This is a genomic window from Thermoanaerobacter sp. X514 (assembly GCF_000019065.1).
In the GTDB taxonomy this organism is placed as follows: domain Bacteria; phylum Bacillota; class Thermoanaerobacteria; order Thermoanaerobacterales; family Thermoanaerobacteraceae; genus Thermoanaerobacter; species Thermoanaerobacter pseudethanolicus.
The window spans coordinates 1,607,967-1,665,637 of sequence record NC_010320.1; the positions used below are offsets into that span (position 1 = coordinate 1,607,967).

A 57,671-nucleotide genomic window follows, 5' to 3' on the forward strand; every position below is an offset into this window, starting at 1 on the left:
AAAAAATAAACTTACAACAGTCCAAAGGTTAGAAATGACAGAAGAGACAGATGAAATTGCTATATTGAATAATGTACTAAAAGCCGACATAGAAAACATAAAAGAGACCATAAATGAAATAAATAAGGATGACTTTAGAAGAGTCGTTTCAGATATCATCAATGCTACAAAAATTTATATAATAGGTTCCAGAAGTTCTATTGTCATTGCAGAATATTTGGGATTTTATTTAAATTTAATACGGGAAAATGTGTCAGTCGTTAAAGCGGGCGTATCAGATGTTTTCGAGCAAATTCTCAGAGTTAGTGAAAATGATTTAGTGATAGGAATTGGTTTTCCGAGATACTCAAAAAGAACATTAGATGTGCTGAAATATGCAAAATCTCAGAATGCAAAAATCGTTACAATAACAGATAGCTTGATTTCTCCTCTTACCTCTGTTGCTGATGAGATATTAATTGCGAAAAGCAACATGGCTTCTTTTGTGGATTCATTAGTGGCACCTTTAAGTCTTGTCAATGCTCTTGTGGTAGCTGTGGGCCTTAGAGAAAAGGAAAAGATAGCCGATACTTTTGAAAAATTAGAGAGTATTTGGGATGAATATGGGGTATATTTCTCAAAACCAAATTAATTATAAAATTTTGAAGGGTTATTAAAAATTTTGTAGAATATATAACATAGAAATCGATTCATTTGCTTCAAAATTTTAAAATTAGGAGGATAATAAAATGTCAAAAGAGTCATTAAATCCTTTGATTATTGCGCAAAAGCAGATTAAAAATGCTTGTGATTTGCTGGGGGTAGAAGAATTTGTTTATGAACTTTTAAAGGAACCTATGCGAGTATTAGAAGTTTCTATTCCTGTACAGATGGATGATGGTACAGTAAAAGTCTTTAAAGGTTATAGGTCTCAACACAATGACGCATTAGGACCCACAAAAGGAGGAATAAGATTTCATCCTGACGTTACATTAGATGAGGTAAAAGCCTTATCCATGTGGATGACATTTAAATGTGGGGTAGTAGGACTTCCTTATGGAGGAGCAAAAGGTGGAGTAGTGGTAAATCCAAAAGAATTGTCTAACGATGAGTTACAGAGGTTGAGCAGGGGCTATATAAGAGCAATAACGAGCATAATAGGTCCTAATAAAGATATACCTGCACCAGATGTAAATACTAACATGCAAATTATGGCCTGGATGGTAGATGAATATAACAAAATTGTAGGTTACAACAGCCCGGCTGTTATTACAGGGAAACCTTTAGTATACGGAGGTTCGAAAGGGAGAACTGCTGCAACAGGGTATGGAGTTGCGTTAATGGCTCGAGAAGCTATAAAACGTTTACAAATGGATTTTAAAAATTGCACAGTAACTGTACAAGGTTTTGGAAACGTAGGAAGTCACACTGCTTTAAACCTTCAAAGATTAGGCGCTAAAATTGTAGCAGTAAGTGATGTGTATGGAGGTATATACAATAAAGATGGAATTGATGTTGAAAAATTAGTAGAGCATGTAAATAAGACGGGAACAGTGTGCAATTTTGAGGGAACAACCAGTATAACAAATGAAGAGCTTTTAACAATGGAGGTAGACATTTTAGCTTTAGCAGCTTTAGAAAATCAGATAACTTTTGCAAATGCGCCAGATGTAAAGGCGAAAATAATTTGCGAAGGAGCAAATGGTCCTACAACTCCTGAAGCAGATAAGATTTTAGCAGAAAGAGGTGTGTTTGTAGTTCCGGATATTTTAGCTAATTCAGGAGGAGTAATAGTTTCATATTTTGAATGGGTACAAAATCTCATGAATTATTATTGGACAGAAAAAGAAGTAGAAGAAAGACAGGAGATTATGATGGTAAATGCTTTTAACGCTATATATGAATTAGCACAGCAGTACAAAGTTGATATGAGGACAGCAGCTTACATGATATCGATTAAACGGGTTTATGAAGCTATGAAAATTAGAGGTTGGTTATAAAGGGTTAGTACAAAATTAGCGTAAACATTACTCTTATAAACTTTACTGCAATTGCAATTACTGTTTGTTTTTTCTTTAATGGGCTCTCTTGTTTATGTAATTATAGGGGGCCTTAAATTTTTTGTTAGTGTTTATTAACTTGTCTTTGGATTTCTTAATGAGTTTCTCTGCAAAGATCCTTAAACACTTCTTTAAATTCAAGAAAGTACTCATCTAAAATAGCAATTAGCTTTACTAGACAATTGATAGACAATTTAAGTCCTCTGTGTTATTATTAAAATTAGAGTGTTTATTACCATAGAGCTTAATCTATCATCTTTCCCGTTGCTAATATTTCTATTTTGCAAAAAGTCCAGTAGAAACTTTTAACAAACTAAAGAATGAAATATAGGAGGCTACAGATGAAGTTAATAGCAATATTAATATTTATAGCGACATATATTCTACTTCTTGTTTTACCTAAATACAGAACATATATTTCATTATTTTCAGCTTTATTATTTGTATTAATTGGAATACTTCCCTTTCAAAAAGCTCTATCTTACATTGATTGGAATGTTATATTGATGATTGGCGGAACTATGGGAATAGTAAACCTGTTTATCGAATCAAAGATGCCTGCTTTGATGGCTGATGTTATAATAGACAAAGTCGCAAGTATAAAATGGGCCATAATATCTCTTGCAGCCTTTGCTGGCATAGTTTCAGCTTTTATCGATAATGTAGCTACTGTTTTAATAATAGCACCCGTTGCTATGGATATTGCAAAGAAGCTTAATATTTCACCAGTCTATATGATTATTTCAATAGCTATTTCATCAAACTTACAAGGTGCTGCAACCTTAGTTGGAGATACTACCTCGCTTTTATTAGGTGGTTATGCTAAAATGGATTTTATTGACTTTTTCTTTTTTAAAGGTAGGATGGGATTGTTTTGGATAGTTCAAATTGGGGCAGTAGCTACAATACCTATTTTATTGCTCTTTTTTAGAGAATATAATCAACCCATTCATCTTGAGGAAAAGCAAGAGGTTGAGGACTATTTCCCATCATATCTTTTGATTTTGATGGTAGCATTATTAATAATTGCTTCCTTTATTCCTAATAAACCTGAAATTACAAATGGTTTAATATGCACAACATTGCTTTTAATAGGTATAATTAAGGAGGTCGTCATAAGCAAAAATAAACACGCTTTAAATAATACTCTTTTACAAATTGATTATGAAACAATCCTTCTGCTGATGGGGCTTTTCGTAGTAATAGGTGGAATTTCTGAGGTTGGAGTTATAAACGATATTAGTAAAATTTTTTCAAGATTTGGAAAGGGCAACTTATTTTTAATCTATACTATTATAGTTTGGTTCTCAGTTTTTATATCTGCCTTCATTGATAATATACCATATACTGCTACGATGCTTCCTGTTGTATCAAAAATTGCTCAAGAAATGGGAATACAACCTTATCTTCTTTATTTTGGCCTACTTGTTGGGGCAACATTGGGAGGTAATATAACTCCAATAGGTGCATCTGCTATTATAACTGGATTAGGAATTCTAAGAAAAGAAGGATATGAAGTTAAGGCAAAGGACTTTATGAAGTTAAGTATTCCATTTACTTTAACAGCAGTTATAACTGGTTATATTTTGACTTGGATTATTTGGAGGTAATGTAAAGGGAATAAGGGTGATAGATTGGTAAAAAACAAAAAACTGGTAATAATAGAGGAATGGTGCAAAGGCTGCGGCATTTGTGTGGTATTTTGTCCTGTTAAAGTATTCGTTTTTGAATTTAATTGTCTATATAAAATTCGACAAAAGTGGATGAATTCCTTTGAAAATATATAGCAGAACCCCTTAATTTGTGAGGATTTTGGAGTTCTGCAAAGACCTAAATAAAAAAATGCTAAGGAGGTTATTTATGGTATGGAAGATCGAAAAACTTTGTGGCAAAAAATAGCCAGCATAGGACCGGGTGCCATTGTCGCTGCAGCATTTATAGGCCCGGGTACTGTAACCACCTGCACCCTGGCGGGCGTCAATTACAAATACACTCTGCTGTGGGCCTTACTGTTTTCAACCATAGCGACTATAATACTTCAGGAAATGTCGGCTCGCATCGGGATAGTAGCCAATAAGGGATTAGGAAGCACCATCAGAAAAACCTTTGAGGAAAACCCAACGGCCAAAATTGTCGTAATAGCTCTTGTGATCGCAGCCCTGGGAATTGGGAACTCCGCCTTCCAGAGCGGCAATATAAGTGGCGCCTCTATGGGATTGCAGGTGATTCTTGGAGGTTCAAAACAAGTCTGGGTAGTCCTCATCGCGCTGATAGCAGGATTCCTCCTCTGGACCAGCAGTTACAAGTTAATCGAAAAGGTATTGGTCGGTATAGTTATAATGATGAGCATTGTCTTCGTCGCCACAGCCGTAGTGATCTCTCCCAACTGGGGTGAGGTTTTTAGGGGAATCTTTGTTCCAACGATTCCACCAGGCGCCCTCATAGTAACCCTCGGACTCATAGGGACAACCGTTGTGCCGTATAACCTGTACCTTCATTCATCCATTACAGCCGAACGCTGGGGTAGTTACAAAGACAAGAGAGAAGCCATATCGGAATCAAGAGCCGATACCATGCTGTCTATAGGTCTGGGCGGAATTATATCCATGGCCATAATCATTACTTCCTCTTCCATGTTCAGCACCGGCGTACAAATTAAAACCGCCGCCGACATGGCGAGCCAGCTGGAGCCCCTGCTGGGGCCATGGGCAAAATGGTTTTTCGCAATAGGCCTGTTCTGCGCCGGGATTTCTTCGGCCATAACGGCACCCATGGCCGCCGCCTATGCTATAACTGGCGTCCTCGGGCTGAAAAGCGACCTAAAGGAAAGGCATTTTCGTATAATATGGCTGCTGGTATTACTAATTGGTGCCACGGTGGCCTTTTTGGGCGCCAACCCAGTACAGGTAATAGTTTTTGCCCAGGCGGTAAACGGCGTACTGCTTCCCATCTCGGCAATACTCTTGCTTGTGGTAATAAACAACCAAAAGATCATGAAAGAATTTGCAAACACCACCGTATCCAATATACTCGGGTATTTCGTCGTAGTCGTAACCGTAATTCTCGGGTTGAGGATGTTCCTGACAGCCCTAAAGATAATATAATTGGTGTTAGTATAATATTGTAGACACTATAACTTGAACAAGGTAAAATAGAATTACAAAGAGAGGAAGTGTCTACAAGATGTCAAAGTGACAAAGAAAATATAATGAAGAGTTCAAACACACTATAGTAGAGCTGTATAACTTTATGTTTTATCAACCACTACCTTCAACACCAAGAGGAGGGAATCCTTCTTTTTTTTTTTTCTCAAATCTTTTTGTATCAAGTATTGTAAGGTTTGATATCCCCCAAAATTAGGGGTTTATCTGACATAACTCTAAGTAAAAAAGGAGGTATGTTTATGAAATATCGAGTGGACATAAATAGTGACATTGGTGAAAGTTTTGGGGTGTATAAAATAGGTATGGATGAGGAAATAGTAAAATACATTTCATCAGCAAATATTGCTTGTGGATTTCATGCAGGTGATCCTATTGTAATGGCAAATACTGTTGAAAGATGTGCTAAAAATAAAGTGGCGGTAGGAGCTCATCCTGGATTTCCTGATCTATTGGGATTTGGAAGAAGAAATATAGATGTATCACCCACAGATGTAAAAAATTATATCATATATCAAATTGGAGCCTTACAAGCTTTTGCTATAAGTAACGGTATAAAATTGCAACATGTTAAAGCTCATGGCGCCTTGTACAACATGGCTGCAACAGATGAAAAACTTGCTATAGCAATTGCCGAAGCAATAGCTTCAGTAAATGAAAATCTCATATGCGTTGGGATGGCCAATACAGCCATGCAGATGGCAGCTGAAAAAGTAGGGTTGAGATTTGCTTGTGAGGTTTTTGCTGATAGAAACATAAATCCTGATGGTACTTTAGTTTCTAGAAAGCTTCCAAATGCTATTATACACGATGAAGAATTGGCTTGCAGAAGAGTGCTTCGAATGATTAAAGAGGGAGTTTGTGAGGCTATAGATGGTAGTCTAGTAAAAGTGAAAGTTGATACTATATGTGTTCATGGTGATAATCCCCAGGCTGTAGAATTTGCTAAAAGAATAAAAAAGACTTTAGAAGAAAATGGAGTTGAAATAATACCCATCGGTGAGTTTTTATAATACAGGGAGTTGATTATAATGTATGAAAAACCTAAAATTCTCTTATGCGGGGACAAGGCTGTTATAGTTGAATTTGGAAATGAAATAAGTGAGGAATGCAATAAAAAAGTAGTAAATCTTTATAGGACGTTAGAAAAAGAGAAGAGTGCAGGAATTATTTCTATGATTCCAACTTATAGATCTTTGCTTATTAAATATGATCCTTTAAAAATTGCTTACGATGAACTATTAAAACTAATTGAATCAAGCAATAAAGATAAGAATGAAAGTACAGAAGAATTTAGGTCTAAAATATATGAAATTCCGGTAGCTTATGGAGGAGAATTTGGCCCAGATTTAGATTTTGTAGCTAAATACCATAATATGACTGCTGAAGAGATAATAAGTATTCATACACAACCTTTTTATAGAATTTATATGGTTGGTTTCACAATGGGATTTGCGTATTTAGGAGGTATGTCTGAAAAAATTGCTACTCCACGATTAGAAAATCCGAGAACTGAGATAAAGGCAGGGTCAGTAGGCATTGCAGGTAACCAAACAGGTATCTATCCGCTTTCTAGTCCTGGTGGCTGGAGGATAATAGGGAGGACTCCTGTAAGATTATATGATCCAGAAAGAGAGAGGCCTATTCTTTTTGAAGCAGGTAATTACATAAAGTTTGTGCCGATAACAGGAGAGGAATTTTACAAGATTGAAAAAGAAATAGAAATGAAAAGATATCAAATTAAAATATACGATTATGAGTAACGAAACTTTCTCTAAGAACAGTAAAAAAACCAAAAATAGTAGAAACTTTGCAAGGTAGGTGAAAAAATGGAGTGCTTTAGAGTATTAAGTCAGGGTCTTTTTACAACTATTCAAGATATAGGTAGATTTGGATATGAAAGTCAAGGGATACCTACATCGGGAGCAATGGATGAATTTGCTTTAAGAATTGCTAATATATTGGTGGGAAACGATGAAAATGCTCCATGTCTGGAAATAACATTGATGGGACCTACTCTTGAGGTCCTAAGTGATGTTATGATCGCAGTAACCGGGGCTGAGATTCAACCTCTAGTGAATGGTTTTCCACGACCCTGTTGGTCTTCATTTCCTGTACAGAAGGGCGATATTGTATCCTTTGGACCAATAAAGTCGGGGTTCCGAGCATATCTTGCAGTAGCTGGAGGATTTAAAGGAAACTTGATAATGAATAGTGTTTCTACTTACACTAGAGGGAAGTTAGGGGGTATAAAAGGAAGACGTATTGAAAAGGATGATATCCTCATAAGTGGGGTTTCTCAGTCAGGGTTAGATGCAAGGAAGGTCCGAGATGAATATATACCTTCTTATTCTAGTGAAGAAGAAATAAGAATAATATTGGGACCTCAAGATGACTATTTTGATGAAGAAGCTATAAAAGTTTTTTTGAGTTCTACGTACGTAATTACAAAAGATTCTGATAGAATGGGTTACAGGCTTGAAGGACCTGAAATTAAAGCTAAGGAAAGGCATGATATAATTACGGATGGGCTTTTACCGGGGGCTATTCAAATACCTGGGAATGGAAAACCAATTATAATATTAAAAGATGCCCAGACTACAGGCGGCTATACAAAAATAGCGACAGTTATTTCAGTTGATTTGTCAAAGCTTGCTCAATTAAAACCAGGAGACAAAGTAAGGTTTAGAGCTGTTGACCTTTTTGAGGCGCATAAAATTCTTGTAGAAACTGAAAACAAAATCAAGGAGATTAAGGAAACTTTGAAAGTCTTAAAATATTTTAAGGTAAAAGTAAATGATAGATATTATGATGTTGGTGTTGAACCCCTTTGAGCTATGTTTTGATACGCAAACTAACAGTATATCAAAATATTGATTAACCAAAAAATTACATAAATAAAAAATGTTAAGGAGATGATCTTATGCCGGAAAAAATAAATTATGAAAATCTCAAACCTTCGGAAGCAAGACAGCTGATTAGAGAAGGTGTTTTAACAGGGCCTACTGCTGGTATCGCTTTGGGATATACCCAGGCTAATCTTGTAATGCTTCCCAAAGAACTTGCTTATGATTTTCTTCTATTTGCTTTTAGAAATCCAAAACCTTGTCCTATTCTCGATGTAACTGACGTAGGAAGTCCAGAACCAAAAGGAGTTGCAAAAGGAGCGGATCTGCGAACCGATATTCCCAAATACAGAATTTATAAAAAAGGTGTACTAGAAGCAGAAGTTAATGATATAAGAGATTACTGGCGCGATGATTTCGTAGCTTTTCTTTTGGGCTGTAGCTTTACGTTTGAAAAAGCTCTTCTAGAGAATGATATTCCTGTAAGACATATTGAAGAAGGTAAAAATGTCCCTATGTATATTACCAATATAGAAACAAGGCCAGCAGGAATTTTTCATGGCTATATGGTGGTCAGTATGAGACCAATTCCTCAGAACCTTGTAGTAAGAGCTGTTCAGGTAACTTCGAGATTCCCATCAGTTCACGGCGCTCCTGTTCATATAGGGGATCCTAAAGCTATAGGTATAGCTTCTCTTGATAAGCCGGATTTTGGCGATCCTGTTGAGATAAAAGCAGGAGAAGTACCTGTTTTTTGGGCATGTGGAGTAACGCCACAAGCGGTGGCAATGAAATCAAAACCTGAAATTATGATAACTCATTCACCGGGACATATGTTTATTACAGATTTAAAAGATGAAATGTTAGCATGTTAAAGAAAATTGCCTTTTAAATTGAGTTTTTCATTATCCTAGATAAAAAGCTAGAGTATAACATAAATAAAACGAGCCAGATTCCGCATCTCATGAATTATTACTGGACAGAAAAAGAAGTAGAAGAAAGACAGGAAATTATGATGGTAAATGCTTTTAACGCTATATATGAATTAGCACAGCAGTACAAAGTTGATATGAGGACAGCAGCTTACATGATATCGATTAAACGGGTTTATGAAGCTATGAAAATTAGTGGTTGGTTATAAAGGCCTTCATTGAAGGTCTTTTTGTTATATGGTAAAATATTATAAAAAGCTTATTAGAGGAGGCTTCTTTATGGTAAGGAGTCTTCTAACTGTAGATTGGGATTATTTTATACCTTCTAAAAAAGAGTGGTTTTTCTCTTATATAGAAAATGATAAAAATTTGACTCAACTGTGGTATAAGAGATATATAAAAGGGAAATTAGAGGGAGAAGATTTGGAAAAGACTATAAAAGTAGGTAAAGTCATAAAAGGCTTCTGGGATAAAATAAAGACACAGTTTAAGTTTGATAAAAACATTAAAATTTTTGTCTCTGAATCCCATAAAGTTGCCTATTATTTGGCAAAAAATTTTGAGTGTTCTGAAGTAGTTTCTTTTGATGCCCATTCTGATTTAGGATATGGTGGACTACCTTCACTGGATTTTGAATTAAATTGCGCTAATTGGCTAGGTAAGCTTTTAAAAGAAAATATAGTAAAAAGAGCCAAAATTGTATATAGTCCTTACACCTTTGAAAAGCCTTTAGATTTTGAGGATTTTAACAACCTTTACAACATACAGTATTATAAATCGGTAGAAGAATTACCAAAAGAGAATTTGATAGGGGTTATACACATTTGTAGGTCGGGTACTTGGACACCTCCTTGGCTGGATGAAAGATTTGAAAAATTTATAAATGAGTTAGGCTTGCCTTTTAAGAAAATTGCAATAAAAGAGAGAAAGTGGGAGGTGTCAAAGCTTTCTTACGCAGATCAAATCTTTTACCTTAATTTCGCATAAAACTTAAGGAGGAATTGTATGACTACACGACTATATATAGCACGTCACGGGCAATCAGAGTGGAATTTACACAATAAAATGCAAGGTGTGCAGGATATTGATTTGACACCTACAGGTTTAAAACAGGCTGAACTACTGGCAAGTCGATTAAAAAATGAGAAAATAGATTGTATATATTCAAGTGATTTAAAAAGAGCGTATATAACTGCACAAATAATTGCAAAAGAATTTGGATTAGAAGTTCAAAAAATTCCTGAGTTTAGAGAAATGTCCTTTGGTATATGGGAAGGGCTTACAGCGGAAGAAATCAATGAATTGTATAAAGAAATATATACATTATGGAAAATAAATCCTGTTAAAGCTAATATAGAAAAAGGAGAGACTTTAGAAGAAGTTCAAAAGAGAATGCTAAAAAAGACATTGGAGATAGTTAAAGAGAATGATGGCAAAAGTGTATTGATTGTTTCTCATGGGACTTCTATAAAAGCACTGATTTTGGGGCTTTTAGGAATTGACTTAAGTTTTTATCCTAGATTTAGACTTGATAATACTTCTCTTAATATAGTAGATGTTAAGGAAGATGGTAAAACTGTTCTGGTGCTATTTAACGATACTTGTCATTTAAGGAGAGATGAAAAAATAATATGAAAAAAGTATTTGTAGTAGGCGGCGGCCCAGCAGGAATGATGGCAGCTTTATCAGCAGCTATGATGGGAAAAGAAGTAAGTATATATGAGAGGAATAACATTTTAGGTAAAAAATTATTAGTTACAGGTAATGGAAGGTGTAATATTACTAATTTTGCTGACAAAGAAGAATTTTTCGAGAATATTCCAGGAAATAGTAAATTTTTATATAGCGCTTTTAGCAAGTTTTCTAATAAGGATTTAATAGAGTTTTTAAATAAAAATGGGCTTAAAATTAAAATAGAAAGAGGTTTAAGGGTTTTTCCGGTTTCAGATAAATCAATAGAAGTGAGAGATTTTTTTGTGAATATGCTTAAAAAATATGGAGTAAAGATAAATTATAACTGCAGAGTAAGTGATGTGATAGTGGAAAATAAACACGTAAAGGGCATAAGTGTTGATGAGAGTGTTTTAAACTGCGATAGTGTAATATTAGCAACAGGAGGAGTGTCATATCCTACGACTGGCTCTACTGGTGATGGGTATGAAATTGCTAAGAAATTGGGGCACACAATTATAGAGCCATTTCCTTCCTTAGTGCCGATTGTTACATATGAAAATGTAAGAGAATTGATGGGACTCACTCTTAAAAATGTCAAAGTTTCTGCTTTTTTTGGAGAGAAATTAATAAGAGAAGAGTTTGGAGAAATGCTTTTTACCCATTTTGGGTTGTCAGGCCCTGCAATACTCACCTTAAGCAGGTTTTTACATGATTACTTAGGTAAGGGAGAAGTAGTAATAAAAGTTGACTTAAAGCCGGGACTTAATATTGAAAAGCTGGAGGAAAGAGTATTAAGAGATTTTAATAAGTACCAAAATAAAAATCTGAAAAATGCCTTGGAAGATTTATTGCCTCATTCATTAATCCTATATGTTATAAAAAGGGCGAATATAGACCCTGATAAAAAAGTTAGGGAAATAACCAAAAATGAAAGAAAAAAATTGGTCAATAGCTTAAAAAATCTTACTTTTAAGGTAAAAGACCTAAGGCCTATAAGAGAAGCTATTGTTACAGGTGGTGGAGTAAGTATAAAAGAAATAAATCCCTCTACAATGGAGTCTAAAATAATAAAAGGCTTATTTTTTGCAGGTGAAATTATAGATGTGGATGGATTTACCGGTGGATTCAACTTGCAAATTGCCTTTTCTACAGGCTATGTGGCAGGAATTAATGCATAAGTAAAATGCGGTTTTCCGCATTTTTTTATTTGCTTTGCATAAGATATAATAAAGAAAAGGAGGATAAACATGGGAAAAAGAGTCAAAAGGAAAAAATACAGATATATTGACAGTGAAAGTATTCTTGTAGTATTGATAATATTAGGGCTTTTAAGTATAGCTATAACTCAACTTTTGATGACAAATGACGACATAAGAGTTTTTTTAAGTTCTACACAAAGATTAGAGGGCATTAATTTAAATTCTAATCTTTCACAAGAAGGCAAAGTGACAATTGAAGTTGTAGAAAAGGACAAAGCATTAAATTCCTTTGTATTGTTGAACGGAGAACCAGTTGCGAATTTTTTTACCAAGTCTATTACTATTACAGTAAGGCCCAATCAAATTCTGGAAATAGATGGCACCCGAGAAAAGGAACCTCTTCATTTTAAAGTAGTAGCAATTAGTGAAAATGTAATTGAGCCGCAAAATACTACTGTAGTTAAAGTAGAGAAGAATATACAAAAAATATGCATGGTTAGATTGAAATGATTTATTTGTAAAGGGTAATTATGCTATAATATAAAAAAGACAAAGGATGATAGGAGAGGAGAATGCCCTATAAAAGTCATAAGAGGTGCTATAACTTCCAAAAATACAAAAGAAGATATTTTAAAGGATACTACTATTCTCATTGAAGAAATTATTAAAGCAAATGAATTAGAAAAGAAAAATATCATTTCTATTTTTTTTAGCGCAACTTGTGATTTAGATGCGGTTTACCCTGCCGAAGCAGTTAGGAATATGGGTATGACCTCAATACCTATGATGTGCCTACAAGAAATGGAGGTAAAAGGCAGTCTCAGCCATTGCATAAGAGTTGCGGTTTTTACAAATTTAAGTGAAGATAAAGAGGTTAAACACGTTTATTTGAAAGAAGCAAAAAAACTGCGTCCAGACTTAGTTTGAGGTGATAGTATTGACTGTAAAAATAGCAATAGATGGGCCGGCGGGGGCTGGCAAGAGCACTGTTGCAAAAAAATTAGCTAAACTTTTAAATTATACCTACATTGATACAGGTGCTATGTATAGAGCTATTACATATAAAGCCATACAAGAGAAAGTGAATCTTATAGAAGAAAACAAAATAGCTGATATTGCGCAAAGTGCTGATATTATCTTAGAAGGAGAAAAAATTTTTTTAGATGGAAAAGACATTTCTGAAGAAATAAGAAAACCAGGAGTTTCTGAAAAAGTATCTTTGGTATCTAAAATACCTAAAGTTAGAGAAATTTTAGTACAAAAACAAAGGAAAATTGCTGAAGGTAAAAATGTAGTAATGGATGGGAGAGATATAGGTACGGTTGTGCTGCCTGATGCACAGTTTAAGTTTTTTTTGACCGCTTCTTTAGAAGAAAGGGCAAAACGGCGTTATAGAGAACTTAAAACTAAAAATGTAAATGTAAGTTATTACGAGGTGTTAAAAGAAATAGAAAATCGTGACACCATAGATTCACAGAGAGATACATCTCCTCTAAAAATTGCTGAAGATTCTATTGTCATTGATACTACGTATCTTTCAGAAGAAGAAGTTGTAGAAAAACTGTACAATATCATAAAGGAAGGATTAAAAGGGGAAATTTAAGTATGTTTTATTATATTGCTAAAGTTATTGTACGGACAATCATAAAAGTGATATTTAGAATAGAAATACGAGGACTTGAAAATATCCCTAAAAAAGGTCCGGTAATCATATGTTCTAACCATATAAGTCTTTTAGATCCTCCTGTCATAGGAGCCCTTTTAAATAGGCGAATATACTTTATGGCAAAAGAAGAGCTTTTTAAAAATCCTTTTTTAAGGCTTCTTTTAGGGACAGGCTTAGGGGCTTTTCCCGTTAAAAGAGGTACTGCTGATTTATCAGCTATTAAAACTGCTTTAACTTACTTAAAAAAAGGAAGAGCAATTGGAATTTTTCCTGAAGGTACAAGAAGTAAAACTGGTCAGCTTCAAAAGGCTGAGCCAGGAGTTGCTATGTTGGCAATTAAGGGGAATGCCCCAGTAGTGCCTATAGGAATTAAAGGGAGATATCGTCTTTTTTCTAAGATTATTATAAATATCGGTAAACCAATAAGTTTTGTAAAATATGCAAATTCTAAACTTTCCTCTAAGCAACTTTCTGTTATTGGGGAAGAAATAATGCAGGAAATTGCAAAATTGCTGTAGGAGGTAAAGAATGAAAATATTGATTGCTGAGTATGCAGGTTTCTGCTTTGGAGTAAAAAGAGCTATTGAAACTGCATATCAGGAAATTGAAAAAGGTGATGGAAAGAAAATATATACTTTAGGTGAAATTATTCATAATCCACAAGTTATATCGGACTTATCGAAAAAAGGGGTTAATGTTATTGAAGAAGAAGAGCTGGATAAATTAACTGAGGGCGATAAATTAATTATCCGAAGTCATGGGGTGTCTAAAAAATTATACGATTTTCTCGCTAAAAAAGGAGTTGAAGTCATAGATGTTACCTGCCCATTTGTAAAAAAGGTACAAAATATAGTTTATGAGTACTACCACAAGGGCTACTCTATTATCATTGTAGGAGATAGAAATCATCCAGAAGTAATAGGAGTAAACGGATGGTGTGATGACACTGCTTATGTGGTAAATTCAATTGAAGAAGCTTATGAATTACCTCAATTAGAAAAGGCATGTGCAGTTGCTCAAACTACTCTCATTGAAAAGCATTGGAAAGATATTTTAGAAGTAATAAAGCTAAAAGTTAAAGACCTTATTTTTTTTAATACTATATGTGATGCTACACAAAAAAGACAAGATGCTGCTGATGAGCTTTCAAAAAAGGTAGATGTAATGTTTGTAATTGGGGGAAAACATAGCTCTAATACTCAAAAACTAAAAAAGATATGTGAAAAAAATTGTAAAAACACTTTTCATATAGAAGATGCAGAGGAATTGACTCTTGAGATGGTAAAAGACCATGAGATTATAGGAGTAACAGCAGGAGCTTCAACCCCCGATTATGTGATAGAGGACGTGATAAAAAAAATTAGATTTTTAAAAGGGGAAGATGGGGATGAGTGATTTTTTAGAAGGTTATACTTTTAAGACGTTGCGACCTGGAGACATTGTCAAGGGAAAAGTGATAAAAGTTTCTGATGAGGGGATTATTGCAAATATTGACTATAAATCAGATGCTTTTGTGCCTAAAAATGAACTTTCTTTAAATCCTAATTTTGATGTAAAAAAGACCTTCAATGTTGAGGATGAGTTAAATTTATATATAATAAGTGTGGAAAATGATGAAGGAAACGTATTAGCCTCTAAAGTTATGGCTGATGATAAACTGAGCAGAGAAAAAATTGAAAAAGCCTATAAAAATGAAGAGATAATTGAAGGAGAAGTTATTGAGGTTGTAAAAGGCGGAGTGATTGCCTACTCATTAGGAGCTAAGGTTTTTATTCCTGCTTCTCAACTGGAATTACATTATGTCGACAAATTAAATGAATATTTAGGTAAAACTTTGCGGCTTCGAATAATTGAGTATATTCCTGGCAAGAAAATTGTTGGATCACAAAAAGAAGTACTAAAATTAGAAAGGGAAAAAGCTAAAAAAGCGCTTTTATCTAATTTGAAAGAGGGAGACATAGTAGAAGGGAGAGTAAAAAACATAATAGATAAGGGGGCTTTTGTAGACATAGGAGGTTTTGATGGTTTTATCCCTCTAAGTGAAATTAGCTGGGAAAGAATTAAAAATCCGCGAGAAGTATTGGGAATGGGAGATAAAGTGTCGATTTATATATTAAAGGTGGATGAAAAAAATGAAAAAATTACTTTGAGCCTGAGAAAAGTGTTGCCAGATCCGTGGAAAAATGTAGAAACGAAATATCACGAAGGAGAGGTGCTAAAGGGAACTATCACTAAAATTACGCCTTTTGGGGTATTTGTGCAGTTAGAACCAGGGATAGAAGGATTAGTTCATAAAAATAATTTAGAAAATAGTATCAAAACATACAAAATAAATGATATTATAGGAGTAGAAATATTGAACATAAATCAACAAGATAAAAAAATAAATCTTAAAGAAGTGCCTCTTGAAGAAGAAGATATTGTAGAAATAGAGCATCAAGAGCTTAGAATTACTTTGGGAGAAATATTTAATAAAAATTTTTAAACTGTCATGTAAAAAACCTTGACAAAAGAAAAAAATCTGATAAAATTAAAATCATTGAATGTATACATTATTTTAGTAAAGGAGGCACGATACAAAATGAATGCTTTGGGTCGCCACATTTTGGCAGAAATTTATGGGTGCGATAGCAATATTTTAGACAACTTGGAATTAATCGAAGACATAATGGTTCAGTCTGCAATAGTGACAGGCGCAGAGATACGGGAAGTAGCTTTCCATAAATTTAATCCCCAGGGCGTAAGCGGAGTAGTGGTCATATCAGAATCTCATATAACTATCCATACTTGGCCAGAACTGGGTTATGCCGCGGTTGACGTATTTACTTGTGGTGATGATGTCAATCCGTGGGATGCCTGTAACTATATAGCGAAAATGTTAAGAGCACAAAACATGACTGCAACAGAGGTGAAACGTGGAGTATTTGAAAAACCAGTGAAGGTGGTTAACTACTGATTAAATTCCATAGTATGAAGGTTTTGATTCCTTTGTGGCTTTTAAAGCCACTTTTTTCTATAATTAGGGGTGAACATATTTATGGTAGGTTATGAGGACTTTGTTAAAAAAATACATAAATTAACTGGAATAGATTTGTCTTCATACAAAGAAAAGCAGATGAAAAGAAGATTAGAATCTTTAATCTCTAGTCACAAATTTAGCTCTTATGAGGAATATTTTAATGAACTTACTGTCAATAAAACATTATATGAAGAGTTTCTAAATTATATTACTATTAATGTAACAGAATTTTTTAGGAACCCTTCACAGTGGGAAATCTTAGAGAAAGACCTTTTACCTAACATTATAAAAAAAGGTTTTAGAGTGTGGAGTGCAGCTTGTTCTACTGGGGAAGAACCTTATTCTGTAGCCATGCTTTTAACAAAGTTTATAGATTTAAAAGATGTGACAATTATTGCTACAGACATAGATGGAAGAGTATTAGAAAAAGCTAAAAAAGGTATATATTCGGCTGAGACTGTTAAAAAAGTACCTCAAGAATATTTAAAAAAATTCTTTAGAAAAATTGATGACAAAAGTTATCAGATAAGTGAAGATATTAGAAAAAGTGTACAATTTGAAAAGCATGACTTGTTAAATGATGAATATCCTAAAAATATAGATTTATTAATTTGTAGAAATGTGTTAATATATTTTAATGATACAGCTAAAGATAAAATATATAAAAAATTTTATGAGTCTTTAAATGATAACGGTATATTTTTTGTGGGTAGCACAGAGCAAATAATATTGCCATATAGATACAATTTTGAACCAATTAAAACTTTTTTCTATAAAAAAATTATTCCACAGGGATAAAAGAGGTGTTAATAATAATGCCTACCAATATTTATGTGACTGAAGAAGAATTAAAAAAACAAGAAAAAATAATGAAAGAAATTGCAGAAGAAAATAAGGGTAAAAACCTTTATTATCACATTGAAACTTACGGCTGCCAAATGAATGTCCATGATTCAGAAAAACTAGCAGGTATGTTAGAAAAGATGGGATATAAATATACTGAAAATCTGGAACAAGCTGATGTTTTACTTTTTAACACTTGTGCTGTAAGAGAACATGCTGAAATAAGAGTATTGGGAAGAGTATCACAAATGAAAGAATTGAAGGCTAGAAATCCTAATTTAATTATTGGTGTATCTGGCTGTATGATGCAAGAAAAAAATGTAGTAGAAGCTATTAAAGAAAAATATTCCTATATAGACATTGTTTTTGGCACTCATAATATATATAAATTTCCACAGCTTTTATGGGAGGCTTTGAACTCTCAAGATATAGTTATAGATATTATAGAAGATACAAAAAATGTAATTGAAGAGTTACCTGTCAAAAGGGACAGCAATTTAAAGGCATGGGTTAATATTATTTATGGTTGCAATAATTTTTGCACCTATTGCATAGTGCCATATACAAGAGGCAGAGAAAAGAGCAGAAAGCCAGAAGATATAATAGCAGAAGTAAAAGAATTAGCCCAAAAAGGGTATAAGGAAATCACTTTATTGGGACAAAATGTAAATTCTTACGGAAAAGACCTTGATGAAGATATAACTTTTGCAAAACTACTTTATAAGCTAAATGATATTGAAGGAATTGAGAGAATAAGGTTTATGACTTCTCATCCTAAAGATATTTCCGATGAATTAATATATGCCATGAGGGATTTAGATAAAGTTTGTGAACATTTGCATTTACCTGTACAAGCTGGTAGCAACAAAATTTTAAAAAAGATGAATAGAAAATACACCAAAGAACACTATTTAGAAATTATTGATAAAGTAAGAAGTAACATTCCAGATATTGCGATAACAACAGATATAATCGTAGGTTTTCCAGGTGAAACAGAAGAAGATTTTTTGGAGACGTTGGATTTAGTAGAAAGAGTGCGATTTGATGCCGCTTATACTTTTATTTACTCTAAAAGAGCAGGCACTGTTGCGGCAAATATGCCAGACCAAGTAGATGATGCTGTAAAACATGAGCGTTTAGAAAGACTTATAGAGTTGCAAAACAAAATCAGCTTAGAAAAAAGTGCAGAATTGAGAGGAAAAATTGTGGAAGTATTGATAGAAGGAATTAGTAAAAGAGATAGTAATAAATTGACCTCTCGAACTCGAACCAATAAAGTAGTCCACTTTGTGGGAGATGAAAGCCTTATCGGCAAACTTGCTAATGTTAAAATAACTGAAACAAAGGCTTGGACAATGCAGGGAGAATTAGTAGAAGTTATAAGATAAAAGTGCGCCTATATGGGCGCTAATTTTTATGATATAATAAAGAGGAGTCGGAGGTGCAAGAAAATGGCCGTCACTCCAATGATGGAACAATACCTTAAAATAAAAGAAAAATATAAAGATGCAATACTCTTTTTCCGCCTAGGAGATTTTTATGAGATGTTTTACGAAGATGCGGAAATTGCTGCTAAAGAGCTTGAAATAGCTTTGACAGGGAGAGACGCCGGAACGGAAGAAAGAGCCCCAATGGCTGGTGTTCCTTACCATGCAGCAGACTTTTATATAGACAAGTTAATAAAGAAAGGATATAAAGTTGCTATTTGTGAACAATTAGAAGACCCTGCAAAAGCAAAAGGTTTGGTAAAAAGAGATGTAGTAAGAATATATACTCCGGGGACAATAATAAATCCTGAATCAATGGATGAAAAAACAAATAACTACCTTGTGTCTGTTTTTAAAGGAAGGGACAATTATGGAATTTGTGCTGTTGATGTAACAACGGGAGATTTATACGCTACAGAACTTAAAAATTGTAAAGACACTAAAAGAGTTTATGATGAAATAACAAAGTATGCTCCTTCAGAAATAATCGCTAATGAAGATTTTTTAAAAAATAATAAATACATAAAAATTTTCAAGAATAATAACTGTGCTATAAATATCTATGAAAAGCAGCTTGACTATGAAGAAAAAATTAAATTAATAGAAACTCAATTTAATAAAAAATCCGAAGAATTAGGTATAAAAGATAAGCCTTATATGGCTAATTCGTTAGCGGCTCTTTTTAGCTATTTACAAGAATTACAAAAAACTGCTTTAAAGCATATAAACAAATTGCTTATATATGAAGATAACTCCTATATGGGATTAGACAGCAATGCAATAAAAAATTTAGAAATATTAGAGTCTAATAAAAACAAGTCAAAAAAAGGTTCTTTATTAGGAGTTTTAGATAAAACTGTAACTCCTATGGGAGGAAGGCTTTTAAAAAAATGGCTAGAAGAGCCTTTGCTTAATAAAGAGCATATTGATGCTCGGTTGCAAGCAGTAGAAGAACTTTTTAATGATTATAAAAATCGCCAAGATTTAAAACAACTTTTAAACAAAATATACGATTTAGAAAGATTGGCCAGCAAAATTGTCTACCAGAGTATTAATCCAAAAGATTTTATTTCCATAAAGCTATCTCTTCAAAATTTGCCTTACATCAAAGAAATATTAGAAAAGTTCAATTCAAGGCTTTTGAAAGAGATATGCGAGAAATTTGATATTTTACAAGATATATACGAATTAATAGATAAGTCGATAAAAGATGACCCTTCTACTCAATTAAAAGAAGGAAATATCATAAAAGACGGGTATAATGAAACAGTGGATAAGCTAAGAAAGGCTTCAACAGAAGGTAAAAATTGGATCGCAAATCTTGAGGCTGAAGAAAGAGAAAAAACAGGCATTAAGAACTTGAGAATAGGTTACAACAAAGTTTTTGGCTATTATATTGAAGTTACAAAATCTAATATACCACAGGTTCCTGAAAGATTCATACGAAAACAAACTTTGGCAAATGCAGAAAGGTATGTGACACCTGAGCTTAAAGAAATAGAAGAGACTATATTAGGAGCAGAAGAAAAATTAATTGAGCTTGAATATCAGCTTTTTAACGAAATAAGAGAAAAAGTAGAACTACAAATTGTAAGAATACAAAATACAGCAAAATATATAGCCATAATAGATGTACTCATTTCCTTTGCAGAAGTTGCGGAAACAAATAGATATATAAAACCGATAGTAGATTATAGTGACAGAATAGTCATCAAGGAAGGGAGACATCCAGTAATAGAGACTATTTCTGATGAATCTTTTGTAGCAAATGATATAGATATTGGTTCTGAAAATCCTATCATGATAATAACGGGGCCTAATATGGCTGGTAAATCTACTTACATGAGACAGGTTGCTTTAATTGTACTGATGGCGCAGATAGGCTCTTTTGTCCCTGCTTCTTACGCTAAAATTGGGATTGTAGATAAAATCTTTACAAGAGTAGGAGCATCCGATGACATCTTTGCAGGACAGAGTACCTTTATGGTGGAAATGTCTGAAGTGGCAAATATATTAAAATCTGCCACTAGTAAAAGTTTGATAATACTAGATGAGGTAGGGAGAGGTACAAGCACTTATGATGGTATGAGTATAGCTCATGCAGTTATTGAATATATTCATGAAAAGATAAAGGCTAAAACTTTGTTCGCTACTCACTATCATGAATTGACAAAACTTGAAGGCAAGATGAAGGGAGTAAGGAATTATAATGTTTCAGTAGAAGAAAGAGAAGATGACATAATATTTTTACGGAAAATAGTACCTGGTGGCGCTGATAAAAGCTATGGAATACAAGTTTCAAAATTAGCAGGACTACCTTATAGCATTGTTGAAAGAGCAAAAGAGATATTGAACAGTTTGGAAAATGATAAGGCCATAAAGTCCGAATTAGAAAATGCATCACAGCAACTTGCCTTTACTCAAATAGATATTTTTTCTACGGCAAAGGATTCGCTAATTGATGATATAGCCAATTGCGATGTGGACAACATGACTCCTATTCAAGCTCTAAATTATTTATATGAATTAAAGGAGAAGGCAATCTCCTTGAGGAGCGGAGTATTATGAATAAAATTCATCTTTTAGATGAAAAGACAATAAATAAAATTTCTGCAGGAGAAGTTGTTGAAAGACCTGCCTCTATAGTGAAAGAATTAATTGAAAATTCTATTGACGCTGGAAGCAAAAATATTACAGTGGAAATTTTAGAAGGTGGCATTCCTTATATAAAGGTATCTGACGACGGTTGTGGAATGAATGAAATAGACGCCATTTTAGCTTTTGAAAGGCACGCCACCAGCAAGATAAAATCTGACAATGACCTTTATAGTATAGGGACATTAGGTTTTAGAGGAGAGGCCTTAGCTAGTATTGCGGCAGTTTCCCATGTAACTTTACAGACTAAAGAAGAAGGAGCTTTATTTGGTACTAAAGTTGTTGTGGAAGGTGGGAAGGTAGTAGAAAAAACTACTTGTGGTTGTGCAAAAGGATGTAGTATTGAAGTAAGAGATGTGTTTTTTAATACGCCGGCACGAAGGAAGTTTTTGAAACGTCCTTCAACAGAGAGTATGTATATAATTGATGTTGTAACTAAATTGTGCCTTTCCCATCCTGAAGTTTCTTTTAAATATGTAAAAGACAGGAAACTACAGTTTATAACATCAGGTAATGGAAATATAGAAGATGTAATTTTGAGGCTTTTTGGAAATGAAGTCTACTCTTCTCTTATGTCAGCTTCTTTTGAAAGTGAAGATTTGAAATTAAAGATTTTAGCAGGTAAAAATTCTTTAAATTATTCAAATAGGAATATGCAATTTTTCTATGTAAATGGAAGATACGTAAAAAATAAAACCCTCTCGGCCGCTGTAGATGAAGCTTTTAAGACTTATATACCTGTGAACCGATATCCTGCTGTTTTTTTGTACATGGAAATAGACCCAAGGCAGATTGATGTGAATATACATCCTTCAAAATTAGAGATAAAATTTTCAGATGAAAGAAGAATTTTTGAAGCTGTTTATAAAACTATAAAGGATAGCCTTCATAAATACAACTTGATACCAGAAGTAAAAATTGAAGAAAAGAAAAATATCTTTGAAATTGAAACTCCAACTATTTCAGCTGAGCAGACGAAATTATACTTGACTTCTTCTGATAAAGAATTAGAAGAGGAAAAAAAGAAATTTGACAATGAATTTAAAGGTAAGAATGTTTTTTTAAAAGATAATGTATTAAAAGAAAATAGTAAAAATAGTAGTTTAGATAACCATTTGGCTGTTTATGAGGAATATGAACATGAAAAAGAAGAAATAAATAAAAATGACCTTGCTAAAAAAATAAGTGATATAAGAATAGTGGGCACATTATTTTCTACTTATATAATCGTAGAAAAGGAAGATGTATTCTATATAATTGACCAACATGCTGCCCACGAAAGGATTTTATATGAAAAATTTACTTCCCAATATGAAAAAATTCAAACAAGGCAGGTAACATTTCCTATTGTAGTAGAATTACAACCAAGAGACTTAGAACTTGTTCATCAAGAAAAAGAGCTTTTAAATAAATTAGGTTATGTATTTGAGGAATTTGGGAACAATTGTATAATATTAAGAGAAGTGCCTGTAATTTTAGGACAGCCAGAAGCAAGGCAGTTATTTATAGATATAGTGGAAAAACTTAAAGATAAGGAACTTATCAATAAAATATCCTTAAAAGAAGAAAATATTATAATGATGGCTTGTAAAGCTGCAGTAAAAGCTATGGATAATTTATCTGAAAAAGAAATTCATAAACTTTTTGATGACTTAAAAATTACAGAAAATCCTTATACTTGTCCTCACGGAAGACCTGTTATAATCGCTATAACAAAAACTCAGTTAGAAAAGATGTTTAAAAGAATTATGTAATATAAGGGTGATGGGATGGCTATACAAATTGTGCTTATTGTTGGGCCCACAGCCTCTGGCAAGTCTAAATTAGCAGTAGACGTGGCAAAAGAATTTAATGGAGAAATCATTTCTGCTGACTCTATGCAAGTTTATAAGTACATGGATGTTGGTACAGCAAAAATTACAAAGGAAGAAATGCAAGGCATCCCTCATTATTTGATAGATATTGTAGAGCCAGATCAAGAGTTTAGTGTAGCAGAATATGAAAAAAGAGCGAAAGAGATTATAAAGGATATTTACAAAAGAGGGAAACTTCCTATAATTGTAGGGGGAACTGGTTTATATATCAATTCAATAATTTACATCATGCACTTTTCTGATTTTGAAGGAAGCAAAGAATTTAGAGAGAAAATGAAAGAATTAGCAAATACTTATGGCAGTCAATATCTTTATGAAAAATTAAAAAGTGTGGACCCAGAGGCGGCAAAAAAAATACATCCAAATGATATTAGAAGAATCATCAGAGCTTTAGAAGTTTATGAATTTACAGGGAAACCTATTTCTTACTATCAAAAAATGAGTGGTATGCGTTTAAATCCAGAGTATCAGCCTATAATGATAGGGCTTAATTTCAGAGACAGACAAATTTTATACGATAGAATTAATCAAAGAGTGGATGAAATGATAAAAAATAATTTGGTTGAAGAAGTGGTAAACTTGCTAAAAATCGGGTATAATAAAGACAGTACTGCTATGCAGGCTTTAGGATATAAAGAAATTGTCGAATATTTAAAAGGAGAGATTTCTTTAGAAGAAGCTATTGAAAAAATTAAAAAAGGGACAAGGAGGTATGCAAAAAGACAGATCACCTGGTTTAAGGGTTATGACTTTATCAAATGGTTTTTTGTAGATGACTATAAAAATTATGAAGAACTCAAGAAAAATATTATTAAATATTTAGCAGGAAAATTAAATTTTTGATAGAATATAACTAATGATACATATTAAAGAAGGGGGATAAAGATGGCAAGTTCAAAAGCAGCTATTAATTTACAGGATATCTTTTTAAATCAAGTGAGGAAAGAGCATGTACCAGTAACTGTCTACTTAATCAACGGATTTCAATTAAAGGGTTTAGTGAAAGGATTTGATAATTTTACAGTGGTGTTGGAGTCAGAGAACAAACAGCAACTTCTTATCTACAAACATGCTATTTCGACAATTACACCTCAAAAGCCTGTGATCTTCTCTGCTTCTGATAAAGATGAGAAGAGAGAAGAGTGAAAAAAACAAAAAAACAGTATTAGGGCAACTAATACTGTTTTTTTGAAATAATAAAGTAAGGGAGTTTGCCAAAATGAAGATTGGTTTCATAGGTGTTGGCAATATGGGCCTTGCCCTTATAAAGGGCATATTAAAAGCGGATTTTATAGAGGCAGAAGATCTAATTCTTTACGATCCAGTGAAAGAAAAAACAGCGGGATTAGAGAAAGAATTTGGAGTTGCTATTGCAAAAGACAATATTGATTTAACTGAAAAGTCGGACATTATCATCTTAGCAGTAAAACCTAACATCTACGACGTTGTTTTGGAGGAAATAAGAGCAAAAGTAACTGATAAAAAGATAATAATCATTATAGCTCCAGGTATAACTATAAGCCATGTCAAAGATATTTTAAAAGCAGGAAAAATAGTGAGAACAATACCTAATACTCCTGCTTTAATAGGAGAAGGTGTTACTGCTATAAGTTACTCACAAGAGATACAACAAGAGGATAAAGAAATTGTGGAGAAGATTTTTAAAACCTGTGGGGAAATTGTAGAAGTAGAAGAAAAGTTAATTGATGCTGCAATGGCTGTCTCTAGTTGTAGTCCAGCATTTGTGTACATGTTTATTGAAGCATTGGCAGATGGTGGTGTACTATTGGGATTACCAAGAGATGTTGCGTATAAATTAGCTTCAAAGGCTGTAGCTGGTGCAGGTAACATGGTATTAAAAACAGGTTTTCATCCTGGCCAATTAAAAGACATGGTAACATCTCCAGGTGGTACAACTATTGAAGGTATAAGGATTTTGGAAAAAAATGCAATGAGAAGTGCAGTGATTGAAGCAGTGGCTGCAGCATATCAAAAAACAAAGGGATTGAAGTAAAAATGTCAAATAATATCGATGTTGTTGAAATATACACAGATGGAGCTTGTAGTGGTAATCCTGGTCCAGGTGGCTGGGCAGCAGTTTTACTGTACAAAGGAACAAAAAAAGAAATATCAGGATTTGAAGAAAATACTACAAACAATAGAATGGAATTAAAAGCAGTAATAGAAGGTTTGAAAGCCTTAAAAAGGCCTTGTAAAGTTAATTTATATAGTGATAGTAGTTATGTAATAAATGCCTTTAAAGAAGGCTGGCTTGAAAAGTGGCAGAAAAACAATTGGCTAAAATCAGATAAAACTCCAGTAGAAAATCAGGACTTGTGGAAGGAGCTTTTAGAGATTTCAAAAAATCATCAAGTCAATTGGATTAAAGTAAAGGGCCATGCAGATAATGAATACAATAATTTATGTGATAGACTGGCTACAGAGCAAATAAAAAGAAATACCAGACAAAACCCCAAGGAGTGAATTTACAAATTTCCTTTGGGGTTTTGTTTATATGGTGTAAAATAATTAAGGCAAGGATGCCGAAGTTATACCAAAAAATACTTGATTTTGGCTCAGAAATTATGTTATGATATATAACAAGTAATTATACGAAATAACTATTTCGTATAATTAGGATTGTAGAAAGGAGTTTTGAAAATGTCTAATGAAATTTCTAATAATACTTCCAATAATGGTTCTATTAAATATCCCCCTCTTCTTGAAGAATTTTTAAACTACTTCTCAACTGTAAAAGCCCGCTCTTATAATACTGTAAAAGCTTATGCCTATGATTTAGTTTTGTTTTTGCGTTTTTTAAAGCAAAGGCGCCGAAAAGTTAGTCCTGATGTTGAATTTGATGAAATAGATATCTCTGATGTGGATGTTGATTTGATAGAGTCTGTTGATTTAAACGACTTATACGCCTATCTTAACTTTGTGGCTAACGAAAGGTCTAATACTCCCCATGCTCGTGCTCGAAAAGTAGCAAGTTTAAGGTCTTTTTATAACTATCTTTATAAAAAAGCTAAGGTGCTAAGCAAAAATCCTACTCAAGAATTAGAGTCGCCAAAACTTTCTGTAAGACAGCCTATTTACCTCACCCTTGATGAAAGTAAAAAACTTTTAAATTCCATAGATGGACCTTTTAAAGAAAGAGATTACGCAATTATCACTTTGTTTTTAAACTGTGGGCTCAGAGTTTCTGAACTGGTGAATATAAATTTAGACGACATAAAAGACGATAAACTAACTGTTATAGGAAAAGGAAATAAACAAAGAACAGTTTATTTAAATGATGCCTGTATTAATGCAATAAATACATATTTGAAGGTAAGACCTAAAGAAGGAGTCAAAGATAAAAAGGCTTTGTTTTTGAGCAAAAGGCTTAAACGCATAAGTGTTAAAACTGTACAATATACCGTAAAAAAACATTTAAAAAATGCTAATTTAGAAGGAAAAAAATATTCTGCCCATAAATTGCGCCATACAGCCGCGACTTTGATGTACAGATATGGTAATGTAGATATAAGGACTTTACAAAAGCTCCTAGGGCATTCTAACGTGTCTACGACGCAAATTTATACCCATGTAGATGATTCGCAATTAAAAGAAGCTGTAAATAAAAACCCTTTATCACAAAAGGAAGATTGAAAATAAAATTCAAGAGGAAAATCTTTCCTCTTGAATTTTATTTCGTAGCTTATTCTTCTTTGTAAATATTATTTAAAGCAATAGCCATTGCCAATTTTACTTGAGGATAAGTAAGACCACCTTGCACGTATGCGATATAAGGTTCTCTTATAGGGGCATCTGCACTTAACTCTATAGAAGATCCTTGTATAAATCCTCCTGCTGCCATTATGACTTTATCCTGATATCCTGGCATGTCCCACGGCTCAGGAATTACATGAGAGTCTACTGGGGACCCCATTTGTATTCCCTGGATAAAAGATATCAACTCTTCAGCAGTTTTAAATTTGATAGCTTGAACTATGTCAGTTCTTTCTTCGTCATATTTTGGAGTAACTTCATAGCCTAAGTCTGACATAATTTTCGCTAAAAGAACAGCTCCTTTTAAAGCTTGTCCTACCACTTGAGGTGCAAAAAATAACCCTTGTAAAATCAATCTATTTAAATCTAAAGAAGGACCTACCTCTTTTCCTATGCCAGGGGCATATAGCCTATAAGAAGCATTTTCAACTAATTCCTTTTTTCCTACTACATATCCACCTGTAGGGGCAATTCCCCCACCTATGTTCTTTATAAGAGAACCTGCTATAATGTCGGCTCCTACTTCTGTTGGTTCTTTTATCTCAGTAAATTCTCCATAGCAATTATCTACAAATATGATTACATCTTCTTTTACCTTTTTAATTTCACTAATTGCCTTTTCTATATCTTCTATCTTCAAAGACTTTCTATAGTCATACCCTTTTGATCGTTGAATCATCACCATTTTAGTTTTTGAGGTTATTGCTTTTTTTACACTTTCTATATCTATTTTTCCATCATTAAGGAGGGGAATTTCTTTATATATAACTCCGTATTCTTTTAAACTTCCCCTCCCCTCCCCTTTTATCCCTATTATTTCTTCTAACGTATCATAAGGCCTCCCACAAGCTGAAATTAGCTCTTCATTTGGTTTTAAATTGCCAAATAGACATAATGCTATAGCATGAGTTCCAGAAACGATTTGAGGCCTTACTAAAGCGTCTTCTGCGGCAAATATTCCTGCATATATCTTTTCGATTGTCTCTCGCCCGATGTCACCATATCCATAGCCAGTTGTGCCATTAAAATGGATATCGCTTAATTTGTTCTTTTGGAAATGATATATGACCTTATACTGATTGTACTCTACAGTCTTATCAATCTTTCTAAATACAGGATGACAATCTTTTTCTGCTTTTTCTATAACTTCGATTATTTTTGAGTTTATATGGAAATTGTTCTGCAAAAATTTTTTTGTGTCCATTTTCTCAGTCCTCTCTAATGTCTATACTGTCTATTGTTATTAAATCTTCTTTGGTTATATTTATTTTGTTTAAAACTCTTACAGCCTGTTTTCTAATTGCTCTTTCTATGATATTCCTTACAAGGCGCGCATTCCCCATTTCTCTTGAATTGTCGTCACGAATCAATATTTTCATTAATTTTCTCTTTGCACTTTCTGTAAGCTTATATTGCCTGTTTTTTACCATGACTTCCGCAATCTGAAGAAGTTCATCTATAGTATAATCAGGAAAATCTATCTGGATTGGAAACCTGGAGCGAAGTCCGGGATTGGTATTTAAAAAATATTCCATTTCGTGTTTGTAACCTGCTAATATAAGTATAAATTTATTCCTATTGTCTTCCATTTCTTTGACAAGAGTATCAATAGCTTCTTTGCCAAAGTCTTTTTCTCCACCCCTTGCCAAAGAATAAGCTTCATCTACAAACAAAATTCCTCCCAAAGCTTTTTTTACATTTTCACGGACTCTGTGAGCAGTATGTCCTATGTATTCTCCTACTAGATCAGCTCTCTCTACTTCAACTACATGGCCTTTTTCTAAAACTCCTATACTTTTTAAAAGTTTTCCTAATATCCTTGCTACAGTAGTTTTGCCTGTTCCTGGATTGCCTTTAAATATCATATGTAATACTATAGGTTCAGTGGCTAATCCTTCCTTTTTACGCTTTATTTGCAGTTGCGAGAAAGCGTAAATTTCTTGTATAATTTCTTTCACTTTATTAAGGCCTATCAAAGAATTTAGCTCTTTTAAAGCTTCTTCTTGTAATTTTTTATCATCTACAGTTGTTGTGACTTCTTTAGGTTTATCTTCTGACTTTTTTTCTATTTTATATCCTTCAAAAAAAACTGGCCATATTCCCATCTACCACCACATCCCAATACCATTTTTATTTTATTGTTATTCTATGATATTGGGATGTGGAAAGTGAACAAATTTTACACTTCTACTTTTGCTTCTACATCTTCTTTAAAATCTGCTAAAATAGGGTTTACAATTTCCTTAATGTATTCTTCAGTCTGGCTTACAGCTCTTCCGGTAAATTTTATAGGGTCAACTAATTCTTTAATTTCTTCTTGGGAAAGTTTAAATCTTTGGTCATTTTGTATATAATCAAGCAACCTATTTTCTTCTCCATTTTTAACTTCTTCTGCCGCTTTTAAGGAGTATACTCTTATAGCTTCATGTAACTCTTGTCTGTCCCCACCTTTAAGTACTGCTTCCATTAAAATCTTTTCTGTAGCCATAAAAGGCAATTCCTTCATCACATTTTTTTCAATTACTTTTTTGTTTACTTTTAAACCAGACGCAATGTTTATATAAAGATTTAATATAGCATCTGTGGCAAGGAACATTTCGGGTATTACAATTCGCCTGTTAGCTGAATCATCTAAAGTTCTTTCAAACCATTGAGCAGAAGAAGTAATAGATGCATTTAAAAGTGTGACAATAACATACCTACTTAAAGCTGCCATTCTCTCGCTTCTCATAGGATTTCTTTTATAAGCCATTGCAGAGGAGCCTATTTGTTTTTCTTCAAAGGGCTCTTCAATTTCTCTTAAATGTTGCAAAAGCCTTAGGTCGTTGCTGAATTTGTGAGCACTTTGAGCAATACCGCTTAAAACAGACAAGAGCATAAAGTCATATTTTCTCGTATAAGTTTGTCCTGTCACAGGGAAGGACTTTTTATATCCCATTTTTTCTATTACTAATCTGTCTAGCTCTTTTACTTTTTCTTCATCACCACCAAAAAGTTCCATAAAACTTGCTTGTGTACCAGTGGTGCCTTTTACTCCTCTTAACATTATGTTTTCTCTTCTATATCTTAAATCTTGTAAATCGAGAATTAAATCTTGTATCCAAAGGCATGCTCTTTTACCAACTGTAGTAAGTTGAGCTGGTTGAAAGTGAGTATAACCTAAAGTGGGTAAATCCTTATAAGTTAGTGCAAATTCGGATAAAATTTTTATTACTTTGAGAAGTTTCTTTTCAATTAGTTCAAGAGCTCTATCCATAAGAATTATATCAGTATTGTCATCTACAAAAGCAGAGGTAGCTCCTAAATGGATTATAGGTTTTGCTTTGGGGCACAAAAGACCATAGGCATGTATGTGAGCCATAACATCATGTCGAAATTCTCTTTCGAATTTTTCCGCATCTTCATAGTTTATGTTGTCTATATTTTCTTCCATTTCTTTAATCTGCTCATCTGTAATATTGAGCCCTAATTCTTTTTCGCTTTTTGCCAAAGCTACCCATAATCTTCGCCAAGTTTTAAATTTTTCGTCGTCAGAGAAGATTTGGGCCATTTCTTTGCTAGCATATCTTGTTATTAACGGATTCTGATAAGTATCTCGCATATTTACCTCCTCATTATGCTTTATTTAAAAATTCTTCGATTCTATTTAAGCCTTTTTCAATATTTTCAATGGAAGTAGCATAAGAAATCCTAATGTAATTGTCCATTCCGAAGGGCAAAGCAGGAACAACTGCTACATTTGCTCCTTCAATTAAAGCATTTGCAAAATCTATGGAACCTCTAATAATTTTTCCTTTTATTTCTTTTCCAATGTATTCGTCTATATTTACCATTACATAGAAAGCCCCTTGAGGTTTATTTGATTTTAACCCCTTTATTTTATTTATCCTTTCAACCATATAAATTCTTCTTTTATTGAATTCTTCTGCCATTCTTTTAATAACAGTTTCATCTCCTGATAAAGCGGCTACACTGGCATATTGAGCAATTGAATTGGGATTTGAGGTGGTGTGACTTTGAATGTTTGACATAACCTTTGCAATTTCTAAAGAAGAAGCAGTATATCCAATTCTCCATCCTGTCATAGCATAAGCTTTAGACATACCGTTTACTAAAATTGTCAGTTCTTTAATTTTTTCATTTAAAGAGGCGATACTGATGTGACTGCCTTCATAAATTAATTTTTCGTATATTTCATCTGAAATGACAAAAATATTTGCTTCTTCAATAATTTTTGCAAGTTCTTCTAACTCTTCTTTAGTATACACTGAGCCAGTTGGATTGTTGGGGGTATTTAAAATTAAAGCTTTTGTCTTAGAGGTAATAGCATTTTTTAATTCTTCGGCTGTAATTTTAAAGTCATTTTCTGCTTTTGTTTTTACAAAGACAGGCTTTCCATAAGCCAGCCTTACCATCTCAGGATAGCTTAACCAATAAGGTACAGGAATTATAACTTCGTCGCCAGGATTTAAAATTGCACAAAGAGCGTTATATATAGAGTGTTTAGCACCGTTTGATATGACAATTTGTTCTGGTTGGTATTTAAGGCTGTTATCTTTTAAAAGCTTGTTGCATACTGCTTTTTTTAATTCAGAAATGCCCGAAGAAGGGGTGTATTTGGTGTAGCCTTTTTTTATAGCGTCAATTGCAGCTTCTTTTATGTAATCAGATGTATCAAAATCTGGCTCTCCTACTCCGAAGTCTATAACGTCTACGCCTTGAGCTTTTAGCTGTTTTGCCTTTGCTGTTATTTCTAATGTCATAGAAGGGGTAATTTGTAAGGCATTTTGGGATAAATCCAATTTTTACACCTCCAGAGGATTTCGTTATATGAATCACAATATTATTTTAACTTAATTATTTTGATATTTCTACAAAATTTTTAGCTTTACTTTTCAATATTTTTACATATTCATAGTCTAACTTTATGGTTCCTAAAAGGTCTCTGCCATCTACTTCTATACCGTGAAAATCTGAGCCTCCAGTTATGATTAACTTGTATTTTTTAGCTTTGTTTAAATACTTTTCTACATCTTCAGTAGTGTGTTTTGAATGGTAAACTTCTATTCCTATTAAACCTTTTGGGGCTAATTCCTCAATAATATTATCATCTTGAAGTAAACCGGGATGAGCTAAAACAGTGACACCTCCATTTTCTAAAATAAGGTTTATTGCTTCAAAAGGAGTGATTCTATATCTTTCTACATAAGCAGGAGCACCCACTCCTATGTATTTTTCAAAAGCTTCTTTTACACTTTCTACATAATTCTTTTTTACCATGGCTCTTGCTATATGAGGTCTTCCTATGAATTTTTCACTTGTGAATTCCAATACGTCTTCTATAGAAATATCAATCCCTAATTCATTTAATTTTTTTAAAATCGCTTTGGCTCTATCATTTCTCAACTTTTTCATTTCTTCCAACTTTTCAAAAAATTTTTTATCTTTGTAATTTATAAAATAACCTAAAATATGAACTTCTTGATTTTGATAATAGCAATTAAACTCAATTCCAGGAATAACTTCAATCTCATATTTAGCAGAAGCTTCCATGGCTTCTTCAAGCCCATCAACTGTATCGTGATCTGTCAGAGAAATACAGCTAAGTCCATGTTCTTTTGCCAATCGAACTACTTCAGATGGTGAATTAGTTCCATCGGAAGCTTTTGAATGCATGTGAAGGTCTGCAAACATTATATCCCAACCTTTCCTCTAAATTTTACCTTTACAATTTAAAATAACCTGCAAAATGCAGGTTATTTTTTATCGTGGCTCTACAATTAACTTTATTGCTGTCCTCTCTTCACCGTCTATTTCAATGTCTGTAAAAGCAGGAATGCAAATTAAGTCAATTCCGCTGGGAGCTACAAACCCTCTTGCAATTGCAACAGCTTTTACAGCTTGATTTATTGCACCTGCACCTATTGCTTGTACTTCTGCACCTCCACGCTCCCTTAACACCCCTGCCAACGCTCCTGCTACAGCATTTGGATTAGATTTTGCTGAAACTTTTAACACTTCCATTGTTTTTCCCCCTTAAAGACAAATGATTTTCTCCTTGTTAATATTCTACATTTGTTTTAAAAATCCTCCTTTTTATGCATAAATTTTATTAATGCGTTCTATGCTATAGCATTTTCCTGTTATTTCATCTACAGAAATTACAATGGCATTTATCTGGGCAGGACCTTTTTTTGCAACTTCAAAGCGTACAGGTACAGAAGATGTAAATTTTTTAATTATTAATTCTTTATCTATTCCCAATATAGAATCACTAGGACCTGTCATGCCAACATCAGTTATGTAAGCTGTCCCATTTTGTAATATTTTCTCATCTGCCGTTTGTACATGAGTATGAGTGCCAAAAACACAACTTACTTTTCCGTCTAAAAAATATCCCATTGCTATTTTTTCAGAAGTAGCTTCTGCATGAAAATCTACGAGGATTATATTCGTCTCTTTTTTTAACTTTTCTATTTCTTCTAAGGCGACAAAGAAAGGATTTCTATTGCAAGGCATAAAGGTAGTTCCCTGCAAATTTATAATACCAATTTTTGTATTTTTAAAATTAAGTGCTATAGATCCTCTGCCAGGTGTTTCCTCTAAATAATTGGCAGGTCTTACAATTCGCATTTCTTCATCAATAAATTTTAATATTTCTTTTTGATCCCACACGTGATTTCCCATTGTTAATGCAGAAATTCCCATTTCAAAAAGTTCATCAGCAACTTTGCGAGTCAGTCCATTTCCTCCGGCAGCATTTTCTCCATTCGCTATAACTATGTCAATATTGTATTCTGATATTAATTCTTGTAAGTGCTCTTTTAATATGTTTCTACCTGGTCTTCCAACTATATCGCCGATGATAAGTATCTTCATTCTTAACCTCCAAAAAATAATTTTCTTAAACTTATTATTACACAAACCTATGTATTAAAACAATAGCTAATAAAAATTTATGATGAAACTTTTAAAGCGTGCTCATCGCACGCTTTTTTTCAATCCTTTATTTTGCATAATCTACAGCTACTGTCTCTCTTATGACAGTCACTTTGATTTGACCTGGATATTCAACTTCTTCCTCAATTTTTTTGCTTATATTTCGCGCCAAAATGACAATATCATCATCATTGACAATTTCAGGTTTTACCATTATTCTGATTTCTCTTCCTGCTTGTATAGCATAAGACTTTTCTACACCTTCAAAAGAATTAGCAATTTGTTCTAACTTATCTAAACGCTTAATATAGGCTTCTAAAGCTTCCCGCCTTGCACCTGGCCTTGCAGCAGAGATAGCATCTGCCGCTTGTACTAATACTGCCTCAACAGTCTGAGGCTCTACATCATTATGATGAGCCATTATGGCATGAATGACAGCATCAGACTCATGATATCTTTTAGCTAGTTCTGCACCTATCATTACATGAGGGCCTTCCACCTCATGGTCTACGGCCTTACCTATATCGTGTAAAAGTCCTGCTCTTTTGGCAACTAGGGCATCTGCACCTAATTCATAAGCCATAAGTCCTGCCAAATGAGCTACTTCGATTGAATGCTTTAAGACATTTTGCCCGTAACTAGTTCTAAATTTAAGTCTTCCTAGTAACTTAATCAGCTCGGGATGCAAACCGTGAATTCCTACTTCAAAAGCCGCTTCTTCTCCTGCTTTGATTATCATGTTGTCTACTTCTTTTTTAGCCTTTTCTACCATTTCCTCTATTCTTGCGGGATGTATTCGCCCATCTTCAATTAATTTTTCCAGCGCAATCCGCGCAACTTCTCTTCGTATAGGGTCAAAGCCTGAAATAACAACAGCCTCAGGAGTATCATCTATTATAAGGTCAATTCCCGTCAATGTCTCTATTGTCCTTATATTTCTACCTTCCCTACCTATTATGCGACCTTTCATTTCATCATTAGGAAGGGTAACAACAGACACAGTTGTTTCTGCAGCATGGTCAGCCGCACAACGTTGAATGGCATTGCTAATTATTTCCCTTGCTTTCATTTCTGCTTCTTCTTTAGCTTTGTTTTCCATTTCTTTAATCATTACAGCCATTTCATGTTGTATATCTTTTTGAACACTTTCTAATAAAATGGCTTTTGCTTCTTCACGGCTTAGTCCCGAAATTCTTTCTAATTCTTCTATTTCTTTTTGATGGAGTAAAGAAATTTGTTCTTCCAATTGTTGAATTTCTTTTTGTTTTTCTTCTAGAAGATTTTCTTTTTGTTCTAAAGTTTCGGCTCTTTTATCCAGGGTTTCTTCTTTTTGAAGGAGTCTTTTTTCTAAACGCTGTAATTCACCTCTGCGATCCCTTATCTCTTTTTCTAAATCAGTTCGCATGCGGTGAATCTCTTCTTTAGCTTCTAATAAGAGCTCTCTTTTTTTATTTTCAGCGTCTCTTTTTGCACTTTCTAATATGGTCCGCGCTAAATTTTCTGCGCTTTTTATTTTGGATTCTGCAATAATCTTTCTTGCCAAATAACCAATTAGAAAGCCGACCGCTATTGCAATAAGTGCTGTGATTATCAATTGAACATGGCTAATACTCTTACACCTCCTTAGTAGATATTCATATTTTATTTTAGTCCCTTTTCAAAATTATGTCAAGTTATAAATCCTTTTCTTTCAAGGCATCACTAATGTTTTCAATTTGAAACCCGTTGTTGTAAAGATAGTTTTTTAACTTTTTAGTGTCTTCTTGGAATTTTGATTTTTTTTCAATTATTTTTTTTATTATTTCAACTTCTTTTTCTTCAGGATAAAAATTGTTTAAACTTTCTTGGATCAGTTCTTTACTAATTCCTTTTTTTATAAGTTCGTAATAAATTTTTCGCCTACTGTATAGTTGGTTTATTTTTTGTTCTATAAATAATTTAGCGTAAACTTTGTCATTGATATAGTTATAGCTTTTCAGCTTTTCAATAACACTTTTTATAATATTCTCTTCAAAACCTTTTATTTCAAGCTTTTGAGAAAGTTCTTTTTCTGTTAACATTTTTCTTGATAAAAGTTTAAATGCGTAGTCACTCGCTTGTCTTGTTGCAATATAGTTTACATAATAATTATACTGTTCATTATCTATTTCTTTTCCTTTTTCTATGCCTAAATAGCTCAAATCTTCTAAATTGCAACTAAAGGCATATTCTCCATCTATGTAAACATTATATTGCGTTTTTTTCTGCTTTTCGATAGTAGTTATTATCATGCTTATTTCTCCTTTGTAATAAAATAACCCCACAATAAGGGGTCATTCTACTATTGCATCAGGGGAGGATTTTATTTTATTATAAGCTAGATTGAAATTTTCTCTAATTTTTCTTTCAATTTCATCAGCGATTTCTTTGTTTTCTTTTAAAAATTGCTTTGCGTTTTCTCTTCCTTGCCCTAATCGTATATCTCCATAGGAATACCAAGCACCACTTTTTTCAATTATGTCTATACTTGTGCCAATATCCAAAATGCTTCCTTCTCTTGAAATACCTTCTCCATACATTATATCGAATTCTGCTTGTTTAAAAGGCGGAGCAATTTTATTTTTTACAACTTTGACACGGGTTCTATTTCCGATTATTTCATTTCCTTGTTTTATTGCATCCACTTTTCTCACATCTAGTCTTATTGTAGCATAAAATTTCAGAGCTCTTCCTCCAGGGGTTGTTTCAGGATTTCCAAACAGAACACCTACTTTTTCTCTAAGCTGGTTTATAAAGACCACAATAGTTTTAGACTTACTGGTGACCCCTGCTAATTTTCTCAAAGCTTGAGACATCAATCTTGCTTGAAGCCCTACATGGCTATCTCCCATTTCACCATCAATCTCCGCCTTAGGTACTAAAGCGGCAACAGAGTCTATCACAATTATATCAACAGCACCACTTCTAACAAGGGCTTCTGCAATTTCTAAGGCTTGTTCGCCAGTATCAGGCTGTGCTACTAATAAGTCCTCAATATTGACACCAAGATTTTTTGCATATACAGGATCAAGAGCATGTTCTGCATCTATAAAAGCACCTGTTCCTCCCATTTTTTGTGCTTCTGCTATCATGTGTAGCGCTAAGGTGGTTTTTCCTGAAGACTCAGGGCCAAAAATTTCTATTATTCTTCCTCGAGGGACTCCTCCGACACCTAAAGCAATGTCTAATTCAAGAGAACCTGTAGGTATTACTTCTACATTCAATTTTGCAGTATCTCCCAATCTCATGATAGAGCCCTTGCCAAACTGCCTCTCTATTTGACTTATAGCCATTTCTAAAGCCTTTTGTTTTTCTATCATTTATTATTTACCTCCCAAGAATACAGGGTATTGTATTAAATTAATTATATATTAATGGACATAACTAGTCAATTTTTATTCCCAGAAGATATCTTCTTACAATGTCTAAAGCATGTAGTACTGTCCTTGTTCTTATTTTACTTCTATCACCACTTAACATTAGTTTTTTTACATAGACTTCTTCATTGGTAGCAAAACCCACATACACTAATCCTACGGGCTTTTCAGGTGTTCCACCTGTAGGTCCTGCAATTCCAGTAGTAGACAAACCAAAATCAGCATTGGCCAATTTTCTTACATTTTCTGCCATTTCTTTTGCTGTCTCATAGCTTACTGCTCCATAAGACTCTAAAGTAGATTTTCTCACCCCTAAGATGTTTTCTTTAGCTTCATTACTGTAAGAAACAACACCTAAATTAAAGACTTTTGAAGCCCCTGATACATCTGTTATTTTTTTTGCCAATAAACCACCTGTACAAGATTCAGAGACAGCAAGAGTTAATTTGTTTTTCTGTAGTAATTTTACCACGACTTCTTCCATTTCTTCCTCATCTACAGCGTATATATAATCACCTATGATACCTCTAATCCTTGATTCCATATCCTCAATCATTTCTGAAATTTCTTTGTCATCATGTCCTTTTGCAGTTATTCTCAAAATTACATATCCATCACCTACTAAAGGAGCAACAGTAGGATTAGAATTAAACAAAAGGGGTCTTACCATTTCTTCTACTTTTGATTCACCTAAGCCAAATATTTTGATTACTCGAGATTTTATAGTTTCATTAGTTTTGCTTTTAAGATAATGATATACATATTCCTCAAACATTGGAATTAGCTCAGAAGGTGGACCAGGCAAAATTATGATGATTTTGTTATCTTTTTCTATTATACAACCAGGAGCTGTTCCATTTTTATTTGGCAAAATTTTTGCGCCTTCTGGGAAAAAGGCTTGTTTGAAGTTATTCATGGTAGGTGTTTGTCCTATTTTTTCAAAAAATCTTATTATCTCTTCTTTTGCTTCTAGATTTTCTACAAGAGGAAGACCTAAAAAAGAAGCCACTGTCTCTTTTGTAATGTCATCAACAGTAGGGCCTAATCCACCTGTTGTTATTATAAGGTCAGAGCGGTTAAAAGCGATGTTTAAACATTCTTTTAATCTTTCTTCATTATCTCCAACGTTAGTATGGAAATATATATCTATGCCCAAAAGAGCCAATTTTTCAGATAAATATTTAGCGTTAGTATTTAAAATTTGTCCTAATAAAAGCTCTGTGCCAACAGAAATAATTTCTCCTCTCAATTAAAACACCTCTTTAATCTTTGAATAAATTTTTAGATTTTATAATATAATCTACACCCGAATAAATTGTTAAAATTAAAGCCATATACACCATTATAGTGTCAAAAGGAAAATTTATAAGGCTAAAAGGGTAATTATTAAGCATCAGTGCAATTACTGCTATCATTTGAAAAGTAGTTTTGTATTTCCCGTAATTACTGGCAGCAATGACGATTCCCTTATCAGCAGCAACTGTCCTAATACCTGTTATTAAAAATTCCCTTGCTAATATAACTACTACAATCCAACTTTGAATGCGTCCCATTTGTACTAAGGCTATTAAAGCAGAAGAAACCATTATTTTGTCTACCAGCGGGTCCATAAATTTTCCAAAATTAGTTATTTGATTAAACTTTCTTGCTACATATCCATCAAATTTGTCGGTCAATGCTGCAAGTGCAAATATTCCTGCAGCTATAAAATCGTTGTAGGGACCTCTGACAAGCATAAAAAACATAAAAATAGGTATTAAAAAAAGTCTTAATATTGTAAGTTTGTTTGCTAAATTCATTAATATTCCCCCACCAAATCGTACTCATAAGCATCTGTTATAGTTGCTACCACAAAATCTCCAGCTTTGAGTTTTTTGTCGCTTTTTACATAAACAACACCATCAATCTCAGGGGCATCCATATAACTTCTGCCATAATATATTCCATCTTCAAAACCTTCAATTAGTACTTCTAACTGCTTTCCCACTTTTGAAAGATTATGCTGATAAGAAATTTCTTTTTGTATCTCCATCAACTCTTGTTGTCTTTTAATTTTGACACTCTTTTTAATTTGGGGCTTCATATAATACGATTTAGTTCCCTCTTCTCGAGAATATGTGAAAACTCCTACTCTCTCAAATCTTTTTTCTTTTACAAATTGTTTTAAATCCTCAAATTCTTCTTCTGTCTCTCCAGGGAAGCCTACCATAAAAGTAGTGCGTATTACCATGTATGGAATGCTACGCAATCTACTTATAACCTCTTCTATTTTTTGTTTATTAGTATTTCTATTCATTCTTTTTAGGACTTCATCATGAGAATGTTGTAGCGGAATATCAATATATTTTACTATTTTTTCATTGTTTTTTATCTCTTCAACAAGTTCTTCTGTTACACTATCAGGATATGCATAAAGTAACCTAATCCACTTTAAACCATCAATCTTAGAAATTTCTTTTAAAAGTTGGGGCAGCATAAATTTTTTATAAACGTCTACTCCATATTTTGTAGTGTCTTGAGCAATGAGTATAAGTTCTTTTACACCTTTTTTGACGAGTTCCTCGGCTTCTCTGAGTATATCCTCCATTTTGCGACTTCTGTATCTTCCTCTAAGCCTTGGAATTATGCAAAAAGAACAAGCATTGCTGCAACCTTCTGCAATTTTTAAATAGGCGTAATAATTTGGCGTAGTTAAAATGCGCTGTATTCCTTCATCATTTAGTAAATTAGCGTGTCCATATTCTAAAACAGTTTTTCCTTTTTCTATTTTTTCTATTACTTCTGCAATTTTGTGGAAATCTCCAGTGCCAATTACTGCATCTAATTCAGGAAGTTCCTTTAATAATTCTTTATTATATCTTTCAGACAAACAGCCAGTTGCAATAAGGTATTTTAGCCTGTGTTTTTTGAGTTTTCCCATCTCAATGATACATTCTATCGACTCTCTTTTTGCATCTTCTATAAAGCCACAAGTATTTATAATGAGTATGTCAGCTTTATTTTCATCATTTACTATGTTATAACCTTTTTCTTTTAAAATTGCTAACATTTTTTCTGAATCAATTGTGTTTTTGTGACATCCAAGAGATATAATTCCTACATTTTTCATCTGCATTTCCTTTCTATTTTAAGATTCTTCTAATATTTTTTTTATTTCTTCTTTTGATACAAGAATTTGCCTTGGCTTAGAACCATCATAACCGCTTATAATACCTTTTTGCTCTAATTGATCTATAATTCGGGCAGCTCTCGCGTACCCAATTCTTAATCTTCTTTGTAACATTGAAATAGAAGCTTGCCCTGTTTCTAAAATTACAGAAATAGCATCTTCTAATAACTCATCCTCTTGTTGTTCAAAAATTTTTCCATTTGTCTTTCCCTCAATTTCTATTTCTTCGTACTGAGGCTTAGAATGATTTTTTAAGAAATTTACTACAGCTTCTACTTCTTCTTCAGAGATAAAAGCTCCTTGAATTCGCATAGGTTTTGCTGCTCCTATAGGGTTAAAAAGCATATCGCCTTTTCCTAAAAGTTTTTCTGCACCTGCCATATCCAAAATTGTTCTTGAGTCAATTTGAGAAGATACAGCAAAAGAAATCCTTGAAGGAATATTAGCTTTAATAACTCCCGTTATTACATCAACAGAGGGTCTTTGGGTAGCAATGACCAAATGAATGCCAGCTGCTCTTGCCATTTGAGCTAACCTAAATATATATTCTTCTACTTCTGCAGGAGAGACCATCATTAAGTCAGAAAGCTCATCAATTATGATTACAATTTTATATAAGCTGTTTTCTTTGTATTTTTCGTTATAGCTGTCTATATCTCTAACTCCATATTGGGCAAATAAATTATAACGCTTAGTCATTTCTTGTACTGCCCAATTTAAGACACCGGCTGCCTTTTTAGGGTCTGTGACAACCGGAGTTAAGAGATGAGGAATGCCGTTATAAATATTAAGTTCTACTACTTTTGGATCTATCAATATCATTTTCACCTGTTGTGGAGAGGCTTTGTATAACAAACTCACTATAAGAGAATTTATGCAAACACTTTTACCAGAACCTGTTGCACCTGCAATGAGCAAATGAGGCATTTTAGACAAATCTACTATGACAATATTACCTGCGATATCCTTTCCTAAACCAATTGCTAAGTCTGATTTAAAATTTCTAAACTTTTTGCTATCTATTACTTCTCTCAAATATACTGGAGCTATTTTATCATTTGGGACTTCTATTCCAATAGCAGATTTACCAGGAATCGGCGCTTCTATTCTCACAGAAGGCGCAGCTAGACTTAAAGCAATGTCATCTGTTAAACTCACAATTCTGCTAACTTTGACTCCTGCACTAGGTTGCAATTCAAAACGAGTAATTGCAGGCCCCTTTGTCACTTGGATAACTTTTGCATCAACTCCGAAGTTTTTAAGGGTGTCTTCTATTTTTTTTACTTTCTCCATTAACACTTCATTTTTTATTTTTGGTGGGGGAATTGCCTCTTTTAAAAGGGTTATAGGAGGAGGAAGATACTCGCTTTCTATAACCTCTTCTTTATCTTTTGTACCTTTTTCATAGATTTTTCTTTCTTCTTCTACTTGTTCAATTATATCGATTGTTCTATTTTTATCTGTTATATTTTCTTCAATTAAAGGTGTGAAATCCTCCTGAGAAGTAGAGGTAGAAATTACTTCCTTCTCATGGTCTGTTTTTTTTGACTTTTTTTTACGTTGTTTAAACTTCTGATAGGAAGATTCCATCAGGTTTACGATAGATACATTTGTAATAAGCACTATAAAAATTGCCAAAGAAGAAAACAATAATATATAGCTTCCTGTGATACCCAAAAGTTTTACTAGAAAATATACCAGTAAGGCAGCAACAACTCCTCCACCCATATTGTTTATACCATTAGTGTAAGCAGCTAAAATATAATTTTTTAATCCTTCATTAGAAGGGAAATAATACAAATGATCTAAACTTATGAGGGTTAGAAAAAGTCCAAAAAGTGCTGCAGCTTTATGTAATTTTATAAAATCTCGATTATTAAAAAGAAACATCAACGCAAATACTAAAAGTAAAGCAGATACAACATAAGAACCTATCCCAAAAGAACCCTTTAAAAAAATTCCTATGTTTTTACCTATAGCACCAGTTGTATCTGTATAAAGGCTTAAAAAAGAAATAAGTGTAAAAGCCAAAAATATAATTCCAATGATTTCGTTTTTGAGAGACTTTTGTTTTTTATCAATCATATATACCACCTGTTTATAATTTCTTCTATAAAAATTTTAGTATTAATTATGTAAAATAGCAACAAAAAAATAGATGTGCTAATTTTTTAAACACATCTATTATAACACAAAAATTTTTCTAATAAATACTTATCATGCTTCCTGGAGAATATTTTGCGTCTAGGTAATCAAAAGGATTAGTAGAATACATTCTTTGAATTATATAATTTCCATTTGAGAGTTTTTCTACTACTAACTGTTTATTCCCCATCTTTAGTTCTATGTAATTGGTGGGTATATCTTCTCTTTTTTCAAAAATTAATTCATAGGGAATTATTGTATATAACATTATTCTTCACCTTTCTTTTTTTCTCTTTCTTCTATCATATTGTGTAACCTCTTTAAAGCTTCTTTGATACCCCCTATTTCGTCAATCAAACCGTAATCTACTGCTTCTTTTCCAACTAAGATTGTTCCTATGTCGTTGGCTAATTCTCCAGTTTTAAGCATAAGTTTCATAAAAGTATCTCTTTTTATTTTTGAATTTCGCACAATAAACTCTACTATTCTATCTTGCATTTTGTTGAAATAATCAAAAGTTTGGGGAACTCCTACTATTAATCCTGTCATTCTGATAGGATGTATTGTCATGGTAGCACTTGGCACTATGTAAGAATAATTTGCTGAAACTGCTAAAGGCACCCCGATACTGTGACCTCCACCTAATACTATAGATACAGTAGGCTTAGAAAGGCTTGCTATCATTTCCGCGATAGCAAGACCTGCTTCCACATCTCCTCCTACAGTATTTAATAAAATTAAAACTCCTTTTATATTAGGGTTTTCTTCTATTGCTACCAATTGTGGTATTATGTGTTCATACTTTGTGGTTTTGTTTTGTGGAGGCAGAATCATGTGGCCTTCAATTTGTCCTATTATAGTAAGACAATGAATATTGCTTTCAAAATTAGGTACGTTTGTCTGGCCTAAATTTTTTAAATTTTCTTGAACAGGTGGTAAAGTCTGAGGTTGTTCTGTTTCTTCATTTTTTAAAAAATTGCTCATCTTTATCACACTCCTAATAATTAGTATAAGAAAAAAGCGCAATAGTATGCGCTTCTAAGTTTTAAAGATTAAATTCCTCATGTAGAACTCTAACTGCTTCTTCAGCTTTATCTTGACTTACAAGGCAAGAAATAGTATTATGAGAGTCAGCTGTTTGATAAATTTCTATATCATGCCTTGATAATGCCTTTATTACTCTTGCCATTATTCCTGGAACGCCTCTTATTCTATTACCAATTATAGAGACTTTTGAACAATTAGTTCTGTAGGAATATTTTATGTTGTTTTCTTCAAGAAGTTTTTGTAACTTTTTAAAATCCACCTCTGATATTGTAAAAACCTGTTTTTCAGGAAAAATATTAATAAGGTCAATGCTTATTTTTTCTTCTGCAATTTTTTCAAATATACTTTCTGTGTTTTCACTGTTTTCCAGCACGATTTGAACTCTATGGTCCATATTAGCAATTCCAGTGACTAATTTGTCTATATCGTAAATATTATCGTAAGCTTCATTATATTGAGTTATAATAGTGCCTGGACTGTCTGACATGGTATTTTTTATAACAAGGGGTATATTACCTATCATTGCTATTTCTACCGCTCTAGGATGTACTACCTTTGCTCCTTGTTCTGCAAATTGGAATACTTCATTATAACTTATTTTGTTCAAAATATGAGCTTTTGAAACAATGCGAGGATCTGCTGTCATTATTCCATCTACATCTGTATATATTTCTACTGCAGAAGCTTTTAGAGCTACACCTAAAAGAGCAGCAGTTGTATCACTGCCTCCTCGCCCTAACGTAGTTAAATCTCCTTCTTCTGTCATGCCTTGAAAACCTGCTACTACAGGAATAATTCCTTCTTTTAAACTTTCTAAAAGTCTTGTTGGTTCTACTTTTATAATTTCTGCATTGCCAAAATTATCATCTGTTATAATGCCTGCTTGTCCTCCGGTAAATGCTTTTGCTTTATAACCTTTTTTTGATAGAGTTGCAGCAAAAGTCACACTGGAGATTATTTCACCACAATTCATCAATAAATCTAATTCCCGTTTTGAAATATTGTTATCTATTGATTTGACCATGTTTATTAGAGTGTCTGTGGCGTAAGGATCTCCATTTCTTCCCATTGCAGAAACTACTACTACCACGCTAAAACCGTTTTTAACTGCCTCAATTACTTTTGAGGCAGCCTTTTCTCTTCTCTCAGGTGTTGATACAGAAGTTCCACCAAATTTTTGTACCAATATTTTCACGTTCTCATCCTTTCCTTTTGAAGGTATCTAAGTTGAGACATTTTATATTATTATACTTCATTAAAGTGATAAAGAAAAGTAATATTTTTAATAAAACCGTCTTTTCTTTTCTTCAAATTCCACAATAAGCATATCGTCACCAATTTTTCTTATAGAGTCCCAACTTATTTCAATATAGTTTGTCTTTCCTCTAAATAAACCTTTTGATTCATATACTATTATTGAATGAATCCTTCCTGTTTCTTCATCAATAACTAAATCTGAATCTTCTACTAATCCCCATCTTCTTCCATCCGTTAAATTTACAATTTCTTTATTTCCAAATTCGCTTAACCGCATAGAACCCCTCCTTATATACCGGTATGGCCAAATCCTCCCTCATCTCTTTTTGTTTCTGAAAGGATTTCTGCCTCTACTATTGTTGGTCTTACTATCTGATTGATTACCATTTGAGCAATTCTTTGTCCCCTTGCGATTTTGACTGCTTCTTTTCCTAAATTGATGACTATTAATTTTATTTCTCCTCTGTAATCAGAATCAATTGTGCCAGGAGTATTTAAAAGGGTTATTCCATAGTTTAAAGCTAGGCCACTTCTTGGCCTTATTTGGGCCTCAAAATTTGGAGGAAGTTCAATTTGTATACCTGTTGGAATTAGTTTTATTTCGCCAGGCTGTAATATGACTTCCTCTTTAACATTAGCATATAAATCCATCCCAGCGGCTCCTTCACTCATATAAGCAGGCAAAGGTAAGTCTTTAGCATCATCAGTTTTTTTAATCTTAAGTATTATTGACATTTTCTAACCACCCTTTATCTCTTTTGTTTAATTTTCCAACCACGGCTATGCTCATGTCAGCAGGATTTATAATTTTTTTAGCTAAATCATTTATTTCGTCGTAAGTCAAGTTATCTATTGTCTGAAGTATTTCCTCTACAGTATACACTTTGTTAAATAAAAGCATGGATTTTCCTATTGTGCTCATTCTACTGCTTATACTGTCTAAATCCATTAATACGTTTATGCGAAGTTGTTCTTTAAATTTATCAATCTCTTCTTTTGCTAAGCCTTTTGAATGCACTTCTTCCATTTCTTTTAAAATTAAGTTATATACCTTTCTAAAATTATTAGCGTTCATACTAGCAAAAATAGAAAAAACCCCAGCATGGTGATAGGTAGAAGGATAAGAATAAATCGAGTAAACCAATCCCTTATCTTCTCTTATTTTTTGAAATAGTCTTGAACTCATTCCTCCACCAAAAGCATTATTAATGATAGCTAAAGCATATACTTTCCTTAAGTCGTAAGTTATCCCAGGCAAACCAATACATAAATTTACCTGTTCAAAATCTTTTTCATAAAAAGCTTTGTTTTTATGCCAAATTGGAGAAGTTAATTGAGAAATAACATTAGTTTTTTGAATTTTTGATAAATATTTTTGCAGTATTTCATAGATATCATCGCCAAAATTTCCAGCTATCGAGATGACTATGTTATCTTTGTTATAATGGGAATTATAATAATCTACAATCTGTCCTTTGTTTAGCTTCTTAACAGTAGAAAAAGTACCAAGTACAGGAAAAGACAAGGGATGTCCGTTCCATATTGTTTTTGCTAAAAGGTTGTAAGCTACGTCTTCAGGAGAATCTAATTCTGTCAATATTTCTTCAAAGATGACTTGCTTTTCCTTCTCTATGTCTTCTTCTTTAAAAGCAGGGTTAAATACCATATCAAAAAGTATATCAAGACCTTGTTTTACGTGAGTATTTAAGACTTTTATATAAAAACAGGTACTTTCTTTTTCAGTAAAGCCGTTTAACTGCCCACCAATACTATCCGTTTCTTCCGCAATTTGCTTTGCGCTTCTTAACTTAGAACCTTTAAAAACCATGTGTTCTATAAAATGAGATATTCCATTTATAGTTTTATGTTCGTACATAGAGCCTGCTTTAATCCATATCCCTATGTATACAGAATATGCGTGAGGAATTTTACAAGTTACAACTTTTACTCCTTCAATAATCTTTTGTTCGTACATTTTATCCTCCTTTGCAAATTTAATTATTATTATAGCAAATTTAATTGTTATCTACAATTACTTCCGATACTTTAGTTATTTTATAACCTTTTTCTTTAAGTTGTTTTATTATCTGGGGCAATGCTTCCACGGTATTTTGAGTAGGGTGCATTAACACAATAGCACCATTGTGATATTTAGTCATAACTCTATCTACAATTGTTTGAGGACTTGGATTATTCCAATCTATAGTGTCCAAACTCCATAGAATAACTTTATATCCTAATTGTTCTGCTACTTTTACTACTTCATCATTGAAATCACCATACGGTGGTGCAAAAAGGGTAGGCTTTGTTCCTGTAATTTTTTCTAAAATTTCACCGCTTTTTTTAATATCTTCTTCATATTGTTGCCTACTTAAATTTGTATATTTTACATGTGTGTATCCATGACTTCCGATTTCATGGCCTTTTTGATAAATATCTTTTACAACATCAGGATTTTTTTCTGCCCATTTTCCTTCAAAAAAAAATGTAATATGGATATTGTTATCTTTAAAAATATCTAACATTTTTGGTATGTACTCATCTCCCCATGCAACGTTGCAAGCAAAGGCAATCTTTTTTTCCTTTGTATCTCCTTTATAAATAGGTTCATTGCTGTTAAAAACAGAAACGCTGCGTGTAATTATGTAAATTAAAAAGATGAGCAGTAATATTGCTAAGGAAAAAATAATCCAAAAGCTTTTTTTAGGATATTTTATATAAAATATTTTCATTATAACACCACCCGTTGATATTCTCACTTTAATTTTATTCAAACAGGCGGCGAATATATTACTAAAAAATAAAAAACATAAACCGTGGGTCGGTTTATGCCTTTAGTTTCTTTCTTCTTCCTCTTCATCAGGCAATGCGTCTTTTCTTGAAAGACTTATTCTTCCTAGTTTATCTATATCTGTGACTTTTACCAATATGTCATCGCCAACTTTTACTACATCTTCTACTTTTTGTACCCGTTTTTTCGATAGCTTAGAAATATGGACAAGTCCTTCTTTACCAGGAGCAATTTCTACAAAAGCTCCAAAGGGTGTTATTCTAAGCACTTTTCCTAAATAAATTTCTCCTACTGCTATATCTTTTGTTATAGCCTCAATCATTTGCTTAGCTCTTTCGCCAGATCTCAAATCAGAAGCAGTAATGTATAACCTGCCGTCTTCTTCAATATCAATTTTTACTCCCGTTTCTGCAATAATTTTACTTATGGTTTTGCCGCCAGGTCCGATTATTTCTCTAATTTTTTCAGGGTCAACTACCATTCTTATAACACGAGGTGCGTATACTGATAACTGTTTTCTCGGTTCTTTTATAACTTCTAACATTTTGCTGAGAATGTATAGTCTACCCCTTCGGGCCTTTTCTAAAGCCATTTTTAAAATTTCTTTGTCAATTCCAGGAATTTTTATATCCATTTGTATCGCTGTGATTCCTTTTTCTGTGCCTGCTACTTTGAAGTCCATATCCCCTAAAAAGTCTTCAATTCCTTGTATATCAGTGAGTACAGAAACTACATCTCCTTCTTTGATAAGCCCCATAGCAACTCCTGCGACTGGAGCTTTTATTGGAACTCCTGCATCCATTAAAGCTAAAGTACTGCCACAAACACTAGCTTGAGAAGTAGAACCATTGGAACTTAAAACTTCTGACACTAATCTTATAGTATAGGGAAATTCCTCTTCAGAAGGAATCACCGGTTCTAAAGCCCTTTCTGCTAAAGCTCCATGACCAATTTCCCTCCTACCAGGACCTCTTAGAGGCCTTACTTCTCCAACACTGTAGGGTGGAAAATTGTAATGATGCATATATCTTTTTGCTTCTTCATCTCCTATGCCATCTAAAATCTGAATATCTCCTAATGCACCTAATGTTGCTACTGTAAGCACTTGAGTTTGTCCTCTTGTGAAAATCGCAGAACCGTGAGTTCTGGGTAGCACTCCTACTTCGCACCATATTGGTCTTATGTCGTCAAGGCCCCTGCCATCTACTCTTATTCTTTCCTCTGTTATCATTTTTCGCATTTGTTCTTTCATTATATTGTAAAGTACTTCATCTATATCAGCAAGATTATCAGGATATTCTTCTTTAAAGTGCTCTAAAACTTCTTGTTCAACTTTATCTAAGTTGTCGTTTCTCTCTTTCTTTTCTGCTGTTCTTAACGCATTGTATATTTTTTCTGTTGCATAGGCTCTTACTTTTTCTTCTAGTTCTTTGTCTATTTCATGTAAAATTACTTCGCTTTTCGGAACACCTACTTCTTTAACTATTCCTTCTATAAACTCTACAATCTGTTTGATATATTCGTGAGCATACATTATAGCATCTAGCATAGTTTCTTCAGGAACCTCTTTTGCTCCTGCTTCCACCATTACAATAGCATCTTTCGTTCCTGAAACCACTAAATGCATTAAGCTTTTTTCTCTTTGCTCATGGTTAGGATTAATTATAAATTGTCCATCGACTAATCCTACTGCTACCGCACCTGTAGGACCATCAAAAGGAATATCAGAAATTGAAAGAGCAACCGAAGAACCAATCATTGCGACTATTTCTGGTTGTACATCAGGATCAACAGATAAAACTGTAGCTATAACTTGTACGTCATTTCTATAACCATGGGGAAATAAAGGCCTAATTGGTCTGTCAATTAACCGAGCAGAGAGAATTGCCTTTTCACTAGGTTTTCCTTCTCTTTTTATAAAACCACCAGGAATTTTACCGACAGAGTACAATCTTTCTTCGTACTCAACAGTTAAAGGAAAAAAGTCAATTCCTTCTCGGGGTTCTTTGGAAGCACAGGCAGTAACTAGAACGACAGTATCCCCGTATTTTACCCAAGCTGCTCCATTTGCTTGTTGAGCTACTTTTCCTATCTGGACTAACAACTTTCTCCCGGCTAGTTCCATTTCAAAAGTTCGTTCTTCCATGTTATCCTCCTTTCGTAAAATTTTATAGAAAATAGAGCGAGGTATCTCGCTCTATTTTCTTAAATCTAATTTTTCGATAATGGCACGATACCTTTCCATATCTGTTTTCATTAAATAATTTAACAGTGCCCTTCTTTGCCCAACCATTTTAAGAAGACCTCTTCTTGAATGATGGTCTTTTTTATGAACTTGCAAATGAGCATTTAAGTTATTTATTCTCTCAGTTAATAGGGCAATTTGAACTTCTGGAGAACCTGTGTCAGTATCGTGGAGCTTGAACTTATTGATTATTTCTGCCTTTTTTTCTTTGTCCAGCACTTTTTTCACCTCCATCTTTTAGAATACGCCTTATGCATAGAATACCGCCGGAGATACGGGTATCAAAGCATAAGGTAAATCGCTATTTTATTTTATCACATAATGTTTCTGTTGTAAAATATTTTTAAAGTTTTTAGCATAATTAATATCTTTAAAAACTTGTTCTTTTAAGGCTTCTAAATTTTGAAATTTAATTTCATCTCTTATTCTTGTTATAAATTCAACTTCTAAATATTTATCATATAAATTTTCATTGTAATCTAAAATGTAAGATTCGACAGAAATGCTTTTGCCACCAAAAGTAGGCTTCGAGCCAACATTTGTGACAGCTATATAAAATTTGTCTTCTATTTTTACTCGCGTCACATATACTCCTGCTTTTGGCAAAACCAAATCTTCTGATATTTGTAGATTAGCAGTAGGAAAACCTAATTTTCGCCCAATTTCTTGTCCATGAATCACTTTTCCTTGCAAGGGAAAAAAACGTCCTAATAAACTATTTGCCTCTTCAACTTTACCTGATTTTATTAATTCCCTGATATAGCTGCTGCTTACTACAATACCCTCCCTTATAACTGGTGGGACAACATAAACTTTATATGAATATATTTTGGAATATTTTTTTAATGTATCTACATTCCCTAAAGCTTTGTAGCCAAATCTATAATTATGTCCCACCACTGCTATTTTAATGTTTAATAGCTCTACTAAAATTTTTTTTATAAATTCTTCAGCAGTTAATTTAGAAAAACTTTCAGTAAAGTCAAAAAATATTCCGTAATCAAGGTTAAATTGCTTTAAAATTTCTACCTTTTTTTGATAAGTAGTTATAAGCTCTGGTTGCTTGTCAGGGGTTAAAATTTTTGAAGTATGCTGTTTAAAAGTGAAAACAGCGCTCGCTAAGTTATTCTCTTTAGAAAGAGCTATTGCTTGCTTAATTAATTCCTGGTGACCTATATGAACTCCATCAAAATTGCCTAAAGCTATTACTTTGGCCTCTTTGTATTTTGATGCATTGCTTTCATAAACAATCTGCAAATTATCATTTCCCCCTCAAAGAAGTCTTTTTGGACGGATTTTATTTCGCTCTAAAATCCCAATGCCGAGAAATTTACCATTATTATCATATAACTTCAAAAGTGAAGTTTCAATAGGATATCTATTTTGAATAAATTGGCCTTTTAAAATTTTTTCAGCTTCCATTTTGTTTAATTGTACAGAAGGTAATTCAATAAACTTATCTATTGGCTGCAATAATACTTTCTTTTCCCTTATTTCTTCAAGAGTATAAGCATCTTCTATTTTAAAAGCACCAACCTCTGTTCTTATCAACATAGACATATATCCCGGCATGTTTAATTTTTCGCATATATCTCTTACTAAAGCTCTCACATAGGTGCCTTTAGAACATTTCACATCTATTAATACCCGATAAGGTGGTTCATATTCAACTAATTCAATATCATATATGGTAACCTCAATAGGTGGAATATCAATTGTCTTTCCTTCTCTTGCATATTCGTATAACTTTTTTCCTTTTATTTTCTTTGCAGAATACATTGGAGGAATTTGTTTTATTTTCCCTTTAAATTCATTTAAGACTTGCCTTAATTCTTCTTCCCTCAGAATCCTTACAGGTCCGCTTTTTACAATTTTGCCGCTTTTATCCAAAGTGTCTGTAGTAAAGCCAAAGGTTATTTCAAATCTATATCTTTTGTCGTGCTCAAGAAGATAAGAGACAAATTTAGTGGCATTCCCTACACAAACAGGCAGTATTCCTGCTGCATCTGGGTCTAAAGTTCCTGTATGCCCCACTTTTCGTATATTATAGATTTTCCTAATAAAATCTACAACATCGTGAGAAGTCATACCAGGGGGTTTTAAAATATTGAGCATTCCCTCCAATTTTTATCCCTCTAATTCTTTGAATATTACCTGTAAAATTTTTTCTTTGGCTTCTTGGATATTTCCTTTGATGATACATCCAGCAGCTCTTACATGGCCTCCACCGCCAAAAATATTTGCAATTTTATTTACATCTATTTTTTCTTTTGACCTTAAACTAATTTTTATCTCTTCTTCTTTTTCAACTAAAAGTACCGCTACTTCTACTCCTTCAATATTTCTAGCATAAGTGATAATATTTTCTATATGTGAAAGGTTTGTGTTTGTTTCTTGGAAGTCCTTTTTTAAAATTTCCATATAAGCAACTCTTCCATCTTTATATAATGTAAGGCTATTTAAGGCTCTTCCTAAAAGTTTTGCTTTGTTGAATTTGAGAGTATTAAAAACTTTATCTCCTATTTCTTTAAATTTAGCGCCATTGTTTATTAAGTCTCCAGCTATTTGATGAGTTATAGAAGTAGTTGATTCGTACATAAATCCACCACTATCTGTCAAAATCGCTGTATAGAAACTTGTAGCTATTTCTTCATCAAATTCTACTCCTAACAATTTAACAATTTGATAGGCTATTTCTGCTGTCGCTGCTGCGTTAGTATCTACATAATTCAATTTGGCATACAAAGTATTTGAAATGTGATGGTCAATATTAATAGTTACAGCAGAAGTTTTTAAAAGTTCTTTGGTACTGCCCAATCTTTCTTCATCAGCACAGTCAAAAATCAAAACCACGTCTGCCTCTTTATAAAATGGTCTTGATATTTTCTCTACATTAGGAACAAAGTAGTACATTTCAGGGATTTCGTCATCTATGAATACATCTACTTCTTTTCCCATTTTTTTTAATACTTTATACATTCCTGTAACAGTGCCTATAGCATCTCCATCGGGTGCAATGTGAGATACTACAATTACACTTTTAGCATCTTTTATGTGATTTATTGCATCAATTAATATCAATTACCATCACCCTCTTGCTTGTTTAGTTCTTTTAATATTTCAGAAATGTGAGCTCCGTATTCTATTGATCGATCCAATTCAAAGATAATTTCAGGAGTATATCTCATTTTTATTCTTCTTCCAATTTCGTGTCTGATGTAGCCAGCTGCACTTTTTAGCCCTTCAAAAGTTTCTTGTTTATCTTCTTCACTTCCATAAATACTTACATAAACTTTAGCATATCTCAAATCTTTAGTAACTTCTATGTCAGTTATACTAACCATTGCTTTAATTCTTGGGTCTTTAATTTCTTCTAAAATCATTTTACTTATTTCTCTTTTCATTTCTTCTGAAAGTCGACTATTCCTGTACTGCATTATACTCATCCTTTCAACGAGGAATTTCTTCCATTTGGTAAGCTTCTATTATATCCCCCTCTTTAATGTCATTGAACCTATCTATACCTATACCACATTCAAATCCTTGTTGTACTTCTCTTACGTCGTCTTTAAACCTCTTTAAAGAAGCAATTTTACCTTCATAAACTACAATACCATCCCTTACTACACGTATATCAGAATTCCTTAAAATCTTACCACTTAACACATAGCATCCAGCTACATTTCCTACACCAGGTACTCTGAAAACAGCTCTAACTTCTGCTCTTCCTAGCTCTACTTCTTTATATTTTGGCTCCAACAGACCTTTCATAGCAGCTTTGATATCTTCAATAGCCTCATATATAATTCGATAAAGCTTTATATCTACCTTTTCTTTTTCTGCGAGATTTTTAGCGTTAGTCTCTGGTCTTACATTGAAACCTATTATTATGGCATTAGAAGCTGATGCAAGCATAACATCCGTTTCAGTTATTGCGCCTACTGCTCCGTGTATTACCTTTATTCTAACTTCTTCGTTGCTTAAGTCTTCAATGGATTTTTTTAGTGCTTCTACTGAACCTTGAACATCCGCTTTTATGATAATATTTAACTCTTTTACACTACCTTCCTGTATTTGACTAAATAAGTCCTCTAATGAAACTTTTTGCTTGCGTTTAAGTTCCATTTCTTTTTGAAGTTCTTTACGTCTTTCTGCTAATTCTCTTGCTTTTTTCTCGTCCTCTACTACTATGAGCTTATCTCCGGCTTCTGGTACTTCAGAAAAGCCCAAAACCTCCACTGGCATAGAAGGTCCTGCTTTTTTAATTCTTCTGCCTTTATCGTCAAGCATTGCCCTTACTTTTCCATAAACAGTACCTGCTAAAATAGCATCTCCTATTTGCAAAGTTCCATTTTGCACAATGACAGTTGCAACAGGACCCTTTCCTTTTTCTAACTTTGCTTCTATTATAGTGCCTCTTGCTGGCTTATTTGGATTAGCTTTTAAATCTTCCATTTCAGCAACCAGCAAAATCATTTCTAAAAGATTATCTATACCTATATTTTTCTTAGCAGAAACAGGTACACAAATTGTATTTCCTCCCCATTCTTCTGGCACTAAACCTAACTCACTTAGCTCTGTCTTTACCCTATCTGGATTTGCAGTCGGCAAATCTATTTTGTTTATGGCTACAATCATAGGTACATTGGCGGCTTTCACGTGGTTTATTGCTTCTACAGTTTGAGGCATAACACCGTCATCTGCGGCTACTACTAGCACGACAATATCTGTGATGCTGGCTCCCCTTGCTCTCATAGCAGTAAAAGCTTCGTGGCCGGGTGTATCTAAAAAGACAATTTTTTTATCATTTATCTCAACTACAGAAGCTCCTATGTGCTGTGTAATTCCTCCCATTTCCTTCATAGTGACATTTGTATTTCTGATGGCATCCAATAAAGAAGTTTTACCGTGGTCCACATGTCCCATTACAGTGACAATAGGAGGACGAGGTTGCAAATCTTTTTCATCATCGGGCGTTTCTTCTAATAACATTTCTAATTCATCTTTTACTTCCTCTTTATCTACTAAAAATCCATATTCTTCAGCAATTTTAGCTGCATTTTCAAAGTCAATTTGTTGATTTACTGTAACCATTATTCCTTTTGCAATTAACTTTTTAATTATCTCTGTAGGATTAACTTTCATTTTTTCTGCTAACTCTTTTACAGTCAAAAACTCAGGAATAGTGATTATTTTAATTTCGTCCTCTTCTTTTTCTTCTGTTAAAACCGCTTTTTTGTTATTCTTCTTATTTTTTTTGCTACCTTTTTTAAAGCTCTTTTTATAAACTCTTTCTTCTTCTATGTCCTCTAAATTGTCCTCAAATATATCTTCTTCCTCTTTTTGATGGACTTCTTCTGTTTGTTGTGGTTTGTCTCTTAATAAATCCATTATCAGCTCTACTTCTTCATCTTCCAATGTGCTCATATGATTTTTAACTTTTATATCCAAATCGTTTAATTTGGATATAAGGTCCTTACTAGATAAATTTAATTCTTTTGCTAATTCATAAACTCTTGTTTTAGACATATTATTCACCTCCATAATTTTCCTCCTTTGCAGCATCTAATAATACATTTGCTAATCCTTCATCTGTAATACCAATTACCCCGACCATTTCTCTTCCTATAGCTTTTGCCAATAACTCTTTTGTGGAATATACAATGTAGGGGACTTTATTTCGTTCACACATTGTAGCAAACTTTTTAAAAGTATTCTTTGACACGTCGGTAGCCAATACAACTAAAAAAACTTTCTTAAGTTTAAGGTATTTATCCACACTATAATTACCAGAGACAAGTTTACCCGCTTTTTTACTTATTCCGAGCATAGAATGAAATCTGTCATTCTTCATCCTCTATCTCCCTCTTTAATTGTTCGTAAATTTCATCAGAGATCGGTACTTCTAACGCTTTTTCTAACCTTTTGTTTTTAAAAGCTTTTTCAAGACAATTTATATCTTTGCAAATATAACAACCTCTTCCCGGCACTTTACCTGTTAAATCCACCTGTACAACTGAATCTTTCGCTCGTCTTACAATGCGTATTAATTCCTTTTTTGGTTTCATCTGCTGACAGCCTAAGCACATTCTCATTGGAACCTTTTTGGTCTTCATCTTTTCACCTCACTTAACTTTTTACCATTGATTCGCTTTTTATGTCTATTTTCCAACCGGTGAGCTTTGCCGCCAGCCTCGCATTTTGTCCTTCTTTTCCAATTGCTAAAGACAATTGATAATCAGGTACAATTACTCTTGCTACTTTTTCTTTTTCATCTAAAATTTCTATACTCAAAGCCTTTGCTGGACTTAAAGCGTTCATTATAAATTCTTGAGGTTTTGAACTCCACTTGACTATATCTATTTTTTCTCCTTTTAGTTCATTGACAACAGCTTGTACTCTTGCACCTTTATATCCAACACAAGCTCCTACAGGGTCCACATTTTCATCCCTGCTAAAAACCGCCATTTTTGTCCGTGAACCAGCTTCTCGAGCAATACTCCGTATTTCAACTATTCCTTGTTGAATTTCTGGGGATTCCAATTCAAACAATCTTTTTACAAGTCCTGGATGAGAACGAGAAATTAAAATCTGAGGTCCTTTAGTAGTCTTTTTTACTTCCACAATATACACCTTAACTCTGTCTCCTGGTGCAAAAGTTTCCCCTGGAATTTGTTCTGCCGGGCTTAATATAGCTTCAACTCGACCTAAATTAATGAGTACATTCTTTTTATCTACCTTGGTTACAATTCCTGTTACTACTTCTGTTTCTTTGGCTAAAAACTCTTCATAAATTACATTTCTTTCCGCTTCTCTAATCCTTTGAATCACAACTTGTTTTGCGTTTTGTGCTGCAATTCTGCCAAAGTTTTTAGGAGTTACTTCTATATCAACTATATCTCCTATCTGGTATTTTTTATTTATTTTTCTCGCTTCTTCTAAACTTATTTCTAGTAGGTCATTGTAGACCTCTTCTACTACCGTTTTTTGTGCATAAACTTTAACATCTCCTGTTTCTCTATCCATGACAATTTTAACATTTTGAGAAGTTCCATAATTTTTCTTGTAAGCAGAAACTAAAGCAGCTTCTATTGCTTCAAACATTGTATCTTTTGGGATACCTTTTTCCTCACAGATAGAATTTAAAGCTTCTATGAATTCTGCGTTCATTATTATTCTCCCTCCTTAATTTTAAAACTTTATTACTGGTTTAACAAGACTTACATTCTTCATATCAAATTCCTTTCTTTCTCCATTATAGAGAATAATTATTTTATCACCAGTAAACTCTATAAGTTCACCTTCAAACTTTTTTCTCTTATCAATAGGGGTATATAGGGAGATTTCTATTTCTTTTCCGATATTTCTTTCAAAATCTCGGGGTTTTTTAAGAGGTCTATCGAGACCAGGAGAAGATACTTCTAAAATATAACTGTGCTCTATTGGATCTACTTCATCTAATCTATCGCTTAAATACTCGCTAACCAATTGACAATCATCTAAAGTAATACCTC

At 33.2% G+C, this 57,671-nt stretch carries 59 protein-coding genes and 2 pseudogenes (2 of these 61 cut by a window edge); 29 read left to right on the forward strand and 32 right to left on the reverse strand.

From position 1 onward, the window contains the following. From TETH514_RS08015 to TETH514_RS08145, 29 genes and pseudogenes are all read left to right on the forward strand, one after another. Window positions 1-631, forward strand: partial view of a MurR/RpiR family transcriptional regulator gene (locus tag TETH514_RS08015; RefSeq protein WP_009052364.1) — the 3' portion only. The gene continues 233 nt to the left of window position 1, outside the view; 631 of the gene's 864 nt are visible here — the last part of the coding sequence; the start codon falls outside the window, past its left edge; its stop codon occupies window positions 629-631. A gap of 97 nt (window positions 632-728) precedes the next feature. Beyond that, window positions 729-1,979 (forward strand): Glu/Leu/Phe/Val dehydrogenase, encoded by a 1,251-nt coding sequence (locus TETH514_RS08020; protein WP_009052365.1) that lies wholly within the window; start codon window positions 729-731, stop codon window positions 1,977-1,979. Between the two features lie 401 nt (window positions 1,980-2,380). Next, a complete protein-coding gene (locus TETH514_RS08025; RefSeq protein WP_003868767.1) occupies window positions 2,381-3,649 on the forward strand; it encodes an SLC13 family permease in 1,269 nt (422 codons plus the stop codon). Window positions 3,650-3,673: 24 nt separating this feature from the next. Then, window positions 3,674-3,757 (forward strand): annotated as a pseudogene (locus TETH514_RS13160) (4Fe-4S binding protein); the annotation flags it as partial. 147 nt (window positions 3,758-3,904) lie between these two features. Beyond that, complete coding sequence (locus TETH514_RS08030; RefSeq protein WP_009052366.1) at window positions 3,905-5,143, forward strand: Nramp family divalent metal transporter; 1,239 nt, start codon at window positions 3,905-3,907, stop codon at window positions 5,141-5,143. A gap of 299 nt (window positions 5,144-5,442) precedes the next feature. After that, window positions 5,443-6,213, forward strand: a complete 771-nt coding sequence (locus TETH514_RS08035; RefSeq protein ID WP_003868764.1) for a LamB/YcsF family protein — start codon at window positions 5,443-5,445, stop codon at window positions 6,211-6,213. A gap of 18 nt (window positions 6,214-6,231) precedes the next feature. After that, entirely contained in the window at window positions 6,232-6,963 is a 732-nt protein-coding gene (gene pxpB, locus TETH514_RS08040; protein ID WP_003868763.1) for a 5-oxoprolinase subunit PxpB, read from the forward strand. A 66-nt stretch (window positions 6,964-7,029) separates the two neighbouring features. Further along, entirely contained in the window at window positions 7,030-8,034 is a 1,005-nt protein-coding gene (locus TETH514_RS08045; protein WP_009052367.1) for a biotin-dependent carboxyltransferase family protein, read from the forward strand. 89 nt (window positions 8,035-8,123) lie between these two features. Next, a complete protein-coding gene (locus TETH514_RS08050) occupies window positions 8,124-8,921 on the forward strand; it encodes a putative hydro-lyase (protein ID WP_009052368.1) in 798 nt (265 codons plus the stop codon). A gap of 77 nt (window positions 8,922-8,998) precedes the next feature. Beyond that, a pseudogene (locus TETH514_RS12365) lies at window positions 8,999-9,187 on the forward strand (glutamate dehydrogenase); the annotation flags it as partial. Between the two features lie 70 nt (window positions 9,188-9,257). Next, on the forward strand, window positions 9,258-9,965 hold the full coding sequence (locus TETH514_RS08055; protein WP_009052369.1) for a hypothetical protein: 708 nt from the start codon (window positions 9,258-9,260) through the stop codon (window positions 9,963-9,965). An 18-nt stretch (window positions 9,966-9,983) separates the two neighbouring features. Continuing rightward, window positions 9,984-10,613 (forward strand): histidine phosphatase family protein, encoded by a 630-nt coding sequence (locus tag TETH514_RS08060; protein WP_003868758.1) that lies wholly within the window; start codon window positions 9,984-9,986, stop codon window positions 10,611-10,613. Then, window positions 10,610-11,830 (forward strand): NAD(P)/FAD-dependent oxidoreductase, encoded by a 1,221-nt coding sequence (locus TETH514_RS08065; RefSeq protein ID WP_009052370.1) that lies wholly within the window; start codon window positions 10,610-10,612, stop codon window positions 11,828-11,830. Before TETH514_RS08060 ends, TETH514_RS08065 begins: the two co-directional genes overlap by 4 nt. A 69-nt stretch (window positions 11,831-11,899) precedes the next feature. After that, window positions 11,900-12,361, forward strand: coding sequence for a hypothetical protein (locus TETH514_RS08070; protein ID WP_009052371.1), 462 nt, complete (start codon window positions 11,900-11,902; stop codon window positions 12,359-12,361). Window positions 12,362-12,430: 69 nt separating this feature from the next. Continuing rightward, entirely contained in the window at window positions 12,431-12,778 is a 348-nt protein-coding gene (gene aroH, locus TETH514_RS08075) for a chorismate mutase (RefSeq protein ID WP_009052372.1), read from the forward strand. Window positions 12,779-12,788: 10 nt separating this feature from the next. Further along, complete coding sequence (cmk, locus tag TETH514_RS08080; RefSeq protein ID WP_009052373.1) at window positions 12,789-13,454, forward strand: (d)CMP kinase; 666 nt, start codon at window positions 12,789-12,791, stop codon at window positions 13,452-13,454. Between the two features lie 2 nt (window positions 13,455-13,456). Then, complete coding sequence (locus TETH514_RS08085) at window positions 13,457-14,035, forward strand: 1-acyl-sn-glycerol-3-phosphate acyltransferase (RefSeq protein ID WP_009052374.1); 579 nt, start codon at window positions 13,457-13,459, stop codon at window positions 14,033-14,035. Window positions 14,036-14,045: 10 nt separating this feature from the next. After that, entirely contained in the window at window positions 14,046-14,912 is an 867-nt protein-coding gene (locus TETH514_RS08090) for a 4-hydroxy-3-methylbut-2-enyl diphosphate reductase (protein WP_009052375.1), read from the forward strand. After that, window positions 14,899-16,002: a 30S ribosomal protein S1 gene (locus tag TETH514_RS08095; protein WP_009052376.1), complete on the forward strand. Its 1,104-nt coding sequence runs from the start codon at window positions 14,899-14,901 to the stop codon at window positions 16,000-16,002. The genes TETH514_RS08090 and TETH514_RS08095 overlap by 14 nt, the downstream gene beginning before the upstream one ends. Window positions 16,003-16,098: 96 nt before the next feature. Beyond that, window positions 16,099-16,473 (forward strand): adenosylmethionine decarboxylase, encoded by a 375-nt coding sequence (gene speD / locus TETH514_RS08100; RefSeq protein WP_003866794.1) that lies wholly within the window; start codon window positions 16,099-16,101, stop codon window positions 16,471-16,473. An 81-nt stretch (window positions 16,474-16,554) separates the two neighbouring features. Beyond that, the gene (locus tag TETH514_RS08105; RefSeq protein WP_003866793.1) at window positions 16,555-17,334 is read left to right on the forward strand and encodes a protein-glutamate O-methyltransferase CheR; all 780 of its coding nucleotides are present in this window, start codon (window positions 16,555-16,557) and stop codon (window positions 17,332-17,334) included. A gap of 17 nt (window positions 17,335-17,351) precedes the next feature. Beyond that, window positions 17,352-18,767: a tRNA (N6-isopentenyl adenosine(37)-C2)-methylthiotransferase MiaB gene (gene miaB / locus TETH514_RS08110; RefSeq protein ID WP_003866792.1), complete on the forward strand. Its 1,416-nt coding sequence runs from the start codon at window positions 17,352-17,354 to the stop codon at window positions 18,765-18,767. A gap of 63 nt (window positions 18,768-18,830) precedes the next feature. Continuing rightward, entirely contained in the window at window positions 18,831-21,434 is a 2,604-nt protein-coding gene (gene mutS, locus TETH514_RS08115; RefSeq protein WP_003866791.1) for a DNA mismatch repair protein MutS, read from the forward strand. Next, window positions 21,431-23,275, forward strand: a complete 1,845-nt coding sequence (gene mutL / locus TETH514_RS08120) for a DNA mismatch repair endonuclease MutL (RefSeq protein WP_009052377.1) — start codon at window positions 21,431-21,433, stop codon at window positions 23,273-23,275. Before mutS ends, mutL begins: the two co-directional genes overlap by 4 nt. A 15-nt stretch (window positions 23,276-23,290) precedes the next feature. Beyond that, on the forward strand, window positions 23,291-24,238 hold the full coding sequence (gene miaA / locus TETH514_RS08125; protein ID WP_003866788.1) for a tRNA (adenosine(37)-N6)-dimethylallyltransferase MiaA: 948 nt from the start codon (window positions 23,291-23,293) through the stop codon (window positions 24,236-24,238). A 42-nt stretch (window positions 24,239-24,280) separates the two neighbouring features. Beyond that, window positions 24,281-24,541, forward strand: a complete 261-nt coding sequence (gene hfq, locus TETH514_RS08130) for an RNA chaperone Hfq (RefSeq protein ID WP_003866787.1) — start codon at window positions 24,281-24,283, stop codon at window positions 24,539-24,541. Window positions 24,542-24,614: 73 nt separating this feature from the next. Next, on the forward strand, window positions 24,615-25,409 hold the full coding sequence (gene proC, locus TETH514_RS08135; protein ID WP_003866786.1) for a pyrroline-5-carboxylate reductase: 795 nt from the start codon (window positions 24,615-24,617) through the stop codon (window positions 25,407-25,409). Between the two features lie 2 nt (window positions 25,410-25,411). After that, window positions 25,412-25,879, forward strand: a complete 468-nt coding sequence (gene rnhA, locus TETH514_RS08140; protein ID WP_009052378.1) for a ribonuclease HI — start codon at window positions 25,412-25,414, stop codon at window positions 25,877-25,879. Window positions 25,880-26,056: 177 nt separating this feature from the next. After that, complete coding sequence (locus tag TETH514_RS08145; RefSeq protein WP_009052379.1) at window positions 26,057-27,049, forward strand: tyrosine recombinase XerC; 993 nt, start codon at window positions 26,057-26,059, stop codon at window positions 27,047-27,049. 49 nt (window positions 27,050-27,098) lie between these two features. Here TETH514_RS08145 and TETH514_RS08150 read toward each other — a convergent pair whose 3' ends face one another. The 32 genes from TETH514_RS08150 to rimP form a co-directional block, all read right to left on the reverse strand. Further along, entirely contained in the window at window positions 27,099-28,373 is a 1,275-nt protein-coding gene (locus tag TETH514_RS08150; RefSeq protein WP_003866782.1) for a methionine gamma-lyase family protein, read from the reverse strand. Window positions 28,374-28,377: 4 nt separating this feature from the next. Further along, window positions 28,378-29,274, reverse strand: a complete 897-nt coding sequence (spoVK, locus tag TETH514_RS08155; RefSeq protein WP_003866781.1) for a stage V sporulation protein K — start codon at window positions 29,272-29,274, stop codon at window positions 28,378-28,380. Window positions 29,275-29,348: 74 nt separating this feature from the next. After that, window positions 29,349-30,770, reverse strand: a complete 1,422-nt coding sequence (gene purB / locus TETH514_RS08160; protein WP_003866780.1) for an adenylosuccinate lyase — start codon at window positions 30,768-30,770, stop codon at window positions 29,349-29,351. A gap of 13 nt (window positions 30,771-30,783) precedes the next feature. Continuing rightward, window positions 30,784-31,971 (reverse strand): pyridoxal phosphate-dependent aminotransferase, encoded by a 1,188-nt coding sequence (locus tag TETH514_RS08165; RefSeq protein WP_009052380.1) that lies wholly within the window; start codon window positions 31,969-31,971, stop codon window positions 30,784-30,786. 55 nt (window positions 31,972-32,026) lie between these two features. Next, on the reverse strand, window positions 32,027-32,863 hold the full coding sequence (locus TETH514_RS08170; RefSeq protein ID WP_009052381.1) for a PHP domain-containing protein: 837 nt from the start codon (window positions 32,861-32,863) through the stop codon (window positions 32,027-32,029). A gap of 69 nt (window positions 32,864-32,932) precedes the next feature. Then, the gene (locus TETH514_RS08175; protein WP_003866776.1) at window positions 32,933-33,193 is read right to left on the reverse strand and encodes a stage V sporulation protein S; all 261 of its coding nucleotides are present in this window, start codon (window positions 33,191-33,193) and stop codon (window positions 32,933-32,935) included. A 72-nt stretch (window positions 33,194-33,265) separates the two neighbouring features. After that, window positions 33,266-34,048 (reverse strand): TIGR00282 family metallophosphoesterase, encoded by a 783-nt coding sequence (locus tag TETH514_RS08180; protein ID WP_009052382.1) that lies wholly within the window; start codon window positions 34,046-34,048, stop codon window positions 33,266-33,268. A gap of 127 nt (window positions 34,049-34,175) precedes the next feature. Then, window positions 34,176-35,702 (reverse strand): ribonuclease Y, encoded by a 1,527-nt coding sequence (gene rny / locus TETH514_RS08185; protein WP_009052383.1) that lies wholly within the window; start codon window positions 35,700-35,702, stop codon window positions 34,176-34,178. Window positions 35,703-35,781: 79 nt separating this feature from the next. Beyond that, window positions 35,782-36,378 (reverse strand): regulatory protein RecX, encoded by a 597-nt coding sequence (locus TETH514_RS08190; protein WP_009052384.1) that lies wholly within the window; start codon window positions 36,376-36,378, stop codon window positions 35,782-35,784. 42 nt (window positions 36,379-36,420) lie between these two features. Beyond that, window positions 36,421-37,446, reverse strand: coding sequence for a recombinase RecA (gene recA, locus TETH514_RS08195; protein ID WP_003866772.1), 1,026 nt, complete (start codon window positions 37,444-37,446; stop codon window positions 36,421-36,423). A gap of 64 nt (window positions 37,447-37,510) precedes the next feature. After that, complete coding sequence (locus tag TETH514_RS08200) at window positions 37,511-38,752, reverse strand: competence/damage-inducible protein A (protein WP_009052385.1); 1,242 nt, start codon at window positions 38,750-38,752, stop codon at window positions 37,511-37,513. Window positions 38,753-38,765: 13 nt separating this feature from the next. After that, window positions 38,766-39,302, reverse strand: coding sequence for a CDP-diacylglycerol--glycerol-3-phosphate 3-phosphatidyltransferase (gene pgsA, locus TETH514_RS08205; RefSeq protein WP_009052386.1), 537 nt, complete (start codon window positions 39,300-39,302; stop codon window positions 38,766-38,768). After that, window positions 39,302-40,612, reverse strand: coding sequence for a 30S ribosomal protein S12 methylthiotransferase RimO (rimO, locus tag TETH514_RS08210; RefSeq protein ID WP_003866769.1), 1,311 nt, complete (start codon window positions 40,610-40,612; stop codon window positions 39,302-39,304). Before rimO ends, pgsA begins: the two co-directional genes overlap by 1 nt. An 18-nt stretch (window positions 40,613-40,630) precedes the next feature. Next, a complete protein-coding gene (locus tag TETH514_RS08215; RefSeq protein ID WP_009052387.1) occupies window positions 40,631-42,757 on the reverse strand; it encodes a DNA translocase FtsK in 2,127 nt (708 codons plus the stop codon). Between the two features lie 118 nt (window positions 42,758-42,875). Continuing rightward, window positions 42,876-43,085, reverse strand: a complete 210-nt coding sequence (locus TETH514_RS08220) for a YlzJ-like family protein (protein WP_009052388.1) — start codon at window positions 43,083-43,085, stop codon at window positions 42,876-42,878. Then, a complete protein-coding gene (locus TETH514_RS08225; RefSeq protein ID WP_003866765.1) occupies window positions 43,085-43,801 on the reverse strand; it encodes a ClpP family protease in 717 nt (238 codons plus the stop codon). Before TETH514_RS08225 ends, TETH514_RS08220 begins: the two co-directional genes overlap by 1 nt. Window positions 43,802-43,862: 61 nt before the next feature. Beyond that, window positions 43,863-45,059, reverse strand: a complete 1,197-nt coding sequence (gene dapG, locus TETH514_RS08230) for an aspartate kinase (protein ID WP_003866764.1) — start codon at window positions 45,057-45,059, stop codon at window positions 43,863-43,865. An 87-nt stretch (window positions 45,060-45,146) separates the two neighbouring features. Continuing rightward, window positions 45,147-45,398, reverse strand: coding sequence for a YlmC/YmxH family sporulation protein (locus tag TETH514_RS08235; RefSeq protein ID WP_003869125.1), 252 nt, complete (start codon window positions 45,396-45,398; stop codon window positions 45,147-45,149). Window positions 45,399-45,409: 11 nt separating this feature from the next. After that, window positions 45,410-45,856, reverse strand: a complete 447-nt coding sequence (dut, locus tag TETH514_RS08240; protein WP_003869126.1) for a dUTP diphosphatase — start codon at window positions 45,854-45,856, stop codon at window positions 45,410-45,412. After that, window positions 45,840-47,096, reverse strand: a complete 1,257-nt coding sequence (locus TETH514_RS08245; RefSeq protein WP_009052389.1) for a pitrilysin family protein — start codon at window positions 47,094-47,096, stop codon at window positions 45,840-45,842. Before TETH514_RS08245 ends, dut begins: the two co-directional genes overlap by 17 nt. A 40-nt stretch (window positions 47,097-47,136) precedes the next feature. Next, a complete protein-coding gene (locus TETH514_RS08250; RefSeq protein WP_003869128.1) occupies window positions 47,137-47,853 on the reverse strand; it encodes a polysaccharide deacetylase family protein in 717 nt (238 codons plus the stop codon). Between the two features lie 102 nt (window positions 47,854-47,955). Then, window positions 47,956-50,058, reverse strand: coding sequence for a polyribonucleotide nucleotidyltransferase (locus TETH514_RS08255; RefSeq protein ID WP_003866759.1), 2,103 nt, complete (start codon window positions 50,056-50,058; stop codon window positions 47,956-47,958). Window positions 50,059-50,109: 51 nt separating this feature from the next. Next, complete coding sequence (gene rpsO, locus TETH514_RS08260; RefSeq protein WP_343286372.1) at window positions 50,110-50,373, reverse strand: 30S ribosomal protein S15; 264 nt, start codon at window positions 50,371-50,373, stop codon at window positions 50,110-50,112. Window positions 50,374-50,463: 90 nt separating this feature from the next. Further along, the gene (locus tag TETH514_RS08265) at window positions 50,464-51,414 is read right to left on the reverse strand and encodes a bifunctional riboflavin kinase/FAD synthetase (RefSeq protein ID WP_004396215.1); all 951 of its coding nucleotides are present in this window, start codon (window positions 51,412-51,414) and stop codon (window positions 50,464-50,466) included. A gap of 15 nt (window positions 51,415-51,429) precedes the next feature. Continuing rightward, window positions 51,430-52,272: a tRNA pseudouridine(55) synthase TruB gene (gene truB, locus TETH514_RS08270; RefSeq protein ID WP_172632703.1), complete on the reverse strand. Its 843-nt coding sequence runs from the start codon at window positions 52,270-52,272 to the stop codon at window positions 51,430-51,432. A gap of 12 nt (window positions 52,273-52,284) precedes the next feature. After that, window positions 52,285-53,238 (reverse strand): bifunctional oligoribonuclease/PAP phosphatase NrnA, encoded by a 954-nt coding sequence (locus tag TETH514_RS08275; protein ID WP_009052391.1) that lies wholly within the window; start codon window positions 53,236-53,238, stop codon window positions 52,285-52,287. Then, on the reverse strand, window positions 53,235-53,594 hold the full coding sequence (gene rbfA / locus TETH514_RS08280; RefSeq protein WP_003866754.1) for a 30S ribosome-binding factor RbfA: 360 nt from the start codon (window positions 53,592-53,594) through the stop codon (window positions 53,235-53,237). The genes TETH514_RS08275 and rbfA overlap by 4 nt, the downstream gene beginning before the upstream one ends. Window positions 53,595-53,607: 13 nt before the next feature. Beyond that, on the reverse strand, window positions 53,608-55,701 hold the full coding sequence (infB, locus tag TETH514_RS08285) for a translation initiation factor IF-2 (protein WP_004396213.1): 2,094 nt from the start codon (window positions 55,699-55,701) through the stop codon (window positions 53,608-53,610). Then, complete coding sequence (locus TETH514_RS08290) at window positions 55,688-56,011, reverse strand: ribosomal L7Ae/L30e/S12e/Gadd45 family protein (RefSeq protein ID WP_003866751.1); 324 nt, start codon at window positions 56,009-56,011, stop codon at window positions 55,688-55,690. The genes infB and TETH514_RS08290 overlap by 14 nt, the downstream gene beginning before the upstream one ends. Then, window positions 56,001-56,273 carry an RNase P modulator RnpM gene (rnpM, locus tag TETH514_RS08295; RefSeq protein ID WP_003866750.1) on the reverse strand — a complete coding sequence of 91 codons (273 nt, stop codon included), beginning with the start codon at window positions 56,271-56,273 and terminating at the stop codon, window positions 56,001-56,003. Before rnpM ends, TETH514_RS08290 begins: the two co-directional genes overlap by 11 nt. Window positions 56,274-56,286: 13 nt before the next feature. After that, window positions 56,287-57,327: a transcription termination factor NusA gene (gene nusA / locus TETH514_RS08300; protein ID WP_009052392.1), complete on the reverse strand. Its 1,041-nt coding sequence runs from the start codon at window positions 57,325-57,327 to the stop codon at window positions 56,287-56,289. A 21-nt stretch (window positions 57,328-57,348) separates the two neighbouring features. Beyond that, window positions 57,349-57,671 carry the 3' portion of a ribosome maturation factor RimP gene (gene rimP, locus TETH514_RS08305; protein ID WP_009052393.1) on the reverse strand. Its footprint extends 133 nt past the window's final position, so only the last 323 of its 456 coding nucleotides appear in the window; the start codon falls outside the window, past its right edge; the stop codon is at window positions 57,349-57,351.

Coding starts and splice junctions, on each gene's coding strand:
- pxpB (WP_003868763.1), top strand. CDS start 6,232: ATGTATGAAAAACCTAAAATTCTCTTATGCGGGGACAAGGCTGTTATA.
- rimO (WP_003866769.1), bottom strand. CDS start 40,612: ATGAAAAATGTAGGAATTATATCTCTTGGATGTCACAAAAACACAATT.
- TETH514_RS08170 (WP_009052381.1), bottom strand. CDS start 32,863: ATGTTTGCAGACCTTCACATGCATTCAAAAGCTTCCGATGGAACTAAT.
- miaB (WP_003866792.1), top strand. CDS start 17,352: ATGCCTACCAATATTTATGTGACTGAAGAAGAATTAAAAAAACAAGAA.
- TETH514_RS08050 (WP_009052368.1), top strand. CDS start 8,124: ATGCCGGAAAAAATAAATTATGAAAATCTCAAACCTTCGGAAGCAAGA.
- TETH514_RS08065 (WP_009052370.1), top strand. CDS start 10,610: ATGAAAAAAGTATTTGTAGTAGGCGGCGGCCCAGCAGGAATGATGGCA.
- TETH514_RS08220 (WP_009052388.1), bottom strand. CDS start 43,085: ATGTTATATACAATAATTCCCTATGAATTAATTTTTGAAAAAAGAGAA.
- truB (WP_172632703.1), bottom strand. CDS start 52,272: ATGCTCAATATTTTAAAACCCCCTGGTATGACTTCTCACGATGTTGTA.
- rnpM (WP_003866750.1), bottom strand. CDS start 56,273: ATGAAGACCAAAAAGGTTCCAATGAGAATGTGCTTAGGCTGTCAGCAG.
- infB (WP_004396213.1), bottom strand. CDS start 55,701: ATGGAGGTGAATAATATGTCTAAAACAAGAGTTTATGAATTAGCAAAA.
- TETH514_RS08025 (WP_003868767.1), top strand. CDS start 2,381: ATGAAGTTAATAGCAATATTAATATTTATAGCGACATATATTCTACTT.
- rbfA (WP_003866754.1), bottom strand. CDS start 53,594: ATGCAGTACAGGAATAGTCGACTTTCAGAAGAAATGAAAAGAGAAATA.
- TETH514_RS08150 (WP_003866782.1), bottom strand. CDS start 28,373: ATGGACACAAAAAAATTTTTGCAGAACAATTTCCATATAAACTCAAAA.
- pgsA (WP_009052386.1), bottom strand. CDS start 39,302: ATGAATTTAGCAAACAAACTTACAATATTAAGACTTTTTTTAATACCT.
- mutS (WP_003866791.1), top strand. CDS start 18,831: ATGGCCGTCACTCCAATGATGGAACAATACCTTAAAATAAAAGAAAAA.
- TETH514_RS08020 (WP_009052365.1), top strand. CDS start 729: ATGTCAAAAGAGTCATTAAATCCTTTGATTATTGCGCAAAAGCAGATT.
- TETH514_RS08175 (WP_003866776.1), bottom strand. CDS start 33,193: ATGGAAGTGTTAAAAGTTTCAGCAAAATCTAATCCAAATGCTGTAGCA.
- mutL (WP_009052377.1), top strand. CDS start 21,431: ATGAATAAAATTCATCTTTTAGATGAAAAGACAATAAATAAAATTTCT.
- TETH514_RS08105 (WP_003866793.1), top strand. CDS start 16,555: ATGGTAGGTTATGAGGACTTTGTTAAAAAAATACATAAATTAACTGGA.
- speD (WP_003866794.1), top strand. CDS start 16,099: ATGAATGCTTTGGGTCGCCACATTTTGGCAGAAATTTATGGGTGCGAT.
- TETH514_RS08215 (WP_009052387.1), bottom strand. CDS start 42,757: ATGATTGATAAAAAACAAAAGTCTCTCAAAAACGAAATCATTGGAATT.
- purB (WP_003866780.1), bottom strand. CDS start 30,770: ATGCGAGATACTTATCAGAATCCGTTAATAACAAGATATGCTAGCAAA.
- TETH514_RS08030 (WP_009052366.1), top strand. CDS start 3,905: ATGGAAGATCGAAAAACTTTGTGGCAAAAAATAGCCAGCATAGGACCG.
- nusA (WP_009052392.1), bottom strand. CDS start 57,327: ATGAACGCAGAATTCATAGAAGCTTTAAATTCTATCTGTGAGGAAAAA.
- TETH514_RS08250 (WP_003869128.1), bottom strand. CDS start 47,853: ATGAAAATATTTTATATAAAATATCCTAAAAAAAGCTTTTGGATTATT.
- rnhA (WP_009052378.1), top strand. CDS start 25,412: ATGTCAAATAATATCGATGTTGTTGAAATATACACAGATGGAGCTTGT.
- TETH514_RS08145 (WP_009052379.1), top strand. CDS start 26,057: ATGTCTAATGAAATTTCTAATAATACTTCCAATAATGGTTCTATTAAA.
- TETH514_RS08245 (WP_009052389.1), bottom strand. CDS start 47,096: ATGTACGAACAAAAGATTATTGAAGGAGTAAAAGTTGTAACTTGTAAA.
- TETH514_RS08055 (WP_009052369.1), top strand. CDS start 9,258: ATGGTAAGGAGTCTTCTAACTGTAGATTGGGATTATTTTATACCTTCT.
- TETH514_RS08190 (WP_009052384.1), bottom strand. CDS start 36,378: ATGATAATAACTACTATCGAAAAGCAGAAAAAAACGCAATATAATGTT.
- TETH514_RS08255 (WP_003866759.1), bottom strand. CDS start 50,058: ATGGAAGAACGAACTTTTGAAATGGAACTAGCCGGGAGAAAGTTGTTA.
- hfq (WP_003866787.1), top strand. CDS start 24,281: ATGGCAAGTTCAAAAGCAGCTATTAATTTACAGGATATCTTTTTAAAT.
- miaA (WP_003866788.1), top strand. CDS start 23,291: ATGGCTATACAAATTGTGCTTATTGTTGGGCCCACAGCCTCTGGCAAG.
- recA (WP_003866772.1), bottom strand. CDS start 37,446: ATGATAGAAAAACAAAAGGCTTTAGAAATGGCTATAAGTCAAATAGAG.
- TETH514_RS08225 (WP_003866765.1), bottom strand. CDS start 43,801: ATGAGCAATTTTTTAAAAAATGAAGAAACAGAACAACCTCAGACTTTA.
- spoVK (WP_003866781.1), bottom strand. CDS start 29,274: ATGGGAATATGGCCAGTTTTTTTTGAAGGATATAAAATAGAAAAAAAG.
- TETH514_RS08060 (WP_003868758.1), top strand. CDS start 9,984: ATGACTACACGACTATATATAGCACGTCACGGGCAATCAGAGTGGAAT.
- TETH514_RS08235 (WP_003869125.1), bottom strand. CDS start 45,398: ATGCGGTTAAGCGAATTTGGAAATAAAGAAATTGTAAATTTAACGGAT.
- TETH514_RS08095 (WP_009052376.1), top strand. CDS start 14,899: ATGGGGATGAGTGATTTTTTAGAAGGTTATACTTTTAAGACGTTGCGA.
- TETH514_RS08070 (WP_009052371.1), top strand. CDS start 11,900: ATGGGAAAAAGAGTCAAAAGGAAAAAATACAGATATATTGACAGTGAA.
- TETH514_RS08290 (WP_003866751.1), bottom strand. CDS start 56,011: ATGAAGAATGACAGATTTCATTCTATGCTCGGAATAAGTAAAAAAGCG.
- TETH514_RS08035 (WP_003868764.1), top strand. CDS start 5,443: ATGAAATATCGAGTGGACATAAATAGTGACATTGGTGAAAGTTTTGGG.
- dut (WP_003869126.1), bottom strand. CDS start 45,856: ATGTCAATAATACTTAAGATTAAAAAAACTGATGATGCTAAAGACTTA.
- TETH514_RS08180 (WP_009052382.1), bottom strand. CDS start 34,048: ATGAAGATACTTATCATCGGCGATATAGTTGGAAGACCAGGTAGAAAC.
- TETH514_RS08045 (WP_009052367.1), top strand. CDS start 7,030: ATGGAGTGCTTTAGAGTATTAAGTCAGGGTCTTTTTACAACTATTCAA.
- TETH514_RS08090 (WP_009052375.1), top strand. CDS start 14,046: ATGAAAATATTGATTGCTGAGTATGCAGGTTTCTGCTTTGGAGTAAAA.
- proC (WP_003866786.1), top strand. CDS start 24,615: ATGAAGATTGGTTTCATAGGTGTTGGCAATATGGGCCTTGCCCTTATA.
- TETH514_RS08085 (WP_009052374.1), top strand. CDS start 13,457: ATGTTTTATTATATTGCTAAAGTTATTGTACGGACAATCATAAAAGTG.